Genomic DNA, 56401 nt, shown 5'->3' with positions numbered 1-56401 from the left:
AAAGTGCCCAAGGCGCTGGCCGGATCGTCGGATTATGCCGCGCTGAAGAAGGCCGGCGTCCCCGTATTCGGCTATGGAGCGTTCATCACCTCGGCAGTCAATTTCCTGATCCTCGCCTTGATCATCTTCGTGCTGATCCGCGCGGTGAGCAAGCTGATGCCCAAACCCGACGAAATGCCCGCAGCCGAAGCGGCCGAAATCGCACTGTTGCGTGAAATCAGGGACGAGCTGAAGAAAAAGTCCGTCTGATATTCTCGTCTCCGTGAAGGGAGGAAGAACACACCGCTTGAACTGGATTCGGCCTTAAGCCGCCGCGAGATCCTCGGCCACGGCATCCGCCAGGCTGGTTCCGTCGAGAATGCGCGCCGTTTCGTCACGCACGCGCGCCATCGCGATGCGGATCGCGCAGGTCGCCTCGTCCTTGCAATCCTTGCACGGGCGATACGCGGTGCGGCTGACACAGGGGACCAGTGCAAGCGGCCCCTCGATCACCCGGATCACCTCGCCAAGCGAGATCAAATGGGTCGGGCGCGACAGGCAATAACCGCCCATCTTGCCGCGATGGCTGTGCAGAAAACCCGCCTCGCGCAAGTCGGCAAGGATCAGTTCGAGGAATTTTCGCGGCACGTTCGCCGCGACCGCGATCCGGTTCATCGGGATCGGCGGGCCTCCGGCGGGGGCTTCGGCGAGAAACAACATGGCGCGGAGCGCGTAACGGGAACGCTGTGTCAGCATGATACTATACCCCATGCACCCGATTTGTGGCGACCGAAAGGCGGAGATGGGCTTTTCATTGGATTCGAACGCCCTATATTGAACGTGTCGAAGGTTCGCCGGAGACTATGGTGATAAAATGCGGCGTATAATAGACGCAACGGACCCGGGGGCAGTACCCGGCGGCTCCACCACAACCGGCCTTTCGGGACCGGTCATGACGGGGCCGAAGCAGGATCGACGTGTGTTCAAAGGCGCTGTTTTTGCCCGGGCTGAGTAACCCGTTCAAGGCTCAAAACCACAAGTGCTAACGATAACGAAGCACTCGCAATTGCCGCGTAACACTAAGGCCTAACGGTCTAAGTTACGAGGACGAAAGCGCGGTTGGGACCGCACCGGGCAACAGAAGCGGAAACCAGCGGTACGGGGGGCACCGGGCAACAGAAGCCCCCCACTATCGACCCGTAATGCTTACGACCATTGCCGCTCGCCGAAAGCGCGCGCGCCCGCGATCAGCACGGTGATCATTACCGCCTCTACGATCATCGGCGTGAAAGTCGTCGCGACGATCCCGTCCGCGATGATCGTGACGCAGCGCCCAAACAGTCCGATGGCGAACATGATGATCGGCAGGACCAGCGGCGCCGCGCGTTGCTTCCACGCGCCATACAACACGAACGACGCTGCGCCGACGAATAGGGCGGTGAAGTCCGCACGGATCGTCGCGAGCCCCTGTACCCCTTGCGCCGCGATGAAGAATTTCGCCGCCATCTCGGCCGGCCTGACGAGGAAAGCGAGGCCGAGCACCAGGTTGAATAGCCCGACCAGCATGACGGCCGCGCGAATTACCTGCTTCATCCGATTCCCTCCACGATCGCCTGCATTATATGGCATTGCCTGTGCCGATGAACGCGATCAATATCGCTTGTGATCCTTTCCATGGAGAATGGAACTGCACGATTTCGCCGAACTGACCCCATCCAAGGACGATCGTGGCAAACAGACGCGGCAATGATAGACGACCCTGAAAAAACCGACCGCCTCGCCGTGGAGATAGACGCCTCGCTTCCTTTGGAAACCAGGCTGTCGTCGAACGTCAAAAATGCGCTTGCGGAACAGTCGCCAGACTCCGCGATTCCGGATCGCTGTATGGTGACAAAAATCTTCTACATGGGAGATGAAGGTGGGATTGTTTGCGGTCTCGATGTCGGCGGACCGGATACCAAAACGCCCTTTTTCGTCTCCATAACCCAACTCATCTTCGACAGGCGATGCCCGGTGTTCCGTCAGATCGAGGCCTATCAGCGGCATCGCGTCAAAAAACTCAAGCAACAACCCGGCGCGCACTGACGCCCGCACGATCGCCGATCGAACCTATCCGAAGCGATCATATCGCATCAGAGCCTTAGCTGCGTCACGATCTTGGCGCAGCGCTCTATAGCGGCGGAACAAGCAGCGCCGGCATCTTGGGGTACGTGACTGGCGGACTCCTCACGCCGAATAACGCCATCAATGCCTATTTTTTCGGCGGCGCGCTGGCATTCTCTCCGGCTTGGCAGGATGCTTTACAGCTTACTCAAGCCGAAAACCGCCTGACCGTTTCTTGCCAGAGGTCGCCATTCCCGGCGCGCAAGCCCTTTCCCTATCAACGGTCCGTTTTGGGAATGCTGGCGCTTGCGGTCGCGGAGGAGGGGCGCAGCGTGGCGGATACTCCGAATACGATAACGGAGGCGCGCACGCGGATCAAGGAAGCGCTATCCTTGCTCGATGGCCTTGCCGCCGATGCGCTCGATGCGGGCAGTCGCCTCTCGATCGCATTGGAGATCCCGGGGGGCATGGTGTCCGAAATGACGGGCGCGTGACCCGGCCATTCTCGTTCAATGGTCCCATTCGGGAAACCACCGGACGGGCGCCCGCCTTTTTCAACACCCCCAACGGTTTAGCGCCCGCCGATCCAGGTCGCGAGCAGCTCGCCATCCTCTCTCAGCGCGACGAGATCGGCGCGCCAGCCGGCGGCGATCCGGCCATGACTCTCCGCGATGCCGAGGAAACGGGCGGGATTACGGCTCGCCATGGTCAACGCTTCGGCCATCGATACGCCGACCATCGCGCGCATATTGCGCACCGCCTGCGCCATATCGAGGTCCGATCCGGCCAGAGTGCCATCCTCATTGACGCAGACCCCGTCGATCACCTCGACCCTATGTCCTTGCAGCATGAAGCTCTTGTCGGTCTGGCCGACGCTCGGCATCGCGTCGGTCACCAGCATGAAGCGATCGGCGCGCTTCGCCTTGAGCGCGATGCGCAGCGTCACCGGGTGGACATGGCGGCCATCGACGATCAGCGCGCACCAGCAATCCTCATCGTCGAGCGCGGCACCGACCGCGCCGGGCTCGCGAGAGGTCAGCGGCGACATGGCATTGAACAAATGGGTAAAACCGGTCAGCCCATGATCGAGCGCGGCGCGAATCTTGGCATAGCTACCATCGGTATGGCCCGCGGCAACGATCATCCCCGTGCCGGCAAGCCGCGCGATCATCGCCGGCGAAGTCTGTTCGGGCGCCAGCGTGAGCAATGTGCGCCCGCGCTTCAGCCCCGTTACGGAGGAAAATCCCTCATCATCCAGCACGATGATCTTGTCGGGGTTGTGGATGCCCTTGCGATCGACGTTGAGGAATGGCCCCTCGATATGGATGCCGAGCACGCCGGGCACGCCCGCCTCGATCGCCGCATCGACCGCGCGGATGCCCTCGCGTACCGTGGTGAGATCGTCGCTGATCAGCGTCGGCAGGAAACCGGTCGTACCGTAACGCCGGTGTGCCGCACCGATCGTCGCAATCGTTTCGACCGTCGGCGCGTCGTTGAACAACATCCCACCACCGCCATTGACCTGCGAATCGATGAAGCCGGGCGCAAGGACTGCGCCATCCAGGTCGCGGCGTTCGGCTCCGGCCGGGATATCGACCTCCGGCACGACCGCGGCGATGCGCTCCCCCTCGACAATCACGGTCATGCCGTCGACCAGCGCGTCATCGATCAGCGTGCGGCAGTTGAAGAATGCGATGGTCATCAGATTGTTTCAGTCACTTTGCGCAGATTTGGCGGACGATCGGGGTCAAAGCCGCGCCGCACGGAGAGCGCATTGACCGCACGGTAGAAGGACTGGATCTGCAGCATCGGCTGAATCGCGGGTGCCGCATCCTGGGTCGGCAGGGTTACCGCACCGGCAATCTCCATCCCTGCGCAAAACACCACGCCGCCGCGCGAGACCGCTTCTTCGACCAGCGCATCGACGCCCTCGCCGGTCTCGTCATCCTGACGGAACACGAGCAGCGGGAAATCGGGACCGACCAGCGCCATCGGCCCATGACGCACTTCGGCAGCGCTGAACGCCTCGGCATGCAGGCCGCAGGTTTCCTTGAATTTCAGCGCCGCTTCCTGCGCGATACCCAGCCCAAGACCGCGACCGATGACATAAAGCCCGCGCGATTCGGCGAGCCCATCGATCAAGGGCGACCAGTCCGCCGCCCAAGCCGTGGCGAGCATGTCGGGCGCGCCCGCCAGCGCCGCCGCCAGTGCCTCATCTCCCGCCCAGACCGACACGAGATCGACGATCGCGGCAAGCGACGCGATATAGCTTTTGGTCGCCGCCACGCTCCGCTCCAGCCCGGCATGCAGCGGCAGCGGCGCATCCGCCAGGTCGGCGAGCGGCGAAGTGGCGTCGTTGACCATCGCCGCAAGATACGCCCCGCCCGTCCGTCCTGCTTCGACACTACTCAGCAAGTCCGGGCTGCGCCCCGATTGCGAGATGGCGAGCAGCAGCGTGTCATCCATTTGCTGCGGCACATGATAGACCGAGCTGATCGACGGCGCGGCCGACGTCACCGGCACGCCGGTCACCGTCTCGATCAGATATTTGGCGAAGGTCGCGGCATGGTCCGAACTGCCGCGTGCGCAGGTCGATACCGCGCGCGGCGGCGTTTCCCGCAGCCGCGACGCGAGCGCCCTGATCGCCGGCGTGTTTGCGGTTCGCTGGCGCGCGACCACCACGCTCGCTTCGCCGGCTTCGGCAAACATCAATGTCGATTCGGCCACGATACTCATGCCAGCGCATTCAACTCCGCGACGAAATCATAGGCGTCGCCGCGGTACCAGCTGTGCGTCGCTTCGATCGCGCGACCATCCTCGAGGAAACCGCGCCGCTCGATGAACAGGCCGGGGGCACCCGCCTGGATATCGAGAAGTTTTGCCTGGTCGGCGTTGAACAGCACCGCGCGCAAGCGCTGCAGCGCCCGTACCGGGCGATGTCCCGCCGCATCCAGCGCGGCGTAAAGCGAGACGCCGACCGCCTCCAGGCCCGGCAAACCGAAGCCCGGTATGGTCGAATATTCCAGCGCCATCGGTTGTTCATCGGCGTAGCGGATGCGGTGAAAGCGGAACACGCGGGATCCCGGGCTGAGCCCCAGGGTCAGCGACTCGTCCGAATTCACCGCGCCCTCGGTTTGCGTGATCCATTCGCTGCGCGCGGTGCGTCCGCGCGCCGCCATATCCTCCGAGAAAGAGGTGAGCTTGGAGAATTGCTTCTCAACGCGCCCGCCGACGAACGTGCCCGCACCCTGGCGGCGCGTCAGCATGCCATCCGCAACCAACCCGTCGATCGCCTTGCGCACGGTGATCCGCGAAATGCCGAACTCGGTCGCGATGTCGCGTTCAGGCGGCAAAGCCTCTTGCGGCCTGAGTGCACCCGCTTCGATCCCGCGGCGCAACGCATCCTGCATCTGCTGGTAGAGCGGAGCGCGGACGCTGTCGTCCAGCACGCCGATCTTTTCGGCCAGATTCATAAGCTAAGCATCCCCACTCTCTGGCCAACTTCCCCGTACCGGGCATCGCCGCCACGCATCCTTATAAGACCAATTAAATACCAGTTTCCACAACAAAATGACCGCGGCCCGGCTTGATATGTAAAAAAGATGCTTGACGCTGTCATTGGTATGAAACATGTTCTGTTAATTGGTCTGGCATTGGTAGTTAATTGGCGCCGTCAGATCGAATCAGGGTAAGAGCATGGGGAGATCGGCAATGACCGTTATACGACTTCTGGCAGCATCGGTGAGTTCGTTCGCATTGGCCGCATCCGCGCACGCGCAGAGCGTCGATGCTCCCCGCAACAGCGCGCCGTCGGGCGCGGTTCAGGCGACACCCGGGGAGGCCGATAACGGTGAGGATATCGTCGTCACCGGCATCCGCCTGTCGCAGCGCGCCTCGATCGACGCTAAGCGCGATTCGGACGTCGTCGCCGACATCCTGTCCGCCGAGGATATCGGCAAATTTCCCGACAAGAACGTCGCCGAGGCGCTGCAGCGCGTGCCCGGCGTGGTCATCAACCGCGAATTCGGCGAAGGCGAGCGCGTCTCGCTGCGCGGCACGGCGCCCAATCTGACCAAGACACTCGTCAACGGCCACGCGATCGCCACCGCCGACTGGTTCCTGCTCGAGCAGCTCGCCTCGACGCGCAGCTTCAATTATCTGACCCTGCCGGCCGAGATCGTCGGCCAACTCGATGTCTATAAATCGGGTCAGGCGGACGTCGAGGAAGGCGGCATCGGCGGCACGATCAACGTCCATACGCGCAATCCGCTCGACCTGAAGGCGTTCACCGTCTCGGCCTCGCTGCAGGGCGTCTATTCCGAAAAGCGCGGCGGGGTCGACCCGCAGGCATCCGGGCTGATCAGCTGGAAAAACGACGCCGAGACCTTCGGCATCCTGGTCGGCGCCGTCTATCAGCGGCGCGATATCCGCCGCGACGGAGTGGAGGTGCTGGGCTATCAACCGGTCACCGTGGGCGGCCAGACCGCACAGGTGCCGTCGCTGATCGGATCGGCGCTGTTCCAGCAGGAGCGCGAGCGCTACGGCGGCAACATCGCACTGCAATTCCGTCCGTCAGATGATCTCGAGATCAACCTGACCGGCCTCTATTCGAAGTTCAACGCCAACAATTTCAATCAGAACTATCTCGCTTGGGGTTCCAGGGCGCTGGGTGGCGTGTCGCGTACCATCGACGGGGTGGACACGACCGTTCCCGGCACGCTGACCAACGCCGTGGTCAGGAACGGAACCGTCGTATCAGGCACGATCTCGTCTCCGACCGCGGCGGGCGGCGGCGGATTCGACCCGAACGGCCGGGCAGTGGTCTATGACGCGATCGACCGCCAGGCATTCGCCAAGACCTATTCGGCCGACGCAGATCTGGTCTGGCACCCAAGCGACAGCTCGACCTTCCACCTGAAGTTCGGCTACACCCGGGCCGACGGCAACACCGAGTCACAGCCCTTTTATGAGGGCGCCGCACCGGGCGCTTTCTCCTTCGACATCAGCGGCGATGTGCCGCAGGTCAGTTTTAGCGGAGTCGACCCGACCCGGCCGAACGACCTGATCCTCGACTTCGCTTCGCTCCACAAGGTGACCAACCGCGATGAGGAGAAATATCTCTATGCCGACTATGAGCATGAGGTCGATTGGGGTCCGATCAACGCGATCAAGGTCGGCGGCAAGTTCACCGACCATGACCGCGTGACTAGGTTCCTCGCCACCACTTATCGCGATTTCTATCTCAATTTGATCGGCGCGACGGGTTGCGGCAACCATGCCTGTACGTCAGCCGATTTCGCCGGCGGGCAAACGCCGGGCGATTTTCTCGACGGCGTGGCGTTGCCCGGCACCTTGACCAACTTCTTCCAGGTCGACCGCACCAGATTGCAGGACATCCTCAACGCCCTGCCCGCTTCGGCGCGCCAGCGCATCATCAATCCGCCGGAGAATTACTCGATCAACGAGAAGACCTATGGCGGCTATGTGATGGCCAAACTGGGCAGCAAGGAGGATGGCTGGAAAGCCAATTTCGGCTTGCGCGTGGTCCACACCAAGCAGGACTCGCGCGGCAATCTGCTCGGTGTTCCGGCCACCACGCCGGGCGCGGTCCCCAATGCCTTCGGCACCTACCTCCCGGTCGAGGTTGAGCGCGGCTATACCGACTTCCTGCCGAGCGCCAACCTGAGCGTCGATGTCACGCCGAATGTGGTGGTCCGCTTCGCCGCGAGCCGCAGCGTCGCCCGGGCCGACTATACCGACATCGTGCCGCGCGTCAGTCTCAACCCTGGCTCGCTGACCGGCGACGGCGGCGACCCATCCGTTCAGCCGTACCGCGCCAACAATTACGATGCATCGATCGAATGGTATCCCGATCGCGACACGATCGTGGCGGCGGCGCTCTACTACAAGGATATCGGCTCCTACATCGTCAACCGCACCGTCCAGGAGCGTTTCCCGGTGCAGAACCTGAACAACCCAAATGCCTCGCGCTGCACGGTATCGCCCAGTTCGACGCCGGCCAACCAGCTGTTCGACTGCACGTTCGATATCAACCGGCGTTCGAACGGTTCGGGCGGCACCAACAAGGGTGTCGAGATACAGGTTTCGCGACCGATCGCTTACGGCTTCGGCGCGATCGTCAATTATACCTATTCCGATGCAAAATCGGACTCGGGCGATCCAATCCCGGGCAATTCGAAGCATGCGCTCAACCTGACCGGCTATTTCGAAAACGATTTCGCCTCGGTCCGGCTCTCGTACAATTACCGCTCGGCCTTCTTCATCAACATCGACCGCGCGGCACCGCTCAACCAGAAGGCGACCCAGTCGCTCGACGCGTCGGCGAGCTTCAAGGTCACCGAAAATGTCTCGCTGACCGCCGATGCGGTCAACCTGACCAACAGCAAGATCGAGCAATTCTCCGGTACCGAGGACCGCTTCCGGGCAATCTACGACAATGGCCGGCAGTTCTATTTCGGCGCACGCCTGCGCTTCTGATAGGATAAAAGCGGACCGGGCATCCGTCCGGTCCGCTCGCCATTGTTTTCGAAAAAGAGGGCCTGTCCGTGCCGCGCATGATCCAGCTCCTCCGCAACACTCTCCCGGCGATTGTCGGGAGTTTTTTATGGACCGCCCCGGCGAACGCCCAGCAGGTCGCTCTGCTCCCCGCACCGCAATCCATGACCGTGGCGGAAGGCGGGTTCACGCTTGCCGCCACCAGCGACATCGCCATTCCAGCGGGCGATAGCGGCGCGCGCAACGCGGCCTACCGGCTGGCCGAAATGATGGCGCACACCGGCGGGCCCAAACTCACCATCAAGGCCAGCGGCACGATCCGCTTCGAGCGCGTGCCCGGCATCGCGGCGGAGGGGTATCGCCTGACCACCTCATCCAACGGCGCGACGATCAGCGCGAGCGACGATGCCGGTTTGCTCTATGGCGCGGTGACCCTGTGGCAGCTTGCCCGCCCCGCCAAATCGGGCACTTTCATTCCCGCCGTCACCATCGCCGACGGCCCACGCTTCCGCTGGCGCGGATTGATGCTCGACAGCGCACGGCATTTTCAGTCGCCCGAGTTTGTCAAACGCCTGATCGATACGATGGCGGCGAACAAGCTCAACACATTGCACTGGCATTTGGTCGACGATCAGGGCTGGCGGATCGAGATCAGGAAATATCCCAGGCTGACCGGTGTCAGCGCCTGGCGGCTGCCCGCAACCGCGCCCGGCGCGCCATCGCCGCCGCGCACCGGCGGCTTCTACACCCAAGTTCAGATCCGCGAGATCGTCGCTTATGCCGCCAAGCGCGGCATCACCATCGTGCCCGAGATCGAGATGCCCGGCCATGCGCTGAGCGCGATCCGCGCCTATCCAGGTCTCGGCATGGGCGTGCCCTTGCCCAAAGGTGTGGAGAGCGACTGGGGTGTCTTCCCCTGGCTTTACAATACCGAAGAGCCGACCTTCATTTTCCTGCAGGACGTGCTCGACGAAGTCATGACGCTGTTCCCGTCGCGCTATATCCACGTCGGTGGCGACGAGGCGGTGAAGGATCAGTGGAAGGCCTCACCGAAAATTCAGGCGCAGATGAAATCGCTCGGCATCCCCAGCGAGGACAAATTGCAGAGCTGGTTCGTCCAGCGCATCGGCCGCTATCTCGCGGCGCATGGCCGGCGGCTGATCGGCTGGGACGAAATCCTCGACGGCGGGATCACGCCGGATGCGACCGTCATGTCATGGCGCGGTATCGACGGTGCGGTCGCCGCGGCAAAGGCCGGCCATGACGCGATACTCTCGCCCTCGCCGATCCTCTATCTCAACCACCGGCAGGGCGTGACCGCGACCGAGGGAACCGGGCGCGGCGAGCTCATCACGCTCGCTCAGGTCTATGCTTTCAACCCCGCCCCCGCCTCGATCCCGGCCGAGCAGCAACGCCACATCCTTGGGGTGCAGGGCAATTTGTGGACCGAGCATGTCCGTACCGATGCCGAGGCCGCCGCGGCGATTTTCCCGCGCGGCGCGGCGATCGCCGAGCTCGGCTGGTCGAAAAAGCCATATGATTTCGGCGACTTCGTCCGCCGTCTCGTACCGCAGATGGCGCGACTGTCTGCACTGGGCATCGAGCCGAGCGCAGCGGTGTTCCGTCCCGTCGCGATGCTGTCGCCCGAAGGCGCGAAGGCCAAAGTGACCCTATCCGGCCAGTCCGGCCTGCCGATGCGCTATACGACCGACGGCACCATGCCCGACGGCACCTCGCCGCTCTATGGCGGGCCGCTCACCCTGACGATGCCGACCCGTCTGCGCGCCGCGAGCATTCTCGACGGCGCCGCGCTGCCCGGTGCGATCGATCTCGGCGTCGATGCCGCGACGATCCGCCGCCGCGACGATACCCAGCTCAAGTTGTGCACGCAGGGGATCGCGCTGCGCCTGATCGACGACGCGCCTGCGAAAGGCCCACGCGCTGCCTTTCTCACCGATATCGGCAATCCGTGCTGGATCTATCAGGCCGCGCCGATGGACGGGGTGCGCAAGATCGCGATCGATGTCGGGCAGATGCCATTCAACTTTCAGATCGGCCATGACGTGGACAAAATCCGTTTCCGTGTCCCGGCCACGCTTGCTGGCGAAGTCGAAGTCCGCGATGGCTGTGATGGCCCGCGCGTTGCGACGCTGCCGCTCGGGCCGGCCGCGCGCAATCCAGCGGTGACGCGCCTGACGGCAGCGCTCGCGCCGATGACCGGCGCGCATGACCTGTGCATCACCTACACCGCAAAAGGCGTGAACCCGCTTTGGGCGATCGGCGCGGTGCAGCTTGTGACGGCGCCATGATCGTCCGCCTGCATGCACCCATGACCGGCTGGTCTTTGCCGCTCGACCAAGTGCCCGACCCGGTCTTTGCCGATCGCATGATGGGGGACGGCTTTGCGATTGATCCGCTCGATGGCGTGGTCCGCGCGCCGTGCGATGCGACCGTCATCGCGGTCGCGCCGACCCGGCATTCGGTGACGCTGCGCCTCGCCAACAATGCCGAACTGCTGATCCATATCGGCCTGGACACCGTCGCGCTGGCCGGAGGCGGGTTCACCGCCCATGTACGCGATGGCGAGACGGTGACACTTGGTCAGCCGCTCTTGCTCGTCGATCTCGATCCCGTCGCCTTGCACGCAAAGAGCCTGATTACCCCGGTGACGGTGACCAGCGACGGCTATGCGGTGACGCTGCTCGCGATCGATGCGCGGGTGACGGCCGGCGACCCGATCGCCGAAGTGTCACCGGTCGCGGATAGCGCGGCCGCAGCCGACCTTGGCGAGGACACGGCGCATCGCACGATCCGCGTACCGCTCGCCAACGGCATCCACGCTCGCCCCGCCGCGCGGATCGTCGCCGCTTTGAAGCCCTTCGCGGCGGAAGTGACGATCGTCACGCATAACCGCCCGGCCAATGCGCGCAGCATCGTGGCGCTGCTGTCGGCGGGTATCCGGCATGACGACGAGATCGCCATCGGTGCGCGCGGCCCCGACGCCCGCGCCGCGATCGCGACGGTCGCCAAACTGATCGAAGAAGGCATGGGCGAGGAGGCGCACGCTGCCGCCCCGGTCGCTGCTCCGATAGCCACACCATCAACCGATGGCCTGATTCACGGCGTACGCGCCGCGCCCGGCCTTGCGATCGGCCAGGTCTTCCAGTTCCGCCCCAGCGATGTCGCGGTGCCCGAGCGAGGCACAGGCATCCCCGTAGAGACCGCCGCGCTCGATACTGCCCGCGCCACATTGCTCGCCGCCGTCGGTGGAGCCGCCGGCAAGGGTGCCGATATCGCCGCCGCGCACCGCGCGCTGATCGATGACCCGGAACTGCTCGGCGCAGCACAGGCGCAGATCGCGCAGGGCAAGAGCGCCGCCTTTGCCTGGCGTGCCGCGATCCGCGGCCATGCCGAGGCGATCCGCGCCACTGGCGACCGGCTACTGATCGAGCGCATCGCCGATTTGAAGGATATCGAACGCCAAGTAATCGCCCTGCTCACCGGCAACGCCGCGACCTTACCCGTGCCGCCAAAGGGCGCGATCGTGATCGCCGACGAATTGCTGCCGTCGCACTTCGCACCGCTGGCCAAGGCCGGGATCGCCGGCATCTGCACCGCGTTCGGCGGCCCGACCGCGCACGGCTCGATCCTTGCCGCCTCCGCCGGCCTGCCGATGCTCGTCGCCGCCGGACCGGCGATCCTTGAGCTGGAAGACGGCCAACAGGTCGTGCTCGACGCCGATCGCGGCACGATCGACCCCGCGCCGGATCACGCCGCGATCGAAGCGAGCCAAGCGAACCTGTCGCAACACGCCCGCCGGGTTGCCGCCGAAGCCGCCGCCGCGCTCGACCCCTGCGTGATGGCCGACGGCACGCGGATCGAGGTCTTCGCCAACCTCGCCAACGCCGCCGAAGCGGCGCACGCGGTCACGCTCGGCGCGGAGGGGTGCGGTCTGCTGCGCACCGAATTTCTTTTCCTCGACCGCGACTCGGCGCCCGACGAAACGGAACAGCGCGAAGCCTATGCCGCCATCGCGGCGGGGCTCGGCGGCCGCCCGCTGATCGTGCGCACGCTCGACATTGGCGGCGACAAGCCAGTTGCCTATCTGCCCTTCCCGCATGAGGAGAATCCCGCGCTGGGCAACCGCGGCATTCGTTTCTCGCTCGCGCGGCCCGATCTTCTCGCTTTGCAATTCCGCGCCATCCTGGCCGGCGTGCCGGCGGCGCAATGCCGCATCATGCTGCCGATGATCATCGACGCGGGCGAGCTCGCCGCCGCGCGCACGATCCTAGACGAGGCACGTGCCGCACTCGGCATCAACACGCGGGTGCCGCTCGGTGTGATGGTCGAGACGCCCGCCGCCGCGATGCTTGCCGCCAGCCTGGCGCGCGAGGCTGATTTCCTGTCGATCGGCAGCAACGACCTGACACAATATGCGCTCGCCGCCGATCGCGGCAATCCGGCGGTCGCAGCGAAGGTCGATGCCTTCCACCCGGCCGTGCTCCATTTGATCGCGCGCGCGGCGGAGGGCGCACGAACCCATGGCCGCTGGCTCGGCGTGTGCGGCGGCATCGCTTCCGACCCACAAGCCGCGGCGATCCTGATCGGCCTTGGCGTGACCGAATTGTCGGCGACACCCGCCGCGATCCCCGCGCTCAAGGCGGTGGTGCGGAAGCTCACGCTGCCCGACTGCCGGGCACTTGCCGATCGCGCGCTGGCCGCGTCGACCGCCGCCGAAGTCCATTCGCTATTGGCAGGAGCCATCTGATGCGTCTCGGTTTCGACCGTCTCCAGCCGCTCGGCCGCGCGCTGATGCTGCCGATCGCGGTGCTGCCGGTGGCGGGGCTGCTGCTTCGCCTGGGCCAGCCCGACATGCTCGGCATCGCCTTCATCGCTGCGGCGGGCGAAGCGATCTTCTCCAATCTCGGGCTGATCTTCGCGATCGGCGTCGCGGTCGGGCTGGCGCGCGAGAATAACGGCGCGGCGGGCCTGGCCGGCGCGATCGCCTTTCTCGTCACGGTCGAGGGCGCCAAGGCGCTGCTCACCGTCCCGCCCGACGTGACGGCGGCGTTCGCCGACCAGGCCGCGCGCGACCTCGCCACGGCCGCTTGGAAGGCGAAGGAACTGGGTAAGCTCAGCGTCCCCGCCGGGATTCTCTCCGGACTTGTCTCGGGCTGGCTGTACAATCGCTATTCCGGGATCAAGCTGCCCGATTATCTCGCCTTTTTCGGCGGTCGCCGTTTCGTACCGATCGCCGCCGGTTTCGCCGGGCTGATCGGCGCGGCAATCTTCGGTCTCGGCTTTCCCGCAATCGAGGGCGGCATCGATGCGCTGAGCCGCTGGGTGGTGAGCGCGGGGCCGTTCGGCCTGTTCGTCTATGGCGTGCTCAACCGGCTGCTGATCGTCACCGGGCTACATCATATCCTCAATAATATCGCCTGGTTCATCCTGGGCGATTATCATGGCGCGACCGGCGATCTGAAACGCTTCTTCGCCGGCGATCCGAGCGCGGGCGCGTTCATGAGCGGGCATTTCCCGGTGATGATGTTCGGCCTGCCCGCCGCTTGCCTCGCCATGTATCGCTCGGCCTTGCCCGAACGGCGCAAGGCGGTCGGCGGCATGCTGCTCAGCCTGGCGCTGACCTCGCTGCTGACGGGTGTGACCGAGCCGATCGAGTTCACTTTCATGTTCCTCGCGCCGATCCTCTACGTCCTCCATGCCGTGCTGACCGGGGTGGCGATGGTAGCGATGGATGCTCTCGGCGTACGGCTCGGCTTCGGCTTTTCCGCCGGGCTGTTCGACTATGTGCTGAACTATGGCCTCGCCACACGGCCGCTGATGCTGCTGCCGGTCGGCGCGGTCTATTTCGCGATCTATTATTTCGCCTTCCGTTTCTGCATCCAGCGCTTCGACTTGAAAACGCCGGGCCGCGAAACCGATCTGGCGGTCGAAACGGCTGTTCCGGCGGCATCGGGTGATCAGGCGGCGGGCATTGTCCGCGCGCTTGGCGGGTCGGGCAATCTGGCGTCGATCGATGCGTGCACCACGCGCTTGCGGTTGAAGCTGGTCGATCCGGCGCTGGTCGATGAGCCAGCGCTGAAGGCGTTGGGCGCGCGCGGCGTCGTCAGGCCCGGCGGCAATGCGCTGCAGGTCGTGCTCGGTCCGATCGCCGACCGGGTCGCCGGCGAGATGCGCGCGCTGGCACATGTGGCGCAGCCAATCGTCGCGGCGCCCCCCGTCGAGTTGCCGGTTGCCGAACCGGATGATGGCTCGAATGACGCATTGGTCGCAGCGCTTGGCGGCGCGGCCAATGTGCTGGAGCTGTCGATCAGCGCCGGCCGCGTTCGCGCGCGCGTCGCTGATCCAGCGGCGATCCAGAAGGCGGCAATTGACCGCGCCGCGCCACGCGGCTGGAGCGAGATATCGCCCGGCGTGTTCCATGCGCTGACCGATCTGTAGTTTTCAGGCGGAATGCTTTCCTGCTTTCAAGGGCAGTCGAGAGGTCGTCATGTGAAAGAGCGAGGCGGCCGTGGTGCCGCCGGGGATGGCGCTAACGGTTCGACAGGCAGGGTTGAATCGGCGAGATCAGCGCATCTGATGCACTGCCGTCAGCATTCGAAATTTTCCTGTAACTACGGGAAAATGCTTTTTCGCTGATTCTGCGGGAATCTGCGGGAAAAACTGCGGGAATTTGTTGGAATCGCCACGCGAATTTTTCGAGTATGCTGCGGGAAAATCGGGAAGTGTCGCGGCGGGTCATGTCTGCTCGATTCCGGGTCTGCTGATTCAAAGCATCGGTCGAACGGGGCTCGAACTCGTAACGCGCAAACCCATCCGCCGCAAAGCAGGATGACGCCCCCGGCAAGCGATGTGAATCACGATCACGGCAACGATCATTTTCGATCATTGCGTTAGGGGAATCGATAGGCGATGCGGGATCGGGCCGCGCCATGGCCATCCTGCCGACCTGTTGGAAACCCGACCAGTGAGCATGCCGTCATTGCCGACAAGGGCGATGCCGGAGCTGGGGCGATGCGAAGTCGAGCCTGTCGTCTCAGCGGGTCAGCTGTGACCATTCCAGCCCAAAGCGCGCGAGATATTTGCGCAGCCGATCGGCATCATTGGACGATGCGCGGCGCGTCCGCGAGGCCTCGAACAGGGTTCGCCCCGCTTCCGACAGCGACCGGCTGCGCCGGCAGACGCCCGTGACATGGACCAGTTGCACCCGGTCGAACGGATCGAGCGCGCCCAGTGCCGCCGGGGCGAGCAAATCGTCCAGATCGTCACCCTGATCGCCATCGGCGGTCCATAACCGGGTCAGTCGCCCAATCTCGGCATCGACGCATTCGGCATCGATCCTGCCCTTTGCTGAGAAGGTCGCCATCCGCGTGACGCTCGCCGCGAGGTCGCGAAAATTGCCTTGCCACAAGGCGGTCGGACTGGTCGCAAAGGTCAGATAGCGATCGCGCGCTTCCTTGTTGAAGGTCACGCGGCTCCCTTCGCGCTCGGCGAAGCGATCGAGTTCGTAATCGAGGTTGGGCGCGATATCCTCGCGCCGATCGGCGAGGCCGGGCAGCGCGAAAGTCCACAGGTTGAGCCGTGCGAACAGGTCGTCGCGGAATCGCCCCTCACCAACCGCGCGGCCGAGATCGCGGTTGGTCCCCGCGATAAGCTGGAAGTCCGACGCCGATTCCTTGTCGGCACCCACGGGTAGGAAACGCTTGTCCTCGATCGCGCGCAGAATCATCGCCTGCTCGTCGAGCCCGAGCTCGCCGATCTCGTCGAGGAACAGCATGCCGGTATCGGCGGTGCGCAACAGCCCTAGCCGGTCTGCGGCGGCCCCGGTGAACGCGCCTTTCTTGTGCCCGAACAACGCGGACATCGCGCCATCGCCCTTGAGCGTGGCGCAATTGACCTCGACGAATGGCCCCTTCACCTGATGCCGCGAGCGCTTCAATTCATAGATGCGCCGCGCGAGTTGACTCTTGCCGGCCCCGGTCGGCCCCATCAGCAACACCGGCGCGGTCGATCGTACCGCGACCTGCTCGATCTCGTCGATCAGGCGGTTGAACGCGGCGTTCCTGGTGTCGATGCCCGATTTCAGGAAGGACGTGCTCTCCGCACTGACCGCAGCGAAACGCGTGGCGATGCTGTCATAGCGCGACAGATCAAGGTCGATCACGTTCCAGCTGCCCGGCGCGTTGGTCGGCGCGCCGCGATGCGGCTGGGTCTGCAGCAGGCGGCCGGGCAGATAGCGCGCCTCGCTCAGCAGGAAGAGGCAGATCTGCGCGACATGCGTGCCGGTGGTGATGTGAACGAGATAATCCTCGGCATCGGGATCGAACGGATAACCGCGCGTGAAATCGAGCAGCTTGCCGTACACTTCCTCGAAATCCCACGGATCGCGGAAGTCGATGACATGCCGATCGACGCTCGTCTCGGGCGAGACGCTGGCGATGTCCGACGCGATATGCTCCGCGAGCCGCTTATGCGGCGTCCCATGTAGCATGACGAAACGATCGACGCGCAGATCCTCATGCATTGTCAGTCCGACCGACGGGCGCCACTTGTTCCAGCGCTCCGGCCCGAACTTGCCCGCGTCCAAAGTCGAGCCGAGAAATCCGATGACAACGAGCGGTCTCATTTTTTATCTTTTAGGATAAGAGACGCGCTGTGTCTATCGACTTAAACTGTCAACTGTCGGCGGGCCCGCGGCACGTCACCTTATAATTCACAATATCTTTGTTTTATAATCAGTGGGTTATAGATTCCCTCCCACAGGTGCCGCGAACTGGCACGCCTGCTGCAATAGCTTATTCCGTTATGCTGGTGGATCGAACATCGCTGGCATGACGGCGCGGCAGGGGCGGTCGGAATAGGCCGGCCGCCCCGGATCGCCGCAAGGGATTGGCATTTCAGGGCGTAGCTCAGGTGCGCAGAGTACCGGTTTTGGAAACCGGGGGTCGTTGGTTCAAATCCAGCCGCCCTGACCAGCAATCGTGATGCCGCCCCGGCGGCAGGACACAGAAGGAGGTCGCGATGACCGAAGCGAATTTCGATTACCAGCACGTCGAGGGCGGCGTACCGATCAAGATGTGGACGCGGGGCGTGCCAGTCGATGACAAGGCGCGTGCGCAGCTCGCCCGTGCGGCGCAAATGCCGTTCATCTTCAAGCATGTCGCGGCGATGCCCGACGTGCATGTCGGCATCGGCGCGACCGTCGGTTCGGTGATCCCGACCAAGGGCGCGATCATCCCGGCGGCGGTCGGGGTCGATATCGGCTGTGGTATGATGGCGGCACGCACTTCGCTCGTCGCGAGCGACCTGCCCGACAATCTCGAGGGCGTGCGCGCCGCGATCGAACGCGCCGTGCCGCATGGCCGGTCGGTCGGCCGCACGAAACGCGACACCGGTTCGTGGGGCGATCCACCGCCGGCGATCGTCGAGGCCTGGGCGACTCTGTTCGCGCGGTTCGAGACGATCACGGCGAAATATCCGCGGCTGAAAAACACCAATAACCTGGTGCATCTCGGCACGCTTGGCACGGGCAACCACTTCATCGAAGTGTGTCTCGATACCGAGCAGCGGGTCTGGGTCATGCTCCATTCCGGATCGCGCGGGGTGGGCAATGCGATCGGCAGCTTCTTCATCGAACTGGCCAAGCAGGACATGCGCAAATGGCACATCAACCTGCCCGACCAGGACCTGGCCTATTTCCCGGAAGGGACCGATCATTTCGACGATTATGTCGAAGCGGTCGGCTGGGCGCAGGATTATGCGGCACTCAACCGCCGCATGATGATGACGAATGTGATCCGCGCCATTCGAGGTGAGATCACCAAGCCGTTCGACGCCGAGCTGGAAGCCGTCAACTGCCATCACAATTATGTGTCGCGGGAGAATCATTTCGGCGAGAATGTGCTGGTCACCCGCAAGGGGGCAGTGCGTGCGGCAAAGGGCGTGCTCGGGATCATCCCGGGGTCGATGGGCGCGAAATCGTTCATCGTCCGGGGTCTCGGCAACGCGGAGTCATTCGACAGCTGCAGCCATGGTGCCGGGCGCGTGATGTCGCGCACCGAGGCCAAGAAGCAGGTATCGCTGGCCGAGCATATCGCCGCGACCGAGGGTGTGGCGTGCCGCAAGGATGTTGGCGTGATCGACGAAAGTCCCCGCGCTTACAAGCCGATCGAAGCCGTGATGGCCGCCCAGGCCGATCTGGTGGAGATCGTCCACACGCTGAAGCAGGTGGTGTGCGTCAAGGGGTAAGACCCTTTGCGCCGCCATTGGAGATACCTCATGAATAAGACGCTCCATTGCACCGCATGCGGCGCACAGCTCACGACTTCGCTCACGATTTTGTCTCGCAAAGATCCGGCGGTGACGCAGCCTATTTTTGAAGACGGCAAGCCGTTGAGTGAGCCGGGCAGTTGCTTCAAATCCTACGAACCGATCGAGCGATCACTAAGCGGTGATCCGGTACCGTTGGATTTCATTCCTCAGTATTGGCTTAATCCCGATGACCTTACCAAGGCCGTAAAAATGACGGCCGATGGCCGCAGGCTTAATGGGTGTTGCGGCCCCGCAGGATCGAACGGTCCAAATCAGAAGTGCCAATGCGGGGCGGAAGTCGGAACGCTGCAAGCAGATTGCTGGACGTCGCGAGTCTTTATCCCACAACCCGACACGACCTTATGGACGGAAGAACAGTGATCATCATCGACGGATCGGAAGGCGAAGGCGGGGGGCAGATCGTGCGCAATGCGTGCGCGCTGTCGCTCGTCACCGGCACGCCGTTCCGGATCAGCAATGTGCGCGGCAAGCGGGCGAAGCCGGGGCTGATGCGTCAGCATGTCACCGCAGTCGAAGCCGCGTGCACGGTCGGCGGCGGGGAATGCGACGGGCTCGCGGTCGGATCGGGCGAGCTCGCCTTCCGGCCCGGCGCGGTCGTGCCCGGCGAGTATCGCTTTGCGGTCGGGACCGCCGGCAGCACGGGCCTCGTGCTGCAGACCATCCTGATGCCGCTGGTCCTGGCCGATGCGCCATCGCGGCTGATCCTCGAAGGCGGCACGCACAATATGATGGCGCCGCCGTTTGATTTCATCGCGCGCGCCTTCCTGCCGATCATCAACCGCATGGGACCGACGGTCGAGGCGCGCCTGATCAGGCATGGTTTCTACCCGCGCGGCGGCGGTCGGATCGAGATCGACATCACGCCGGCACCGCTGCGGCGGATCGACTGTGTCGAGCGCGGAGCCCTGCTCTCTCGCTCCGCGCTGGCGATGTTCGCCGGACTGCCGTTCGAGGTCGCCGATCGCGAGATCGGTACCGCGAAGAAGCTGCTCGGCTGGCCTGACGAAGCGTTCGCGGTGCGCCAGCTGCCCGAGGAGCAGGGGCCGGGCAACATCCTGCTGCTCGAGGCGGCGTACGAACATGTCACCGAGATCGTCAGCGGTTTCGGCCAGCTTGGTGTGCCCGCCGAACAACTTGCCAGGCGGGCGGCGGGGCGCATGCTCGGCTATGAAGAGTCGGATGCGTTCGCGGGGCCGTATCTTGCCGACCAGCTGTTGCTGCCGTTCGCGCTCGCGGGCGGAGGCGCATTCACTACGGTCAAACCGAGCGAGCACAGCCGGACTGCGGCGGAGATTATCGCGCGGTTTCTCGGCCGCACCTGCGTGTTCGAGCAGCTTGCCTCAGGTGCGCACCGGATCGAGATTCGGTGAGATCGTTGCGCTGCGCGCCTTTTTCCGCTATGCGCGCCGCACGAATGGCCAATTCCGGCCGGACGTTGGAGACAGGCATTGCTGGACCTGACCGCCTCGATGGGCGTTCTGTTCGGCGGCAACCGCTCCCTGCCATAAGCGCTTTTCCGTAAAGCGCTGCGGCCGGGGCGAAGCGCCGCCGCAGTATTCCCAGACGACAGACTGAACGGCCCGATCGGGTGCGGCGCCTTTGCGCGTCCGCGCGTCCTCGGGCCGGGGATACGGAAAAGATCATGGACGAACATCAAATCGTCCGGGGCATGCTGCTCCGGATCGGGCGTGGCGTTGCCGCGTCCACACCGCTGGCACAGGCGGTGCTGCAATGGGCCGAACCGCACCGGACCTGGCTGACGGCGACGTCCGCCAGGGCGGACAGGCCGTTGAAATGGAAAGCGCTGATCAATGCGGTCGCGGATGCGCGGCCGGTGGGCGACGTGCGCCCGCATGCGCTGGAGCTGGCGGATCGGCTCGCCGAACTGCTCGCGTTCGGGCCGGTCGACCACGGCTTGCTCAGCGTGATGGTGGCGTGCGACCGGCTGCCGCGCGTCGATCGGCTGGTGCGGATCGCGGCGACGCATGGCCATGACTTGCCGACCCTGCTTGGCGAACTCGCCGGCGCCGAACCGCATGAGGCCGTGCGCCTGGTCCGGCAGAGCCCGGTGCTGCGCCTTGGACTCGCTGGTTTCTGCGCCAATCGCCAGGGCCTGGTCGAGGTCGACATCTACTGGACGCTTCAGCGTCTGCTCGATCGTGCGCCCGCACAAGGCGAGGAGATGATCGACACGCTGGTCGGCATTCGCCAGTCGGCGCGCCTGACGCTCGACGATTTCGCGCATGTCGCGGATGCGGCTTTCCTCGTGCGGCTGCTGCGCGGAGCGGTCGACGCTCAGGCGGCCGGGATCAACATCCTGATCCATGGCCCGCCCGGTACCGGCAAGACCGAACTGGCGCGGACGCTCGCCGCAGAGGCGCAAACCGTGTTGCACGGCGTCGGCGAAGTCGATGAAGACGGTCAGGAGCCGACTCGCTGGGACCGGGTCAATGCGCTGCAGCTCGCACAACGGCTGCTCGCGCGGCGCACTGGCGCGGTGTTGCTGTTCGACGAGATGGAGGATCTGATCGGCGATGCTCGGCCGAGCGGCGGCGACTGGGTCGCCAAACGAGCGGGTAGCAAGATCTTCGTCAACCGGCTGCTCGAGGCGAACCCGGTACCGGTGATCTGGACGACCAATGCGATCGGCAATGTCGACGACGCGATCCTGCGGCGGATGAGCTTCGTACTCAAGCTCGACCTGCCGACCCGTATGGCGGGACGACGCATGCTCGACCGGATCGCGCGCGAAGAGGGCGTCGAACCAGGCGCGGCGCTGGAGCATCTGCTCGACGCCGCTCCGGAGACGACGACGGTGCTGCGTGTCGCCGCGCGGGCGGGCAAGCTCGCGGGCGAAGCCGATGGCGGTGCGCGTCCGGCCGAGGCGCTGGTTCGCGCGCTGCGTGGCGGTGAATTGCCATTCGGCAGCATGGGGCCGCTCGACCTCGAATTGTACGAAGCTGATGCGCCGCTTGGTCCCTTGTTCGCGCGGATCGGCGCGGGCAGCGACACCGATGTGTCGTTGCTGCTCACCGGTCCGCCGGGGACCGGCAAGACCGCGCTCGCGGATCATCTTGCGCGCATGCTCGACCGTCCGCTGGTGACCAAACGCGCGTCCGACCTGCTCTCCGCTTATGTCGGCGAGACCGAAGCGCGCATTGCCCGGGCCTTTGCCGAGGCACGGCAACGCGGTGCGGTGCTGTTCTTCGACGAGGCGGATTCGCTGCTGTTCGACCGCAGCACCGCGCGGACCAGTTGGGAGGTCAGCCAGGTCAACGAACTGCTCACCTGGCTCGATCGCCACCCTCTGCCCGTGGTCGCGGCGACCAACCATGGCTGGAAGCTCGACCCGGCAACCCTCCGGCGCTTCGTGTTCAAGCTCGATCTGCGTCCACTCGGCGCGGTGCGTGCGGGGCGGGCGTTCGAACGCTTCTTCGGCATGCCGGCACCCGCCGGACTGTGCGAGGTCCCGGGCCTCACGCCGGGTGACTTCGCGGTGGTGGCACGCCAGTTGCGCCATGCGCCGGCCGATGACGCGCATGGTGTACTCGACCGGCTGGTGCGCGAAGCGGCGTGCAAGCCGGATGCGATGGAGAGGATCGGCTTTTGATACTTTGGTTGATCGGCGCCGGGGAGCGTTTTTGCGATCGAACCGCGCCTGCCGCGCACAGAGAAAAAGGGTCCGCCAACATGAACGTCGGCAGACCCCTTCTACGCCAGAGCACCGCTACAAAGGGAAACGGACGCCCGTACACGTCTTTCGTTTGGGTAAAAGACAGATGGCAATACGGGCGAGGCCAGTCATAGGATGCACAGCGGCCCGACTTTTTCGCCGCTGGATCCATGGTCAAGCGGCTTCAGGGCATCAATACCGTGTCGATCACGTGGATCACGCCGTTTGACTGGTTGACGTTGGCGATAGTGATTTTCGCCATGCCGCCCTTGGCATCCTTGATCGCCCAGCCCTTGCCCGACTTCATGAAGCGGAGCGTGCCGCCCTGCACCGTAGTATAGGTCGCGACGCCCTTATGCGACTTGGCCTTAGCGGCGATCGCCGCGGCGCTGACCTTACCCGGCAACACATGATAGGTCAGGATGGTGGTCAGCATGCCCTTGTTCTCGGGCTTGACCAACGTGTCGACGGTGCCGGCCGGCAATTTGGCGAACGCGGCATTGGTCGGCGCGAAAACGGTAAACGGGCCCGGGCCCGACAAGGTCTCAACCAGGCCAGCCGCCTTGACCGCGGCGACCAAGGTCGTGTGGTCCTTCGAATTGACAGCATTTTCGATGATGTTCTTGGTCGGATACATCGCTGCGCCGCCGACCATCGGGTTCTTAGACGGGCTTGCGAGCGCAGCGCCGCCGGCGACCAGGGCGATGGCGACGATCGATGCGCGGAATGTGGGGGTCATGGGTACTCTCCTACTGGCGACCCGGGAAACCGGACGCGGGGAGAGGTACGATGGACCATACACCAGAGATGCAGTGCGAGGCGGTTAAACCTGGGAAAGCGCTCCGGTAGCGACGACGGGTCCGGTCGGCAGGCCGGTCGGTGATCCGCCCACGGGTTCGAGCGATACCGCCAGCGTGGCACCCGCCGCAAGCCGTGTGCGGTTGTCGCCGGCAATGGTGAAATTAGTACCGCCGCTGGTGCGTAACAGGCCGAGCGAGTGTGGCACGCCGTCACCCGCGATCACCCATAGCTCGGCACTGCGATTGGCGTCGGCGAGCGTGGATTCGGTCAACCGCAATCCGCCCGTTACAGGATCATAAACCGCCGTGACCGGTTTTCCCGCCGCCGAAGGATCGATCGAGGCGACCAGTATCCTGGCCGGGGCGGCAGCGACCGGTTGCTGCTTGGGCGGAACCGCCACGGGCACCGGCGGCGCGGGACGAATCAGCACGATCATCAACAGGCTTGCCGCGATCAGGCTCGATGCGGCGGCAATGCCGGGCCAGAGCCGACCGGTCCGTAGCAAGGTCAACGTCGGCGGGGTTGCCGGCCCGTCCAGCGCCAGGTCGACGCGTTCCATCACGCCGGACGGCGCATCAACCTCCGGCCAGACATCGAACAATTGCGCGAGATGCAGGCGCCAGCGATCGACTTCCTGCGCGAAGCCAGGTTCGGCGAGCACGCGGCGCAACGCAACCGCGCGCTCTTCGTCCTCGAGCAGCCCCAGCGCCAGTTCGGCGGCGACGACGTCGGGATCGTCGCCGGTCAGGATCGGATCCTCGCTCACTTTTCAAGACATTCTTTGAGCTTCATCAATCCGCGCCGCACCCAGCTCTTCATCGTGCCGAGCGGCACTTCCTCTCGCTCGGCAAGGTCGGCATAGGTGACCCCGTCGAAGAAAGCGGTGCGGATCGCCAAGCGCTGGCGATCCTCCAACGCGTCGAGACAGCGATGCAGCCGATGCGCCTCCTGATCGGAGACCATCGTGTCACTCGCCAGCGGCGCCGCATCGGCAATTGGCGGTGCGGCGTCGAGCGGGGTCGAGCGGCGGATCGTCTGCGCACGACGCCAATCGATCGCACGGTTGCGCGCGATCGTGGCGAGCCAGGTGATCGGGCTCGCGCGACTTGGTTCATAGGCCCCCGCCCGCTTCCAGATCGTCAGATATACATCGTGCAACACATCTTCCGCCGCTTGCCGTTCGCCGCAGATACGGAGACATACGCCAAATAGTTTCGCCGACGTCAGGGAGTAAAGGTCGCGGAACGCCGCGCGATCCTCGTCCCCGGTGCGCACCAATATCTCGACCAACCGCGCCCGCGCGTCGTCGGCGACGGACGCCGGTTCCGGTTTTGGCTCGATCGTGGCTGAAGGCGAATCTGTCACAGATGGCATGGGTAGCGCGGCTCGGGGGTGCGGGGCAATCGCCATCACACACCCGATGTGATCCGAAACGGTGTTATTTCTGAGTCATACCGCCTGCCGCCGGCCAATCGCTGTCGCCGGCGCGGGTCAGCACCATCTCGAAAAAGCGTTGCGGTTGCTGTCCCGCGACGATCCGATCGCCGACTTCCGTCCACACGCCTTTGGCCAGGGTCGCGGTGTAGCGGATCGTCGCGCCGCCAGCCGGGATCTCCCAGACATAACCATCCGCTGTCGGGCTGATGACGAATGTGCCCGCCCGCCCCTGTGCATAGGAGCGGAAGGTATAAGCCTTGGCCGCGGGATCATAGGAGATTACCGCAAAGGCGTTGAAGCCGACGCGACCATCGGGGTTGAAACCCTTGCCTTCGATCACCTTGATCGTGCCGCCGAGCATATTGCCGATCCGCTCGGTCTGGGTAACTTTGTGCTCGCCGCCCGGCCCCTGGGTCGTGGCGGGCCCGCGCCAAATGCCATCCATCCAGGAGAGCCGGGCGATCGCAGCCTGCTCCTGTGCGAGCATTTCGCTATCGGTACTCTGTGCAACGGCACCGGTGATCGGCACGAGCGCAAGCAGCGCGGCGGCGGCGGTACAAAGCAATTTCGTCACTTATCATACTCCCGGAATCTGGCCGATATATTTGCCTGATTAAAAATGCGGTGGCAGCTAGGTGCCATGCCCGCCCGCTTCCTCCGTCAGCCGTCGCTGCGCCACAATGACGGCTTCGCGAAACGCGTTCGCGACTTCGTGAATCGCGCGATGTTGCTGCCCGGCTTTCCTGGATTGCCCGTTGCCGGCGTCGTCGCCTGGGTGATGATGGTCGTGGTCGGCGGATTCGGCACCGGCGACCTGCCGCTCGCGATGCGGATCGGCTTCTGGGGGATATTGCTCGGATGGAATATCCTGAAATGGCAGACCTGGTTCGTCTGGCTGGTGCGCAAGCCGGCCAATTGGCCGTTGGCCTCGGGCCTCGGCGCGATCGTGATCAACCTGCCTTTGCCGCTGGAGATCGCCCTCAGTCTCGAGTTGTTCGGAATCGGAGGCTCGGTCGATCTCGCGCGCAGCTGGGGCCAGGCGCTGGTCATCAGCCTGGTCATCTTCGCCGCGATCTTCACGATCCGCTGGCACCGTGGCACTGCTGAGCCGCTGGCGGTCGCCGAGCCGGCGGTCCTGCGCGACGGGCTGCTCGCCCGCGCCGGGGTCAAGATGCCCGGCGCAGTGCTCGCGATCCGCGCGGAGGATCATTATTGTCGCCTGCATCTGGCCGATGGCCGCAATGTCCTGATCCATCACCGCTTCGGCGATGCGCTGGCCGAAGTTGCCGAATTCGACGGGGAGCAGGTCCATCGCGGAGCCTGGGTCGCGGCGCACGGCGTAGCGGGTGCGCGGCGCGAGGGGCGGAAATGGCTGATCGTCCTGCCCGACGGCACCACAGTGCCGGTCAGCGCGGGTCACGCCAAGGCGGCGCGCCTGCGCGGATGGCTGCGGCAACCGCGCTGAGATTTTCCTGTGTGGTGTTCCGCGAGCGCATTGCGTAAGAGCCGCCGCATCCGCTTCACCCGTCACAGGAGCGCGCTTCGATCATGCGCATCGCCATCGCTTCCGACCATGCCGCCTTTGACCTGAAGGGCGTGCTTGCCGCGTGGTTGCGCGACGAAGGACATGAGGTGATCGACCTTGGCCCGGACAGCGACGCGCGGGTCGATTATCCCGATTTCGGTTACAAGCTCGGCGCGGCGATCGCCGCCGGTACAACCGATCGCGGTGTCGCCCTGTGTGGATCGGGCATCGGCATTTCGATCGCGGTCAACCGCAATCCGGCGGCGCGCTGCGCCCTGGTCAATGAACCCTATTCGGCGATGCTGGCGCGCGAGCATAACGACGCCAATGTCATTGCGCTCGGCGCGCGGCTGACCGGTGAGGACATGGCCAAGGCCTGTATCGCCGCTTTCCTTGCCGCCGATTTCGCCGGTGGCCGCCATGGCGGCCGCGTCGACAAGCTTGGTCATCCCCCTTTTGTACAGGAGCCCGTATGAGCACCAACCCGCAAAGCCTTCACGACGTACAGCCCGACGGCTTCTTCACTCGCTCGCTGGCCGAGGCCGACCCGGCGGTGTTCGCTGGCGTCCAGCATGAACTGACCCGCGAACAGACGCAGATCGAGCTGATCGCCTCGGAAAATATCGTTTCCAAGGCGGTGCTGCAGGCACAGGGTTCAGTGTTCACCAACAAATATGCCGAAGGCTATCCCGGCAAGCGTTATTATCAGGGTTGCCATCCCTCGGACGAGGTCGAGACGCTGGCGATCGAGCGCGCCAAGCAGTTGTTCGATTGCGGTTTTGCCAATGTGCAGCCGCATTCGGGCGCGCAGGCGAACGGCGCGGTGATGCTCGCGCTGGTCAAGCCGGGCGAAACGATCATGGGGCTGAGCCTCGATGCCGGCGGGCATCTGACTCACGGCGCCAAGGCGGCTATGTCGGGCAAATGGTTCAACGCGGTGCCTTACGGCGTCGACCCGGTCACCCATCTGATCGATTTCGACCAGGTCCGCGCGCTGGCACATGAGCATAAGCCCAAACTGATCATCGCCGGTGGCTCTGCCTATCCGCGCCAGATCGATTTCGTGACATTCCGCGCAATCGCCGACGAGGTCGGTGCGCTGTTTATGGTCGACATGGCGCATTTCGCCGGGCTGGTCGCTGCGGGACATCACCCCTCGCCGCTCCCCCACGCTCATGTCGTGACGACCACGACACACAAGACCTTGCGCGGTCCGCGCGGCGGCATGGTGCTGACCAACGACGAAGCCATCGCCAAGAAGATCAACTCGGCGGTGTTCCCCGGCCTTCAGGGCGGCCCGCTGATGCACGTCATCGCGGCCAAGGCGGTCGCGTTCGGCGAAGCGCTGCAGCCCGATTACAAAAGCTATATCGCCGCCGTGGTCGAGAACGCCAAGATACTGGCGGCGACGCTCAAGGAACGCGGTGCGGAAGTCGTATCGGGCGGGACCGACACGCATCTCGCGCTGATCGACCTGTCGCCGCTTGGTGTGACCGGCAAGGACGCCGACGAGGCGCTCGAACGCGCCGGCATCACTTGCAACAAGAATGGCATCCCCAACGATCCGCTGCCGCCGACCAAGACCAGCGGCATCCGCGTCGGCAGCCCCGCCGGCACCACGCGCGGTTTCGGTCCGGCCGAGTTCCGCGAGATCGGTCATATGGTCGCCGATGTGCTCGATGGCTTGCGCAAGAATGGCGAGGCAGGCGACGGACAGGTCGAGGCCAATGTGCGCGAACGCGTGCTGGCACTGTGCGCGCGCTTTCCGATCTATCCCGAGGGCGTGTGACGATGCAGTGCGCCACCTGCGATATCGCACTGACCGACGATGCGCATTACTGTTCCAATTGCAGCACGGCCGCATCGTCCGGTCCGGGCACCTGGCGCAGCGCGGTGGATGACGACATCCGCGCGGCGCGCGCCTTTGCCGCCGATGCGCGGCAGCGTCATGCCTTGCCCGATACGCTGGGTGCCAGCATGGCCAAGGGGGCGGCGATCGGCGCGGTCGTCGCACTGCCGGTGCAGCTGATCGGCCCATTGGCCGGTGCGGTCGTCGGCGCGAGCGTCGCCGCGTTCCAGAAACTGACGAAGGACTGATCGTTTGCGTTGCCCCTTTTGCGGACATGAAGACAGCCAGGTGAAGGATAGCCGACCGACCGAGGACGGCGCGGCGATCCGGCGGCGGCGGCAGTGCGAGGGGTGCGCGGCGCGGTTCACCACGTTCGAGCGGATCCAGCTGCGCGAGCTTTACGTGCTGAAAAGCGAAGACAAGAAGGAACCGTTCGACCGCGAAAAGCTGCTCCGCTCGGTCTCGATTGCCGCGCGCAAGCGGCCGATCGATGCGGTCCGGATCGAGAAGCTCGTCTCCGGCATCCAGCGGCAGTTGGAGACGCAAGGCGAGAACGAAGTGCCGTCACAGCGCATCGGCGAGATGGTCATGGACGGGCTCAAGGGCCTGGATTCGGTCGCCTATATCCGCTTCGCCAGCGTCTATAAGGATTTCCGCGAGGCGCGCGATTTCGAGGAATTCGCCGGCAATGTGAGTGAAGTGGGAAAAGGGTGAACGCCAACTCGGCCCTGCCCCCGGTCATTATTCTCGTCCGCCCACAGCTCGGCGAAAATATCGGCAAAGCGGCGCGCGCGATGCTCAATTTCGGACTGACTGAAATGCGCCTGGTCAGCCCGCGCGACGGCTGGCCCAATCCGTCCGCCGGCCCGGCGGCAAGCGGCGCCGATATCGTACTGGAACAGGCCAGGCTGTACAACAGCGTTGCCGATGCCGTTGCCGACTGCGCGCATGTCTATGCCACCACCGTGCGCAAGCGTGGGGTGACCAAGCCGGTCCTCACGCCCGAACGCGCCGCGGCCGATATCCATGCCGCGCCGGGGCGCTCGGCGATCCTGTTCGGGCCGGAGCGATCGGGGCTCGAAACCGACGATGTCGCGCTTGCCCGCACGATCATCACCGTGCCGATCAACGCCGAATTCGGTTCGCTCAATCTCGCCCAGGCGGTGATCCTGGTCGCTTATGAATGGTCGAAGGGCACCAACCTCGCCTCGCCGCCCGAAACCGACCTGCCCGAACCGGCACCGCATGAAGAACTGGAGGGGATGATCCTGCAGCTCGACGCGATGCTGGAGGCCGCGCATTTCTTCTATCCACCCGACCGCACGCCGGTGACCAAGCGCACCTTACGTACGCTGCTGACCAAGCCCGGCTGGTCGAGTCAGGAGGTACGGACCTTTCGCGGGGTGCTCAGCGCGTTGCGGGGTTCGAAGCGGGCCAAGGGTTAATGGATAGCAACAGCCGGTTTCATCAAGGCCGGTCGAACGCTTCCAATTCGTAAGCGATCGAAATCTCCACAAGTCGGTCCCACAACTCGCCGATTGCGATATCGGGTAGTTTCGCCGCCGCCGCGATTGCCCGGACGTTGGCGATCACTTGCGCCTTGCGCTTCTCGTCACGCACCGCGCCGCGTTCCGGCTTGATGCGCGCGGCGGCATCCATGTAAGCGAAGCGCCGGACGAGCAGCGCGACCAATTCCCGGTCGACCTGATCCACGCCGATTCGGACTTCGGCCATGGTTTGACAATGGACGGCGTCGGGAATGCTGTTCATGTCGCCTGATAACCCCACCATCGCCGCTGTCCAGCGCGCTGCCATACGGCCATACGAGAATCCGGCTTTACCTACGGACAACAATCGCTAATTTGCCTCAAATCAATCAATCATCCTTTGCGGAGAATTCATATGCGCGCTTTGACCGTGGCCGCCGCCGCGATTCTGTTGTCCAGCACGGTATCGGCATGGGCTCAGACCGCAGTCCCGAGCGGCACAGTCGAGGCCCCGCCGGCGGAAAAGAAGTTCTGTCGCTCGATTCAAAAGACCGGCAGCATAATGCCTGGCAAGCGCACGTGCCGCACCAAACAGGAATGGGCCACGATCGACGCGCAGAACGCGGCGAAGACCGACGATTTCTCGCGCCGCCCGCAATCTACCGGAATCACGCGCTAGATATGGCCCGCCGAGCTTGACTCGGCGCGGCGTTTCTGCGAGGCGCCGCCCCTTCGCAAAAGGCTCCGCACCCCGGTGAAGCGGTAGCCCCATCTCGAACGAGACGGAGCGATGACCGGGTATCGATCAGTTGCGCTTCTTTGAGGCGAGGCCGGTCTTGTTGTTGGCAATTGCAAGGAATGACACATGTCGAAGCGTTCAAGCGCAAAGTACAAGCTCGATCGCCGTATGGGCGAGAATATCTGGGGCCGTCCCAAATCGCCTGTAAACAAGCGCGAATATGGGCCCGGTCAGCACGGCCAGCGTCGCAAGGGCAAGGTTTCCGATTTCGGCATCCAGCTGCGCGCCAAGCAGAAGCTCAAGGGCTATTATGGCGACGTGACCGAGAAGCAATTCCGTGCCTGCTATCATGAAGCGGCCCGGATGAAGGGCGATACCGGCCAGAACCTGATCGGCCTGCTCGAGCAGCGTCTCGACATGATCGTCTATCGCGCCAAGTTCGCGCCGACCGTGTTCGCTGCACGCCAGCTCGTTTCGCATGGTCACATTCGCGTCAACGGCGTGAAGTGCAACATCGCGTCGCGCCGCTGCTTCCCCGGTATGGAAATCACGCTTGGCAACAAGGCGCAGGAAATGGCGCTGGTGATGGAAGCGCAGAGCCTGGCCGAGCGCGACATCCCCGATTACGTCGCGACCGACGGCAACGCGAAGGTGACCTTCACCCGCGTGCCGACGCTCGACGAAGTACCTTATCCGGTTAAGATGGAGCCGAACCTGGTCGTCGAATTCTATTCGCGCTGATCGGTCGGCCCACAGCGTGCAAAGAAAAGGGCGGTCCCGCGAGGGGCCGCCCTTTTCCGTTACATCTTCATCGATGCTCGAAGGAATTTGTCGGCACGATCGAGCAAGTCGGCACGCGCGACATTGTCCTCAAGTTGGTGATCGAGCCCTTTATATTCGATCAGCTCCACCTGTTTCTTCTCGCTTTTCAGTCGGTCTTGCATCAATCGCGATTGGCTGATCGCAACATTTTGGTCGATGTCGCCATGGAACAGCAGCACCGGCGCTACGATGGCACCGGCATGGCGCGCGGGTGATCCTTGCTGCGCGATCGTCGTATCGCCGAAGATTGAATCGAGCGATTCGGGAGTGTTGCCGCCGGCCAGCTCCATATCCTTACGCACAAGACCAAAATCGGTCACCGGCGCGACCGCGACGATCGCCTTGAACAATTTGGGATCGAGCACGTTCGATTGTAGCGCAGCATAACCGCCATAGGACCAGCCCATGATCGCCAATTTTGACGGGTCAGCAATACCTTGTTTGACCAGCCAGCGGCCGGCATCGCTGATATCGCCGACCGACAGGCGCCATGAACGGATGCCGTTGTCCTTGAACCATTCCCGGCCATAGCCGCTCGATCCACGGTAATTGGGCTGGATCACCGCATAACCGCGATTGGCGAAATATTGCGGCAACCAGTCGAAATTCCATTCGTCGCGAGCAGTCGGTCCACCATGCGGCAGGACGATCGCAGGAATGTTTTTGCCGTCGCTGCCCGGCGGCAGCGTCAAATAGGCCGGCACCATCGTACCGTCGGCGGCCGGGTAGGAGATCGGCTTGACCGTCGCCAACTTCTCCTGAGCCAGTAACGGTCGTACCGGCAAAATCTCGCCGAGTCGTTTCGTCGCCTTGTCATAGAGATAGAAGCGGCCCGGATCAGTGTCACTACCGGCATAGATCACCAGCTTCTGCTCGTCGGCACTCGCATCGACGATATTAACGATCGGCGCACCGGGCAGGGCCTTGGACAGCGACGCGGAAAACTTCGCCAGTTCGGGATCGAACATCGCCGCTTTGCGCTTGTCCGTGATCCATCTCGCACCGACCACCCGGCGCTGCCGGCCGATCCGCACGAGGTCGTCGATATCCGCATCAGGCCGTTCAAACACCAGTTCCTTCTTCAGACTGCCGTCAAGTGCGACCTTATAGAGCCCGGTGCGGCCCGATACGTTGTCCAGCCCGTAGGCGATATCCAGATCGGGGTCGACAGCATAGGGTTCGAAGCCATCGGAATGGTAATTGGAATAAGTAACCGTCCCGAGCTTCAGCCATTCCTTCGAGTCCTTCTTGCGATAACGGAACTCGGCGGTGTCTTTCGACTGGCCGAGCGAATTACGCGGTGAAATCTGCATGATCCGCACATTGCCGCGACCATCGGTGATGTAATCGGACGCCGCGGCGTTGGCAAACTCCACGGTCTTGCGCGATAGCGTGCGCATGTTGACCCGCTCCACGCCATATCCTTCGCGCGCCTGCGTAATGAGGTGGCCGACCGATGCTTCGGGGATGAACCAGCGAGTCATCAGCACCGACCCGTCCTTCCCATCCTTATCGTCGCCGAGCCAGTCGATGACGTTGCCGCCGCCCAGCGAAACGCCGAGCGAACGATCATTGCCGCGCGCGCTCAGTTCCTTCATGTCGCTGCCATCGGCGTTGAGCGTCACCATCCGCGTGCCCCCCATCTTTTTCCCATAGACCGTATCGATGATATAAAGGCCGCAGGTCAGCCTCGTGTTGGTCGCCCAGTTGCAATAGGTCAGGCGCTCTGGATTGCCACTCGACGATATGATGCCCTTCATCACCGGCGGGCCGTCGAGATTAAATACAGAGGCGATTGCGCCGCGCGCGCCGTTCGGCTGCAGAATGACCAGCGATTTACCATCGGGTGAGATACTCACATCAAGCACGTTGTCGCGCGCACCGAAACGCACCGCCGCGTCGTCGGCCGCGTACGCCGTGCCGGTCAGCGCGATGGTGCTGACCGACATGGTCACGCCCATAGCCAGATAGTTCAATAATTTTCGCATGATAGCCCCTTACCCCTTATGCGGCAGGTTTAGGCGGCGTGCTCGGCCGCTGCAATCACAAGCTTGCCGCAGATGGCTCGGACTGCCAAAAGATGCATCCGATCTGACACGGAATTTGCCGATGCGCCTTTCGATCATGCTTCCCGCTTTATTGTCCGTCGCTTCGCCCGCGCTTGCGCAGGACAAGCCTGCCATCTCCGTACAGACCCTGAAGGATGTGACGCAAACTCTGTCGTCCGATGCGTTCGAGGGGCGGGCGCCCGCAACGCCGGCGGAGGAGAAGACGCTCGCCTATATCGTCGAGCGTTTCGAGAAAGCGGGCCTGAAACCCGCCAACAAGGGCCGTTGGTATCAGGACGTACCGCTGGTCGAGATCACCGCGAGCGACGTGACCCCGCTAAACTTTACCGGCGGCAGGGCACCGGTAACGGCGGCTTATCGCAGCGATCTGGTCATCGCGACCTATCGCGTCGTGCCGAAGATCGCGATCAAGGACAGCGACGTGGTGTTCGTCGGATACGGCATCAACGCGCCCGAGCGCGGCTGGAACGACTATGCCGGGATCGACGTGAAGGGGAAGACGGTCGTCATCCTGGTCAATGATCCGGACTGGAAGACGATGACTCTCGACGGCCCGTTTGGCGGTCGCGCGATGACCTATTATGGCCGCTGGACCTACAAGTTCGAGGAAGCCGCACGGCAGGGTGCCGCAGCGGCGATCATCGTCCATGATACCGAACCCGCCGCTTATGGCTGGGGCGTGGTGCAGTCGAGCTGGACCGGGCCGCAGCTGGAACAGGATACGCCGGGCGATCATCTCGACCAGAGCGAGGCGATCGGCTGGATTCAGAAACCCGTCGCCGAGGCGCTGTTCGCCAGCGCTGGTCAGGATTTCGCCGCGCTGTCCAACGCGGCGGCGACCAAGGGTTTCAAGGCCGTTCCGCTCGGCGTGAAGGCGTCGGTCGGCTTCACCAACACGATCCGGCGCCAGGCGTCGAAGAATGTCGTCGGTATCCTGCCTGGCACGGTCATGCCCGACGAGATCGTGCTCTACTCTGCCCATTGGGATCATCTTGGCCGCTGCGACGCGGTCAAGGGTGACGATATCTGCAACGGCGCGCTCGACAATGCGAGCGGTGTCGCCGGGCTGGTCGCGCTGGCCGAGGCTTCGGTGAAGGCCGGCCCGGCGAAGCGCAGCCAGGTCTTCCTGTCGGTCACCGCCGAGGAATCCGGCCTGCTAGGCTCGAAATTCTACGCCGAGAACCCGGTCTTCCCACTCGCCAGGACCGTCGGCGGGGTGAATATGGATGGCCTCAACGTAAACGGTAAGGCGAAGGACTTCGTGCTGGTCGGCGCCGGCAAGTCCGAGCTCGAGGATCTGGTCAAGCCGCTGGTCGCCGCCGAAAATCGGGTGATCACGCTCGAATCCAACCCCGAGCGCGGCTCCTATTATCGCTCCGACCATTTCAGCTTCGCCAAACTCGGCGTACCGATGCTCTATGGCGAAAGCGGCGAAGATCTGGTCGTCGGCGGCGTCGCGGCGGGCAAAGCCGCGCGGGAGGATTATGTCGTCAACCGCTACCACAAACCGCAGGACGAATATGGCACGAACTGGAACTGGGACGGCGCGGTGTCCGACCTGAACATCTATTACGCGCTGGGTCACGGTCTCGCGGAAAGCGATATCTGGCCGAACTGGTATGCCGCCGCTGAATTCCGCAGCGTTCGCGACAAGAGCCGCGCGGGCGCGAAGTAAAGGTCTGTCGATGCCGAACCGCGTTACCCAGCCCGCCGAATGGGCGCGTCACAAGGCCGTTTGGATCGGCTTTCCGAGCCATCCGGAACTGTGGCTTGACGATCTGGAGCCGGCGCGCGCGGAAGTGACCGCCTTTGCCCGCGCGATCCACGCCGGGGGCAAGGGTGAGCGCGTCATTCTCGTCGCCGCCGACGCGGAGGCCGCCGCTGCCGCCAGGGAACTGGCCGACGATGTAGCCGAGATCGTCGTCGAGCCGTTCGGTGATATCTGGCTGCGCGATACCGCTGCGATCGTACTGAGCGACCACAGCGCGCGCGATTTCCGCTTCAACGGCTGGGGTGGCAAATACGATCTGCCCGGCGACGACGATATCGGCGCTCGCCTTGCCGCGCGCCGCAGCATCCGTACCGAACGCTGCGACTGGATCCTGGAGGGCGGCGCGATCGACAGCGACGGCACCGGCCTGGTCGTCACGACCGAGCAGTGCTTGCTCAACCACAATCGCAATCCCGGCCTGTCGAGATCGGAGATCGAATTGCGGCTGCTCGAGGATCTCGGTTTTTCGGAAGTCATCTGGCTCGGCGAGGGGCTGATGCACGACCATACCGATGGCCATGTCGATAACCTCGCGCGCTTCGTGGCGCCGGGGAAGCTGGCGATCCCGATCGCGGCGGACAATGATCCCAATTGGCTGGTCTATCAGCACGCCGCGCGCGACGCCGCGCGCCACGAGGTCGAGATCGTGCCGATCCCTTCGCCCGGCCGCGTGCTGCGCGACGAGGAAATCGTGCCGGCCAGCTATATGAATTTCTATATCGGCAATGCGACCGTGGTCGTGCCGCAATATGGCGCGCCCAATGACGCGGCGGCGGTCGCGGCGATCGGCGCACTGTTCCCGGACCGCGAAACGGTCGGCCTGCATGCCGACCATATCCTGACCGGTGGCGGCAGCTTCCACTGCATCAGCCAGCAGATTCCCGGCTGATCAGCCTTCCGGACCGCCGGTGATCCGGCGCGGCAACGCTCTCGCGTCGATGTCGTCGATCAGCCGCGCATTGACCCCGACTTTCGCCCCGACGCCGCCAGGGTAGCATTCCTCCTCCAGCCCGGGATGGATACGCCAGCCGATCATTGCGCTGCACCGGGAACAGAAGCGGAAATCGAGCAGCCGGTCGCCCCATTGATAGATCGACAGCGCCGCTTCGCCCTGGGTGATCGCGAACTGGTCGGGCGGATAATAGCAGCACAGCGAGCCGAGTTTGGAGCAGATCGAACAGTGACACTCGGTCACCTCGACCGGCGGCGCGGGCACGGTGAAGCGCACCGTCCCGCAATGACAGCCGCCGCCAGTCATAGCCGTTCAAGCATCCGCTCGATCGATTCGTGGTGCGTTTCATTGTCGCCGCATTCGCGCTCCAGCATCTCCCGGATCCGCTCAAGCTCGTTCTGGGTCAGATGTTCGATGCCGATGAAATCGGTGCGCGCTTCGGTATTGGCGCGAATCAACTCGTCGAGCTTAGCCTGGATCGCGCTGGCGTCGCGATTCTGCGCATTCTGGATCAGGAACACCATCAGGAAAGTGACGATGGTCGTGCCGGTGTTGATCACCAGCTGCCAGGTGTTCGAATAAGCGAACATCGGACCGGTGACGCCCCACACCAGCACGATGAGGAATGCGGCCATGAAGGCGGGTGGCTTGCCCGCCCAGCTCGCCACACCCTGCGCGATCCGCTCGAATAACCGTTCCACATCCAACTCCCTGCCGATTTGAAACCGAACGCTGAATCGCTAAGTATGATCCATGACCGAAATCACCGTCGCCGCGCTCCAGACTGGCTTTACCGATGATATGGACGCGAACATCGCCCATGTCTCCGCTCTCGTGCGCGAAGCGGCGGCGAAGGGCGCGCAGGTGATCCTGCCGCCCGAATTGTTTGAGGGCGAATATTTCTGCCGCGTCGAGGACGAGGGGCTGTTCGCCAATGCCAAGCCTGCTGGCAAACACCAGGCGGTGCTGGCAATGCAACGGCTCGCGTCGGAACTCGGCGTCTATATCCCGACCAGCTTCTTCGAGGCCGACGGTCCGCATCATTATAACAGCCTGGCGATGATCGGCCCCGATGGCGCGGTGATGGGCGTCTATCGCAAGAGCCACATCCCCGACGGCCCGGGTTATGAGGAGAAATTTTATTTCCGGCCCGGCAATACCGGCTTCAAGGTCTGGCCGGGGCCATCCGCCACCTTGGGCGTCGGCGTGTGCTGGGATCAATGGTACCCCGAAACCGCGCGCGCGATGATGCTGATGGGCGCGGAGATCCTGTTCTACCCGACCGCGATCGGCAGCGAGCCGCACGACACTTCGCTCGATACCGCGCGACTATGGCGTCGCGCGATGGTCGGCCATGCGGTGTCCAATGTCGTCCCGATCGTCGCCGCCAACCGCATCGGCGTGGAACATGGCCAGACCTTTTACGGCACCAGCTTCATCGCCGACGAACGTGGCGACATTCTCGCCGAACTGGGCCGCGAAGAGACCGGCGTGATCACCGCGACGATCGACCTCGACCGCGTCAAGCGCCACCGCGCGGCATTCGGTTTCTTCCGCGACCGGCGGCCCGACCTTTACGGGCGGCTGGTGCAGGATATCTAGCGCCGCCTTGGCCTTTACAGATCTATCTCACCCGATCGCCCGATCGGAAAGGTGAGATTCCGTGCGTCCGATATTGTCCTATTCCCCGGCGACAGGCGATGACGGGAAATATCGAGCTATCTTCAATTCCAGTAGCCGAACGAGTTCAGGCTGCATGAATTCATAATCGTCGGGAATATCCAGACAGATGACGCGCGCTTGCTTCAGGGCTGCGCGAAAGCGCTTTTGCAGCTTGTTACGATGCACCTTTTCCATGACGAAGATCACATCCGCCCATTCGACCAGCTCGGCGGTCAGCGGATTGTCGGCGTCGTGATTGGTACCGGCCGAATCGACTTCAATATCCGGTCGCGACGCGAAGACTTGTTCGGCGGTCGGACTGCGCAGCCGGTTCTGACTGCACACGAACAGGATTTTCTTCACGCCGGACGCAGTTCAAGCGCACGTGCGAACACCGCATCGAACATCTCGGCGGTGAGCCGCCCGGTGTTCTGATTGTAGCGCGAGCAGTGATAGCTATCGATCAGGATACGGCCATCAGGCACGCGGTGTTCCGCGAGATGTGCGAAGCGGCATTTGGGCAATTTGCCGCCCAGGATCTTGACTGCCGACTGATGCGCGATCTGGCCCAGCGCGACATAGATGCGCGCCTTGGGCAACGCCGCGGCCTGACTGGCGAGAAACGGCCGGCAGGTGCGGATTTCCTCGGGCGTCGGTTTGTTCTGCGGCGGGAGGCATTTGACCGCGTTGATAATGATCGCGCCTTCAAGCTTGAGCGAATCATCCGGTGCGCCTTCGTAAACACCGTTCGCCAGCCCGAACCTGACCAGCGTCTCGAACAATAATGGCCCCGACTGGTCGCCTGTAAAGGCCCGCCCGGTGCGGTTGGCGCCATGTTTGCCCGGCGCCAGTCCGACGATCGCCAGCCAGGCATCCGGGTCGCCAAACGCATTGACCGGCGCATTCCACCAATCGGGATGCTCGGCCTGCAATTCTTCGCGGAACGCGACGAGGCGTGGACAGCGCGGGCAATCGTGCGGCGGCTCGGTGGTCGGCAAAGGACTGGGTGCGAAATTCATCGATAAGCGATACGCAGCTTGCCGTGCCGAACTCAACCTATGCCCCCCTTTCGACCTACGTCATCGCCATCGGATCGAACCGACGCGGTTGTCATGGTGCTCCGCATGCGCAGGTTGCGGCGGCGATTCGCGCGCTTGGCGGCGTCGTGGCGACCGGCCCCGTCATCACCAGTGCGCCGGTCGGCCCTTCGACCCGGCGCTTTGCGAACAGCACGATCCTGATCGAAACATCCGAGGATCCATCCGAATTGCTTGCCCGGCTAAAGTCGATCGAGCGCGATTTCGGGCGACGGCGCGGGCAGCGCTGGGGCGCGCGGGTCATCGACCTCGATATCATCCTGTGGTCGGGCGGTGCGTGGGACGATGCGGGGCTAATCATCCCGCATATCGATTTCCGTGAGCGCCGTTTCGTGCTCGATCCACTCGCCCGCATTGCGCCCGACTGGCGCGATCCGATCACCGGTCTGACCGTGCGGCAACTCGCCCACCGTCTACGCGCGGTTGACCAGCGCGCGTCGCGCCCGTAACGCGCGTCACTTGCCCGGCATGTGTGGGGGCCCGTAGCTCAGTTGGTAGAGCAACGGACTTTTAATCTGTAGGTCTCGGGTTCGAATCCCGACGGGCCCACCATCGCCGTGAGACCATCGCCATGATCAGCCGATATGATCGCTAACAACCCGCTCCATGCCGAGGGCATCGATTCCGCAGGCGCAATCCCGGGCGGTGTGCGCAATCCCCCCTGGCTGCTCGCTGCGAGCGGCGCGGCAGCGCTGGCGGCGCTGATCCTTACCCTGATCGGCCTGTTCATCGACCGCGGCCACCGCTTCGCATTCGATTCGGCGATCCTGCTCGCCGCACGCGGCGGCTCGGCGCACGGCGTGCCGGTCGGACCGTCATGGATGAAGCCGGCGGCAGTTGACATCACTGCGCTGGGCGGCGTGACCGTGCTGACCCTGATCGTCACGGTCACCGTCGGTTTCCTCGCGGTCAGGCGGTTGTGGCTGACCATGGCGCTGGTGCTTGGCGGAACGATCAGTGGCTCGATCGCGGTCGGCCTCGTCAAACTGCTGGTCGGGCGGCCGAGGCCGGAGCTGACCGATCATCTCGTGCAGGTCAGTTCCGCGAGTTTTCCGAGCGGCCATGCCGCGAACAGCGCGATCGTCTATCTGACCATCGCCACGTTAGTCATGCAGATCGTGCAGGGCCGTGGCGCGCGCAGCTACATCCTGATCGTCGCGGCCTTGCTGGTCACCGCGATCGGCATGAGTCGGGTCTATCTCGGCGTGCACTGGCCGAGCGACGTGCTCGGCGGCTGGGCGTTCGGCACGCTCTGGGCGACCGGCTGGTGGTCGATCGGCGCCTGGGCGCGGCTAAGGCGCGCTGGCGTCTCAGTCCTCCACCCCGGCGAGTAGCCGCTTCGCCGATTTGAGGTGCGGCGCATCGACCATCTTGCCGTCGAGTGCCAGCGCGCCCGCGCCGGGATTGGCTTCGAACAGCGCGATGACGCGGCGCGCATGCGCGATTTCGCCCTCGCCCGGAGAGAATGCGGCGTTGATCACCGCAACCTGGTCCGGATGGATCGCCATCATCCCGGTAAAGCCGTCGCGCCGCGCACGCGCGGCATAGGCCGCCAGACCGTCGAGATCGCGGAAATCGGGATAGACCGTCTCGATCGCCGGCACCCCCGCCGCATGCGCGCCGAACAGGGTCAGCGAGCGGGCCAGCTGATACGGCGCGGTGAAACTACCGTCTGCCTCGCGTGAGGTCGCTGCGCCGATCGCGGCGGGCAGATCCTCGGCACCCCAAGTCAGGCCGGCAAGACGCGGCGTGACACCGCCATAGCTACCGAGCAAGAAAATCGCCGCCGCAGTCTCGGTTGCGATCGGCAGGATCGCGATGTCGCCCGACAATCGCGCGTCGAGCGCGGCGAGCGAGGCGGCGCCTTCGGCCTTGGGCAGCAGCAGACCATCAGGTCCGGCGGGCAGTATTGCGGCAAGATCGTCATCGATCAGGCCCGAGTCGAGCGGATTGACCCGGACATAGAGCGTCGCGGTACGCGGTCGGCGCAGAAATGCCGCCACCGCCGCACGCGCCTCGGGCTTGGCCGACAGGCTGACCGAATCCTCCAGATCGAGGATCAGCACATCGGCACCGAACCCAAGCGCCTTTTCCATCCGGTCGGGACGGTCGCCGGGAACGAACAGCAGCGAGCGTAGGCGGGGCATCGGATTCTCCTTTCAGGGCAAGAAGTCCCCCTAGCATAGACGGACCGTGGCAAGGCAACGACGAAGCGTCTTGTGACTTTATACCATTACATCTATTGCGCTGCACAAGAAACGAAAGGGCCTTCATGATTCGCCATATCCTGCTCGCCAGCACCGCCTTCGCCTTTGCCCAACCAGCGCTTGCCCAGGACGCGTCTGGCGGTCCTTCGGCGGCTGTCCCGCCTCCCGTCAAAGCGGAACACGATGACGACAAGCGCGACATCATCATCACCGCTCCGTTCGCGCAGAGCGAAGCCGACGTACTGTCGGGCACTTCGGTCCTGTCCGGTGCCGAATTGACGCGGAGCTTGAAGCCAACGATCGGCGAAACGCTTGCCCGGCTGCCTGGCGTGTCGGCGACTTCATTCGGCCCCAGCGCCTCACGCCCGATTCTGCGCGGTTTCCAGGGCGAGCGCATCCGCGTGCTGACCGACGGGATCGGATCGATCGACGTGTCCAACACCTCGGTCGATCACGCCGTGATCATCGACCCGCTGCTCGCCGAGCGCATCGAAGTGCTGCGCGGCCCGTCAGCCCTGTTGTTCGGATCCTCCGCGGTCGGCGGCGTGGTCAATGTCATTGACACGCGCATTCCGCGCAGCGTGCCGGTAAACGGCTATCGGCTGAGCGGTACCACTACCTACGGCTCGGCCGCCAACGAGCGGTCGTTCGGCGGGGCCGGCGACGTCGCGGTCGGCCAGCACCTCGTGCTTCATGCCGATGGTTCCTATTCGAACACCGACGATCTGCGCATCGGCGGGTACGCGTTGACTCCGGAGCGCCGCCGCGAGGCGCTCGCCACCAGCCTGTTGCCGGTCGATCCCGCCGACCCCGAACCGATCGATTATGCCGCCAATGCGGCGATCAAGGGCAAGCTGCCCAATTCGGCGAGCAAGACCTGGACCGCCGGCGCCGGTGCGTCGATCATCACCGACAGCGGCAATCTCGGCGTTTCGTACAGCCATTATGACAGCTTGTATGGCGTGCCGATCCGCTATGCGACGCTGCCCGGCGAAGGCCAGGAGGCACCGCGCCTGTCGATCGTCCAGAACCGCGTCGATCTGCGCGGCGAAGTCGATACCGGCGGTGGTTTCCTCGACAAGATCAAGATCCGCGCCGGCCAGGCGACCTATCGCCATTTTGAACTCGCGCCGGACGGTGCGATCGGCACCGCCTTCTACAACAAAGGTCTCGAAGGTCGTCTCGAATTGATCCAGGCCGATCATGGCGGCTGGAAGGGCGCGTCAGGTGTGCAGTTCTTCAACCGCATCTTCGACGTGAAGGGCGATGAGGCTTTCCTGCCCAAGAACGAAACCAACCAGACCGGCCTTTTCACCCTGCAGCAACTCGATCTCGGCGCGTTCAAAGCCGAAGGCGGTGTGCGTTACGAACTGACCGATGTCGCGGCGCGCACCTTGGCCGACGATTTGCGCTTCTTCCAGGGCGCGCGTCACTTCCACGCGCTGTCCGGGTCGATCGGCGCATCCTATGCGATCAGCGATCCTATCCGCGTCGGTATCAACCTTTCGCATACCGAACGCGCACCGTCGGCGGAGGAATTGTTCGCCAATGGCGGCCATGCCGGAACGCAAGCCTATGAACTGGGCAGCGCCGATTTCCGGCTGGAGAAGAGCTGGGGTCTCGAAGCCACGCTCCACGCGCATGGTGAGGGCTTCAGCTTCGACGCCTCGGCCTATTACAACAAATTCTCCAACTATATCTCGGAGAACCAGGTCGATCAGGCGGTGTGCGAGGCCGCAGCCGCACCGAGCGGCCGCAACGTGGAATTCCCTTGCTTCCAGTTCAGCCAGGCCGATGCGCGCTATTATGGCTTCGAAGCGCAAGGGTCGATTGTGCTGACACGGATCGGCGATTTCAAGATCAACGCCGATGCGCTGGGCGACTATGTCCATGCCAACATCGTCGATCAGGGGCCGATCCCACGCATCCCCGCACCGCGCGTGCTCGGCGGGCTGGAAGCGCAATCGGACCGGATCACCGGCCGAATCGAGGCCGAGCGCGTCTTCGACCAGAATCGCGTGACCGATTTTGAGACCCCGACCAAGGGTTATACCATGGTCAACGCCTCGATCTCGCTCAGCCCGTTCGGCGCGGACAACAAGACCACGCTCAACATCAGCGCCAACAACATTTTCGATGTCGATGCGCGCCGCCATGCCAGCTTCCTGAAGGATTTCGCGCCGCTTGCCGGACGCGACATCCGCGCAACTCTGCGCTTCAGCCTCTGACTCTCCTGTGCCCGCTCGCCCGTGATTTATCGGGGCGGGCGGGTTTTTGCGCGTGAGCGCGCCGCGCTACAGCGCGTCGATCGCCTCGGCGAGTGGGCGGATCGCATCGGCCTGCTGATCCCAGCTGATCACCAGCCGCGCCTCGCCCGGACCCCAGTCGTAAAAATCGAAACCCTTGGCGCGCAGCTTTTCGGCCTCTCCGGCGGTGACGCGCAGGAACACCTCGTTCGCTTCGACCGGATGGACCAGCCGGTCGCCCGCGGCTTCGGCCAGGATGGTCGCACCAGCATTCGCCGAGCGCGCATTGTCGAGCCAAAGATCATGATCGAGCAGCGCATGTATCTGCGCCGCGAGATAACGGCCCTTGGACAGCAACAGCCCGGCGCGCTTGCGGCGATACAGCGTCGCGGCGGCCAGGTCGGTCTTGAAGAAGATCAGCGCCTCGGCGCTCATCCCGCCATTCTTGACGAAACCGAAGCTCAGCGCATCGACCCCGGCGCGCCAGGTCAGGTCGGCCGGCGTGCAGCCGAGATGCGCAACCGCATTGGCGAAGCGCGCGCCGTCCATATGCAGGCCGAGTCGGCGTTCGCGCGCGAGATGGCCAATCGCCGCGACCTCATTGGGGGTATAGACGCGACCATATTCAGTCGCGTTAGTGATCGAGATCGCATGCGGCTGAACCTGATGCACGTCGTTGCGCGTCGCATCGAGCAGGGCGAGGATGGTCTCGGGCGTCAGCTTGGCTCCCTCGCCCTCACCAAGCAGCAGCTTTGCACCATGAGTGTAGAATTCCGGCGCGCCGCATTCGTCGTTCTGGATATGGGCGTCGCGGTGACACACCACCGCACCGTGCGGCGGACACAGCGCGGCAAGCGCCAAACAATTGGCCGCGGTGCCCGAGGGCACCCATAGCGCGCGCACTTCCGCTTCGAACAGGTCGGAGAAACGCGCATCGAGCTGGCGGCTCCAGCCATCGCCGTCATAGGCGGTGTCGAGTGTATTGGCCTGTTCGAGCGCCGCGAAAACAGCGGGATGAACCGGGGCGGCGTTATCGGAGAAGAAGCGCATGCCGCATGCCTTGCGGCGACGGTCGGGCCTCGTCAACCGTGGAGGTTCAAGACGGCACCAACCCGGCGAATCCCAAACAGATTACCGCTCGTCGGGCGCCTGCTCGTCATATTGCGGTTCGTCATAGCGCGGCGCGCGGTCCTCGCGGCGCGGTCGGTCGCTACGATCGCCGCGGTTCGAGCGATTGATCTCGATGCTGCCATCCTGGCCGACGCGCAGATTGAGGCCAAGGCCCTCAAGGTCACCCTCGAGCGGGACGTTGACGCCGTCGACACCGATCAGATTGGCGGCATCCGGATCGACCTCTTCTTCGGTCACCTCCGGTTCGGGCGCGACGGCGGGGCCGACGCCCAGCGCACTCATCATGAAGGCGCGCCAGATTCGTGCCGGGATGCCGCCGCCCGACAGACCCGCATTCGGCGTATTGTCGTCATTGCCGACCCACACCCCGACCACCAGATCGCCGGCAAAACCGATGAACAGCGCGTCGCGATTGTCCTGCGTCGTGCCGGTCTTGCCATAGGTCTTGATCGACAATGCCGCCTGACGCCCGGTGCCGGTTTCGGCCGAGGCGGAGAGCAGGTCGAGCATATTGTCGTGCAGATCGCCGGTCAGCGGGTGTGCGCCCTGGGTCAGGCTTTGCAGCCAACTGCGCTCGCCGCTCGGCTCGATCCCGCGCGGTCGCACCGGATAGCCTTGCGCAGCGATCGAGGCATAGGCCGAGGTCAATTCGAGCAGCGACACGGTCGAAGTGCCGAGCGCGATCGTCGCCTCATTGGCGATCGGGGTCGAGATGCCGAGATCGCGCGCGGCGCGCGTCACGTTCTTCACCCCGACTTGCTGGATCAGCCGTGCGGCCGCGACGTTGCTTGATTTGGCGAAGGCGCGACGCAGCGTGATCTCGCCCTCATAACGGCCATCGCTGTTCTTCGGCGACCAGTCGGCGATCGTCACCGGTTCGTCCTCGATCTTCGAATCAGGCGTCAGACCGCTGCGCAGCGCGGCGAGATAGACGAACAGCTTGAACGCGGAACCCGGCTGGCGCCGCGCCTGGACAGCGCGATTGAACGTGCTGTCGGTATAGGATTTGCCACCGACCATGGCGACGACCCGGCCATCGGGGCGCATCGCGACCAGCGCGACCTGCGCCTGACGCAACCCCGCGCTCCTGATCGCGCGCTCCGCGGCCTTTTGCAGACGGCGGTCGAGCGTGGTCTTGACCGTGGTTTCGGTCGCGATCTCGCCTGCGCGATCGCGCGCCGCCGGCAGCACCCAGTCGGCGAAATAGGTGCCATCGGGCAACGACTTGATCTTGCTCGTCGACAGCCGCGCCGGCGACACGTCGGCGGCCACCGCCTTGTCAAGGAAACCGGCATCGACCATCGCCGCGACGACCAGCTTCTGCCGGTCGCGCGCGCCCTTCAGATTGACCGTCGGCGCAAGCCGCGAAGGCGCCTTGACCAGCCCGGCGAGCATCGCCGCCTGGCCGATCGAAAGGGACTCGGGCTCGCGGTTGAAATAATGTTTCGACGCCGCGCGCAGGCCATAGACGTTATCGCCGAAATAGACGTTCGACAGATAGCGCGAGAGGATCTCGTTCTTCGACAGCCATGCCTCGAGCCAGAAGGCGATCAGGACTTCACGGAATTTGCGCGCCGCGGTCCGGTCCGAATCGAGAAAGGCGTTCTTGGCGAGCTGCTGGGTGATCGTGCTGCCGCCCTGGCTGCGCCCGTCGCTGGTGACATTGTGCCAAAAGGCGCGGGCGATGCCGCGCGGGTCGACGCCCCAATGCGATTTGAAGCGCCGGTCCTCGATCGCGAGAAAGGCGTTGGTGACGTTGGCGGGCAGCTTCGACGCATCGACCGGCCTGCCGATGATCGCACCGCGCCGCGCGATCGGCGTGCCGTCTTCGGCGAGCAGCGTGATGCTCGGCGGCGTCGGCGGTTCGAGCGATTTCGACAGGGGTGCGGTGAAGATCAGCCAGATTACCGCAACCACGAACAGCAATATGCCGACGCCAAGGATGCGCATCGGCCAGCGCCAGCGCGACCCGCGATAGGCGACCGGCAAATTGGTCGTGTAGCCATCGGCATCGGCATCATAATCGTCGCCACCGCCCGAATAACCACCCGGCGGCGGCAACCCGCCGGACAGGTCGAGCGGCGACCGGTCGGTGCCATAGGCGGCACCGCCGGACGGCGATTTGCTCGACGGCGCGGTCGCCGGATCGAAGGGGTAAGGACGCATCGTTCTCGATCGTTCCCGGATCAGCCTGCCAACATGGCGAATGACTGTATTATCGTCATATAACAGTGACCGCAAGCAATTGGCTGCGGGGATGGACGCGCCCGGACCGCTCGGGCACAGGCGATGGTGAAACGAAACGCCGGAGCGACAAAGTGCGTGCGACCATCAAGGACGTATCCCGCGAAGCGGGGGTCTCGATCAAGACGGTATCGCGCGTGCTCAATAACGAGCGCTATGTCGGCACGGCGACGCGCGAGCGGGTGCAGGCGGCGGTCGCGCTGCTCAATTTCCGCCCGAGCACCGCCGCGCGCTCGCTCGCCGGGCGACGCAGCTTCCAGATCGCGCTGATCTGCGACAATCCCAGCCCCTATTATGTCTATGAGATGCAATCGGGAATCCGCGACCGTTGCGCGTCGGACGGGGTGAGGATGATCGCCCAGCCTTATGATCGCAATTCGGATAGGTTGCTCGACGATGTCGAGAGCCTGGTAGATGCAACCAATGTGGATGGATTGATCCTGACCCCGCCGGTAACCGACTATCCGGCGGTGCTCGACCTGCTCGCGCGGCGTGGGGTGCGCTTCGTGCGCATATCGCCGGGCGGCGATGTCGACCTGACCTCCTCCACCTTCATCGACAATGAACAAGCGGCGCAGGTAATGACCGAGCATCTGATCGGGCTCGGCCATCGCCGTATCGGCTTTGTCGCCGGCCATCCAAGCTATGCGACGAGCGGACAGCGGCGGAGCGGCTATCTCAAGGCGTTGCAAGCGGCGGGCATCGCATCCGACCCGGCGCTGATCGCCGAGGGCAGCTACGACTTCGCCTCGGGCGCCGCCGCCGCCGAGACATTGTTGTCGCTGGACGCGCCGCCAAGCGCGATCTTCGCGTCGAGCGACGACATGGCGGCCGGTACGCTGACCGTCGCGCACCGGCGCGGGATCAGCGTGCCAGGGCAGCTGTCGGTCGCCGGATTCGACGACACCGCGCTCGCCGGCTTCGTCTGGCCGCCACTGACCACGATCCGCCAGCCGACCCGGCAGATGGCGTTTCAGGCGGCGGATCTGCTGCTAGCGGGCGAGGATGCGCCGGTCGAACGGCGCGAGATCGGCTTCGAGCTTGTGGTGCGGGACTCTACCGGGCCAGCACCCAGGTAGGCGCCTGCATAGCGGCTCAGGTCAGGTGCGAGGCCATTGCGCGTTGAGCACCGCGGCAATCCTGTTTTAGACACTAAGAAAGAGCGCGCAGGTATAAGTCCGGCATGGGATGACCTGCCCGATCTTGGATGATGGTTGAATCGCCACCGGCACAGGGCTGCGGGAACGGCTGAGACGGCAGGCGGCGGGAGATATGTCACACCGGTATGTGACATATCCTTTCGGCCATGACCTCAACGAGAGCATCATAAAGTCCATTATATATCAGATGGTTAAACTGAAATAGGCGCGGCCGGACGCGGGACACATCTTTCTGACGATTTGTCGATATCACTTCGCCCAGGCTCCATTCCGCATGAACGGGGCGGCATAAATCCATGGCGCGCCAGGCGTGTTATCCGACGAGCACCAGCGCCGCCCCCAGTGCGAGCAGGAACGCCACGACCGTCGCCGCAAGGATCACGAACATCGGCTTCGGCCCAGCCTCGAGCAGTTGCGACAAGGGCGAGCGGATCGCCGTCGCGGTGACCGCCGCGGCGAGCAGGCCGGCGGCGATCTGTTCCGCGCCTTTCGCCACCACCACCGGGACCACCCCGAAGGAATTGATCCCGGCGAGAACGAAGAACCCGACCACGAACCAAGGGATGCCCGGCCCCTTCGAATGCGATGCATCGCCCCGCAGGAACAGCGCGACGATCGCCAGCACCGGCGCCAGCATCGCGACGCGAGTCAGCTTGACGATCGCCGCGATATCACCGGCATCCTTGGAATAGGAATAACCCGCACCCAGCGCCTGGGCGACGTCATGAATCGCCGCGCCGAGCATGAAGCCGGCCTTGAGATCGCTCATCGCCAGAGCGTGCGCCGCGATCGGGTAGAGCACCATTGCCAGCGCGCTCAGCGCCGAGATGCCGACCAGCACCATGGTCAATTGCGCCTGGCTGGTCCGTTTCTCACCCAGCGTGGTCGCCAGCGCCATCGCCGCCGAGGCTCCGCAGATCGCCACTGCGCCACCGGCCAATGTCCCGAACGCGGTGTCGAAACCGAAGCGCCGCGCCGCAAGGATGCCCGTGCCGATGGTCAGCGCTACGATGATCAGTACGCAGAGCAGCGCGACCGGTCCGAGCGCGACGATCTGCCCGAAGGTGATGCGCACGCCGACCAGCACGATACCCCAACGCAACAGCGAACGCGACGCGAAGGCGAGCCCCGGCGTCAGCCGCGTGTCGGCGCTGAGGAAATTGAGTGCGAGCCCGATGAGCAGTGCCATCAGCGTCAGTGGCGCGCCATAATGATCGGACACGAAAGCCGCGGCGAGCGTCCCCGCCGCGACGATCGCCAACCCGGGAAAATATCCTCGCCAACTCGCCTTGGGCGAGGGTTCGATATCGCCATAGAGGTCCGCTGCCATCGGCAGGGTCTTGTTTTGCCTGGTCGCCATGCAACGCTTTCATCTATCTGAGCCGGTACGACCAGCCGCTCGTCCACGCTATGGCAGTGTCGCCGCGAAATACAGTCACGAACCGTGAGAGCCTCTGCGCTTTAGACGGTAACAGCCCGAGTCGATGTGGTCGGAAAGACTTTAATGCGCCGCGACCGGCAGCGCCGTTCCCATCCCGTCCAGCGGCAGTTTCGGCAGGAGCAGCTGGATCGCGATCAGAGCGAGCAGATAGGACCCGGCGGCGAACAGGAATAGCGGCAGATAGCCAAGCCCGGCGGCGAGCGTCAGCCCCGCCACCTTGGCGATGACCATGCCGCCGATATTGCCGCTGAACGCGCCGAAGCTGGTGACGCGACCGATCCTTTCGGGGCGCGAGACATCGGCGATCAGTGCGAAAAGATTGACCGAGAAAGCCTGGTGCGCGGCCATCACCAAGCCGATCAGCGCGACCGCCAGCACATAGCTGTTCACCGTGTCGGCGAACGGCAGCGGCAAGGCGAGCAAGGCGGCGACGAGCAGCGACCCCTTGCGCACCCTCTCGACACTATAGCCCTGACGGATCAGCCTCGACGCGACGGTGCCGGCAATCAGCGATCCGATCGCGCTGCAGGTGTACGCAATCGCCAGCGGCGTGCCGAGTGCGATGCCGGTCAGTCCGAAGCTGCGGTGAAAGAAATCGGGCATCCAGAACAGCATAAGCCACCAGGTCGCGTCTGACAGGAATTTGGCGATGGCAATCGCCCAGGTTCGGCGCTCGACGAAGATGCTCCGTCCGATGGTGGTCGTCGCGGTCGCATCGCTGTGCGTCGGTGCGCCGTCGCCGGGGAACTGCACGCCTTTCACCGCGAGCAGCCAGACACCGGCCCAGACCAAGCCGAGCGCGCCGCCGATCAGGAACGCCGCGCGCCAGCCCCACAGCAGGGCAACGGTCGGGATGAGCAACGGCGTGACGATCGCGCCAAGACTGCCGACGGTATTGACCAGGCCATAGCCGAATGAGCGCATCGTCGGCGGGAAGATCACCGCGATCGTCTTGATCGCTGCCGGGGTGCCCATCGCCTCGGTCGCGCCGAGCGCGATGCGGCACAAGACGAAACTACTGAACCCGCGCGCAAAGGCGTGCGCCATCGCCGCAAGGCTCCACAGCGCCACGCCGATTGGATTGGCCCATTTGACTCCGAGTTTGTCGACCGCGAAGCCGGTGAACAGAAACGCCACCGCCGCCGACCCCTGGAACCAGGCGGCGAGCGTGCCATAGTCATTGTCGGTCCAGCCCATGTCGGCGGCGATATCGGGCTTGAGCACCGCGATGATCTGCCGATCGACCAGGTTGAGCAGCGTCGCGGTGATCGCCAACGCGAAGATGACGTTGCGGCGGGCCGGGGACAGAGTCACGAGCGGAGGGCTCGCCGGTTAAGCAAAGGTCACCTGCTCGCCACCCTGAACCAGTGCGATGGCATTGCGCCGCAACTGCTTGGTACCAGGATTGAGCATCGCTTCCGGCGTATATTGTGTCAGGAACACACGCCGCGCGCGATCGGTGCGATTGGCCCCGGTCGCGTGCAGCAACAGGCTGGAAAACGCGACGATGTCGCCCGCCTTGGCCTCGACGATGACCCCTTCCGCTTCAGCCGGCGCGCCGACCAGATCGTTGCTGCCCGACTGGCGTTCGTGCGGCACAATGCCGTACCGGTGGCTGCCCGGCATTAGCCGCACGGTGCCATTCTCGATCGTCGCGTCGTCGAGCGGACACCAGCAGGTGACATAGGGTGCGTGATCGGCCGGACCACCATTGCCGACGACATAACCCGAATCCTGATGCCAGGAAAATGGCAGTCCGCCCTCCGGCCCCTTCACGACGAACTGGTCGAAGAAGAAATAGGCGGTGTCGCCGATCGTCGCACGACACACATCAGCCATCGTCTCGCTGAACAGCATGCGACGGATGTCGGGTGCAACGCGCTGGCATTCATTGGCGAAGTAACGCTTGCCGCGATGGCTGATCCCGATCGTATCGACGCCCTGAGCATCCATCCGCGCATCCTCCCGCGCGACGAACGCATCGCATTCGCCGCGCAGCAGGTCGAGCGCATCACCGGTCAGCGCGCCCTTGAACACGGCATAGCCGTCCTCGACGAACTGCTGTGCCTGTTCCTGATAGTTCATCGGCGTGACCCCCGATCAATAGTTGAATCGCACCGCGACACCGAAATAGCGATCGACATCGCGCGGCAGCAGATAGCGATAGCTGCCGCCGGGGCCGCCGGTGGTGATCAGCGACGCATAGCTCTGGTCGGTCAGGTTGCGGCCGATGAAATTGACTCGCCAAACCCCGTTCGGATCGACCAGAGCGATATTGGCATCGACCAGCGCATAGCCGTCGATGGTGATCGCGCGGCGCACCGCGAGATCGCCCGGCGTCACCCCGGCCTGAAGCGACGAGACTTGGTCGCTGGTCAGCGAGATATTGCTGCCGATCTCCACATTGGCGAATCCACCGGTGTCGATCTTCCACGTGGCGCCAATATTGCCCTTCCAGGTCGGCGCGAGTGGCAATTGTTCACCACGCCGATCGGTCGCGGTCGCGGGCGAGCCGGCCGGGATATTGAACTTGTCGATCTGCGCATCGGTATAGGCGATGCCGGCATTGATGGTGAAGTTGCGCATTGGCCGGATCACCGATTCGATTTCCACGCCCTTGGTCGACACCGATCCCGCATCGGTCAGCTGGGTGACGACCGATCCGTTCAGATTGACAAAGCTGTTGGCCTGGAAGTGATCATATTTGGCGTAGAAAGCCGCAGTGTTGACCGTGAAGCTGCCATCGGCGGTCTTGAACTTGGTGCCGAGTTCATACGCGTTCGAGGTTTCAGCCGCGATCGGCGCAAGCTGCCCGCTATTCTGGTTGAAAAAGACGTTGAACGCCGGCCCCTTATAACCCTGGCTGAAGGTCGCATAAGCCATCAGCCCATTGGTCACATCCGCCTGGATTCCCAATTTGCCGGAGAAGTCGCTCTGGCTGGTCTTGAGCCGATAATTCGCTGCCGCCCCGGCCAGGCCCGGACCTGCCCCGGTCGCAGCCGACCGGACGTTGAAGGCGCTGATATTGTCATGGGTAAAGCGCCCACCGGCGATCAGCCTGAGCCAGTCGGTCGCCCGGAAGGTGACATTGCCATAGGCAGCGACGTTCTCGATCGTCGAACCAAAATTGCCCACCGCGCTTGGAGTGGTCAGCGTCGAGGAGCCGACCGCACATGGCGCAAGCCCCGGCGAAACTGGCGGCAGGGTGGTCGCCGAGCAAACGATATCGTCACGCTCGAAGGTCCGCTCCTGCTTCGCCTTGTAGTAGAAACCGCCCAGCACATATTCGAATGTCTGGTTGCCGGGCGATGCGAGGCGGACTTCCTGGGTGAAAGTGGTCGAGGGCTGCGGCCCGAAATCGTCGAGCTGATTGCCGCCGGCGATCGCATAGACCCGGTCGATAAAATCGCCGTCGCGGATACCGAAATTCTTGTAATCGCGGTAGGCGGTGATCGAGGTCAGCGTGCCCGCCGACCCGACATCGAGATCGGCCTGGAGCGATCCGCCCCAGCTCGTCTCGCGCGTCTCGGTCAGCGTGTTCTGGCGGATTTCGCGCGTCTCGTCGCCGGCCAGCGTGATGCCGCTGAGCGATCCGGCGAGCGCGCCGGACGGTGCGGTGCCGATCACCTCGGCGCAGCAATCGGCGTTGGTGTGGCGCCAGTCGCCGATCAGCGTGAAGGTCAGCGCATCGGTCGCATCGGCGACGATCATGCCGCGCACGCCGTAGCGCTCATAACCATTGACGGTGCGGTTGAGCGTGACGTTGCGGACCGTGCCGTCGAAATTGGCATAGGTGCCGGTGAAGCGGCTGGTGATCCCCGCGCCGAGCGGAATGTCGATCGCAGCCTTGAGCTTATACTCATCGTCCGTCGTCGCCTGCGCCTCGACATATCCGCCGAACTTATCGCCCGGCCTTTTAGTGACGATGTTGACCACGCCAGCCGAGGAATTCTTGCCGAACAAGGTGCCTTGCGGCCCACGCAGCACTTCGATCCGTTCGACATCGTACAAGTCGCCGAAAGCCTCGCCGGAGCGCGCATAACTCACTCCATCGACGACAAAACCGACACTCGGTTCGGCGGCGATCGAAAAGTTGATCGTGCCGACGCCGCGCAGGAACAACGATGAATCGATCGTCGTCGCGCTTTCCTTGAAGTTCAGGCTGGGTACCAACTGTTGCAGCGACTGGACGTTGACCCCGCCGCGCGCTTCGAACTGCTCGGCGCTGACCACGCTGATCGCGGCCGGCACTTTTTGCAGATTCTCCGACCGTTTCTGCGAAGTGACGATGATATCACCGGAATCGGTCGCTACGGCCTGCTCGTCGACTGCCGGCGCCACATCTTGCGCAACCGCAGGGGTCGCGACAAGCAGCGCGCAGATCGCAGCGCCCGACAGGTAAAATGCGTGTTTCATAAATCCTCCCTCAATTCCCACTTAATCGATAGATATTATTGTTATTGGCCTTCTGACAACGTGATCAGACTTGGCAGTCGTAAAGTTAGGCTTGATCAGACTCCCAGTTCGGCCATCTCCACCACGCGGTGTTCGCGCGCGCTGATTTCCGCTGCCGCGCCGATCGCGACCGCCATCATCCCGTCATGCGCGGTGACCTCGACCGGGCCGGCGCCGCGCACCGCGGCGTTGAATTTCTGGTGTTCGTAAAAGGTCGATCCGTGATGGCTGCCGGCTTTGAGCGCGGCTTGGTCGACTTCGACGACGCGGCGTTCGACCGCCTTGGGATTCATGAAACCGACGCGCGGCGACCAGACGATCGCCCCTTCGGGGATCAGCACCTCGAGCCGAGCCTGGTCGCCGACCGCTGCGATCTCCTCCTGATTCTCCGCGCCATCGGCGAACATCGACAGGTCGAGCATCGCGCGCACGCCATTGTCGAAATCGACCGTCGTATAGCTGTTGTCGATGATGTCGGGCCGCTCGCCGGCATAATCCTCGTCGAGATGGTTCACGTCCATCGCGCCCGAACAATAAACGCGCACCGCCTCCGCGCCGGTGATCAGGCGCATCAGATCGAAGAAATGGCAGCATTTTTCGACCATCGTGCCGCCGGTGTTGCGGCTGAAGCGATTCCAGTCGGCGACCTTGGGCAGGAAGGGAAAGCGATGCTCGCGGATCGACAGCATCTGCAGCTTGCCGATACGCCCGCCCTTGACCTCGGCGATGAACTCGGCGGCGGGCGGCATGAAGCGATATTCCATCGCGGTCCAGAACACCTTGTCGCTCTGCTCGGCGCGATCGACGATCCAGCGCGCGTCCTCGATCGTGGTCGCAACCGGTTTCTCGCACAGGATATGCAGGCCCGCATCGAACAGCGGGACCAGCACCTCACGGTGCGTATGATTGGGGCTGGCGACGATCACCGCGTCGCACAACCCGCTCGCCGCGAGCGCCGCCGCGTTGTCGAATATCGCCACGCCATCGGCGCGATCCTCCAGCGCATTCTTCGCCCAGTCGAGCGAGCCCCGAGTCGGATCGGCCAGCGCCGTCACCACCGCGCCGGGCGTGATCGCCAGGTTGTTGATGTGCTCGATGCCCATCATACCCGCGCCCACCAGACCATAACGCACTTGCTCTACCACGAGGATCGATCCTATATGACAACGATGTCTGAAATCATACTTACACCCGATTCCCGCCCGCTCGGCAAGAGCGGATTGATGGTCAGCCCGATTGCATGGGGGATGTGGCGTTTCGGCCACTCCGGCCTCAACGAGGGGCGTGCGCTGATCGAAGCGGCGTTTTCGGCCGGCGTCACCCTGTTCGACACCGCCGATATCTATGGCTTTGACGGGTCGGGCGGCTTCGGCGATGCAGAGGCGTTGCTCGGCCGGGTCTTTGCCGAATCACCTGGCTTGCGCCCGCGCATGGTGCTCGCGACCAAGGGCGGCATCGCGCCGCCGGTGCCCTATGATTCGAGTGCGTCGTATCTTGCCGCCGCGCTCGACGCCTCGCTGAAGCGACTGCAGGTCGAACAAGTCGATCTCTACCAGATCCACCGCCCCGACATCCTCGCCCATCCACAGGAGGCCGCGCGCGCGCTGGAGGATATGGTCACGACGGGCAAGGTCCGCGCGGTCGGCGTGTCCAACTATACCATCGCACAGACCACGGCGCTGGCCAGTTTCCTGACCATCCCGCTCGCCAGCCATCAGCCGGAATTCTCGCCGCTCGAACTCGAACCGATCACTGGCGGGCTGCTCGACCTGGCGATGGAGCGCGATATGGCGGTCCTCGCCTGGTCGCCGCTTGGTGGTGGGCGAATCGGCGATCCGCAAGACGAGCGCAGCCGGGGTGTCGCCGCCGCGCTGGATATCGTCGCCGACCAGGCCGGCGTGAGCCGCGCGGCCGCCGCCTATAGCTGGATCATGGCGCATCCGGCACGCGCGATCCCGATCGTCGGCACGCAGAATGTCGACCGCATCGCGGAGATCGCCGACGCCTTCAAACCACGCTGGACTCGCCAGAGCTGGTACGACGTACTGATCGCATCGCGCGGGGAGCGACTGCCATGACCGACGCAATGACCCGCCCACCGTGCGAGATCAGCTGGTTCTCGGCGCTGTGCGACGATGACTATGAATTTCTCGGCGTGCCCGATGCGAAGCTCAGGTCGAGCTGGGAGCATTGCCGCGACATCGTGGTGCAGGCGGAGACCGGCGGGTTCGACAATATCCTGCTGCCCTCCGGCTATGCGCTGGGCATCGACACCACCGCCTTCGCCGCCGCGATCGCGACTGCGACCAGCCGGATCAATTTGCTGATGGCGGTACGCATCGGCGAGACCTGGCCGCCGCAGCTTGCGCGCCAGATTGCCACGATCGACCGGATGTCGGCCCAAGGGACTGGTAAAGGCCGGTTGAAGGTGAACATCATCTCTTCCGACATGCCCGGAGAGACGATGCCCTCGGCACCGCGCTACGCCCGCACGGTCGAGGCGATGCAGATTCTGAAGACCCTGCTGAACGGCGAGACGCTCGACCATGATGGCGAGTTCTGGAAGCTGAAGCTCGCCCCGCCGAGTATCGGCACCGTGTCGGGCAAGGCGCCTTTGCTCTATTTCGGCGGCCTGTCCGAAGATGCGCGCGAAGCGGCGGCCAAGGGCTGCGACGTGTTCCTGAT

At 64.1% G+C, this 56401-nt stretch carries 53 protein-coding genes, 2 tRNA genes and 1 other RNA gene (2 of these 56 only partly in view); 31 read left to right on the top strand and 25 right to left on the bottom strand.

Annotated features, from left to right (window positions below; translation table 11 throughout):
* Positions 1-249, top strand: partial view of a large conductance mechanosensitive channel protein MscL gene (gene mscL / locus ACVWZA_RS03975; protein ID WP_457309840.1) — the 3' portion only. 180 nt of this gene lie to the left of the window's left edge; 249 of the gene's 429 nt are visible here — the last part of the coding sequence; its start codon lies off the left edge, out of view; it ends in the stop codon at positions 247-249.
* A gap of 54 nt (positions 250-303) precedes the next feature.
* Here the strand turns inward: mscL and ACVWZA_RS03970 are convergent, their stop codons facing one another.
* Positions 304-735: an RrF2 family transcriptional regulator gene (locus ACVWZA_RS03970; RefSeq protein ID WP_183110421.1), complete on the bottom strand. Its 432-nt coding sequence runs from the start codon at positions 733-735 to the stop codon at positions 304-306.
* A 48-nt stretch (positions 736-783) separates the two neighbouring features.
* On the opposite strand from ACVWZA_RS03970, the gene ssrA reads away from it, so the two are divergent.
* Positions 784-1131, top strand: a transfer-messenger RNA (tmRNA) gene (gene ssrA / locus ACVWZA_RS03965).
* A 54-nt stretch (positions 1132-1185) separates the two neighbouring features.
* Here the strand turns inward: ssrA and ACVWZA_RS03960 are convergent.
* On the bottom strand, positions 1186-1572 hold the full coding sequence (locus tag ACVWZA_RS03960; RefSeq protein WP_457309839.1) for a DUF4345 family protein: 387 nt from the start codon (positions 1570-1572) through the stop codon (positions 1186-1188).
* Positions 1573-1725: 153 nt separating this feature from the next.
* Between ACVWZA_RS03960 and ACVWZA_RS03955 the strand changes: the two genes are divergently transcribed.
* Entirely contained in the window at positions 1726-2064 is a 339-nt protein-coding gene (locus ACVWZA_RS03955) for a hypothetical protein (RefSeq protein ID WP_457309838.1), read from the top strand.
* Between the two features lie 350 nt (positions 2065-2414).
* Positions 2415-2576: a hypothetical protein gene (locus ACVWZA_RS03950; RefSeq protein ID WP_457309837.1), complete on the top strand. Its 162-nt coding sequence runs from the start codon at positions 2415-2417 to the stop codon at positions 2574-2576.
* Positions 2577-2653: 77 nt separating this feature from the next.
* Here ACVWZA_RS03950 and nagA read toward each other — a convergent pair whose 3' ends face one another.
* From nagA to ACVWZA_RS03935, 3 genes are read right to left on the bottom strand one after another with little or no spacing between them, the layout of a single operon-like run.
* Positions 2654-3784: an N-acetylglucosamine-6-phosphate deacetylase gene (gene nagA / locus ACVWZA_RS03945; RefSeq protein ID WP_457309836.1), complete on the bottom strand. Its 1131-nt coding sequence runs from the start codon at positions 3782-3784 to the stop codon at positions 2654-2656.
* Entirely contained in the window at positions 3784-4818 is a 1035-nt protein-coding gene (locus tag ACVWZA_RS03940; protein ID WP_457309835.1) for an SIS domain-containing protein, read from the bottom strand. Before ACVWZA_RS03940 ends, nagA begins: the two co-directional genes overlap by 1 nt.
* Entirely contained in the window at positions 4815-5555 is a 741-nt protein-coding gene (locus tag ACVWZA_RS03935) for a GntR family transcriptional regulator (RefSeq protein WP_457309834.1), read from the bottom strand. Before ACVWZA_RS03935 ends, ACVWZA_RS03940 begins: the two co-directional genes overlap by 4 nt.
* Before the next feature lie 238 nt (positions 5556-5793).
* Between ACVWZA_RS03935 and ACVWZA_RS03930 the strand changes: the two genes are divergently transcribed.
* From ACVWZA_RS03930 to nagE, 4 genes are all read left to right on the top strand, one after another.
* Complete coding sequence (locus ACVWZA_RS03930; RefSeq protein ID WP_457309833.1) at positions 5794-8580, top strand: TonB-dependent receptor; 2787 nt, start codon at positions 5794-5796, stop codon at positions 8578-8580.
* A 77-nt stretch (positions 8581-8657) separates the two neighbouring features.
* Entirely contained in the window at positions 8658-10907 is a 2250-nt protein-coding gene (locus tag ACVWZA_RS03925) for a family 20 glycosylhydrolase (protein WP_457310061.1), read from the top strand.
* A complete protein-coding gene (gene ptsP, locus ACVWZA_RS03920; protein ID WP_457309832.1) occupies positions 10904-13366 on the top strand; it encodes a phosphoenolpyruvate--protein phosphotransferase in 2463 nt (820 codons plus the stop codon). Before ACVWZA_RS03925 ends, ptsP begins: the two co-directional genes overlap by 4 nt.
* The gene (gene nagE, locus ACVWZA_RS03915; protein ID WP_457309831.1) at positions 13366-15057 is read left to right on the top strand and encodes an N-acetylglucosamine-specific PTS transporter subunit IIBC; all 1692 of its coding nucleotides are present in this window, start codon (positions 13366-13368) and stop codon (positions 15055-15057) included. Before ptsP ends, nagE begins: the two co-directional genes overlap by 1 nt.
* A 91-nt stretch (positions 15058-15148) precedes the next feature.
* Here the strand turns inward: nagE and ACVWZA_RS03910 are convergent, their stop codons facing one another.
* Both ACVWZA_RS03910 and rtcR read right to left on the bottom strand, forming a co-directional pair.
* Complete coding sequence (locus ACVWZA_RS03910) at positions 15149-15550, bottom strand: hypothetical protein (RefSeq protein WP_457309830.1); 402 nt, start codon at positions 15548-15550, stop codon at positions 15149-15151.
* Between the two features lie 102 nt (positions 15551-15652).
* A complete protein-coding gene (gene rtcR, locus ACVWZA_RS03905; RefSeq protein ID WP_457309829.1) occupies positions 15653-17242 on the bottom strand; it encodes an RNA repair transcriptional activator RtcR in 1590 nt (529 codons plus the stop codon).
* 272 nt (positions 17243-17514) lie between these two features.
* Here rtcR and ACVWZA_RS03900 point away from each other — a divergent pair.
* The 5 genes from ACVWZA_RS03900 (at position 17515) to ACVWZA_RS03880 (ending at position 22558) form a co-directional block, all read left to right on the top strand.
* Positions 17515-17591: transfer RNA gene (locus tag ACVWZA_RS03900), tRNA-Pro, on the top strand.
* A 46-nt stretch (positions 17592-17637) separates the two neighbouring features.
* Complete coding sequence (locus ACVWZA_RS03895) at positions 17638-18864, top strand: RtcB family protein (protein WP_457309828.1); 1227 nt, start codon at positions 17638-17640, stop codon at positions 18862-18864.
* A 30-nt stretch (positions 18865-18894) separates the two neighbouring features.
* The gene (locus ACVWZA_RS03890; protein WP_457309827.1) at positions 18895-19308 is read left to right on the top strand and encodes a hypothetical protein; all 414 of its coding nucleotides are present in this window, start codon (positions 18895-18897) and stop codon (positions 19306-19308) included.
* Positions 19305-20318, top strand: coding sequence for an RNA 3'-terminal phosphate cyclase (gene rtcA / locus ACVWZA_RS03885; protein WP_457309826.1), 1014 nt, complete (start codon positions 19305-19307; stop codon positions 20316-20318). The genes ACVWZA_RS03890 and rtcA overlap by 4 nt, the downstream gene beginning before the upstream one ends.
* Positions 20319-20590: 272 nt before the next feature.
* A complete protein-coding gene (locus tag ACVWZA_RS03880; protein ID WP_457309825.1) occupies positions 20591-22558 on the top strand; it encodes an AAA family ATPase in 1968 nt (655 codons plus the stop codon).
* A 247-nt stretch (positions 22559-22805) separates the two neighbouring features.
* Here ACVWZA_RS03880 and ACVWZA_RS03875 read toward each other — a convergent pair whose 3' ends face one another.
* The 4 genes from ACVWZA_RS03875 to ACVWZA_RS03860 form a co-directional block, all read right to left on the bottom strand.
* On the bottom strand, positions 22806-23360 hold the full coding sequence (locus ACVWZA_RS03875; RefSeq protein ID WP_457309824.1) for a fasciclin domain-containing protein: 555 nt from the start codon (positions 23358-23360) through the stop codon (positions 22806-22808).
* An 84-nt stretch (positions 23361-23444) separates the two neighbouring features.
* Positions 23445-24188, bottom strand: a complete 744-nt coding sequence (locus ACVWZA_RS03870; RefSeq protein ID WP_457309823.1) for an anti-sigma factor — start codon at positions 24186-24188, stop codon at positions 23445-23447.
* Positions 24185-24796, bottom strand: coding sequence for a sigma-70 family RNA polymerase sigma factor (locus tag ACVWZA_RS03865; RefSeq protein ID WP_457309822.1), 612 nt, complete (start codon positions 24794-24796; stop codon positions 24185-24187). The genes ACVWZA_RS03870 and ACVWZA_RS03865 overlap by 4 nt, the downstream gene beginning before the upstream one ends.
* Before the next feature lie 64 nt (positions 24797-24860).
* Entirely contained in the window at positions 24861-25433 is a 573-nt protein-coding gene (locus ACVWZA_RS03860) for a DUF1579 domain-containing protein (RefSeq protein WP_457309821.1), read from the bottom strand.
* Positions 25434-25499: 66 nt separating this feature from the next.
* Between ACVWZA_RS03860 and ACVWZA_RS03855 the strand changes: the two genes are divergently transcribed.
* The 6 genes from ACVWZA_RS03855 to ACVWZA_RS03830 all read left to right on the top strand — a co-directional run bounded on the left by ACVWZA_RS03855 (position 25500) and on the right by ACVWZA_RS03830 (position 29678).
* Positions 25500-26324, top strand: a complete 825-nt coding sequence (locus ACVWZA_RS03855; protein ID WP_457309820.1) for a LytTR family DNA-binding domain-containing protein — start codon at positions 25500-25502, stop codon at positions 26322-26324.
* Positions 26325-26407: 83 nt separating this feature from the next.
* Positions 26408-26860 carry a ribose 5-phosphate isomerase B gene (rpiB, locus tag ACVWZA_RS03850; RefSeq protein ID WP_457309819.1) on the top strand — a complete coding sequence of 151 codons (453 nt, stop codon included), beginning with the start codon at positions 26408-26410 and terminating at the stop codon, positions 26858-26860.
* Complete coding sequence (gene glyA / locus ACVWZA_RS03845; RefSeq protein WP_457309818.1) at positions 26857-28173, top strand: serine hydroxymethyltransferase; 1317 nt, start codon at positions 26857-26859, stop codon at positions 28171-28173. Before rpiB ends, glyA begins: the two co-directional genes overlap by 4 nt.
* Before the next feature lie 2 nt (positions 28174-28175).
* Positions 28176-28481, top strand: a complete 306-nt coding sequence (locus tag ACVWZA_RS03840) for a hypothetical protein (RefSeq protein ID WP_457309817.1) — start codon at positions 28176-28178, stop codon at positions 28479-28481.
* A 4-nt stretch (positions 28482-28485) separates the two neighbouring features.
* Entirely contained in the window at positions 28486-28947 is a 462-nt protein-coding gene (nrdR, locus tag ACVWZA_RS03835; RefSeq protein WP_457309816.1) for a transcriptional regulator NrdR, read from the top strand.
* On the top strand, positions 28944-29678 hold the full coding sequence (locus ACVWZA_RS03830; protein ID WP_457309815.1) for an RNA methyltransferase: 735 nt from the start codon (positions 28944-28946) through the stop codon (positions 29676-29678). Before nrdR ends, ACVWZA_RS03830 begins: the two co-directional genes overlap by 4 nt.
* 22 nt (positions 29679-29700) lie before the next feature.
* Here ACVWZA_RS03830 and ACVWZA_RS03825 read toward each other — a convergent pair whose 3' ends face one another.
* A complete protein-coding gene (locus ACVWZA_RS03825) occupies positions 29701-30024 on the bottom strand; it encodes a chorismate mutase (protein ID WP_457309814.1) in 324 nt (107 codons plus the stop codon).
* 111 nt (positions 30025-30135) lie between these two features.
* Here ACVWZA_RS03825 and ACVWZA_RS03820 point away from each other — a divergent pair, with 111 nt between their 5' ends.
* Together ACVWZA_RS03820 and rpsD are read left to right on the top strand one after the other, a co-directional pair.
* Positions 30136-30399 carry a hypothetical protein gene (locus ACVWZA_RS03820; protein WP_457309813.1) on the top strand — a complete coding sequence of 88 codons (264 nt, stop codon included), beginning with the start codon at positions 30136-30138 and terminating at the stop codon, positions 30397-30399.
* Positions 30400-30585: 186 nt separating this feature from the next.
* The gene (gene rpsD, locus ACVWZA_RS03815) at positions 30586-31200 is read left to right on the top strand and encodes a 30S ribosomal protein S4 (RefSeq protein WP_457309812.1); all 615 of its coding nucleotides are present in this window, start codon (positions 30586-30588) and stop codon (positions 31198-31200) included.
* A gap of 59 nt (positions 31201-31259) precedes the next feature.
* Here the strand turns inward: rpsD and ACVWZA_RS03810 are convergent, their stop codons facing one another.
* A complete protein-coding gene (locus ACVWZA_RS03810; RefSeq protein WP_457309811.1) occupies positions 31260-33269 on the bottom strand; it encodes an alpha/beta hydrolase family protein in 2010 nt (669 codons plus the stop codon).
* Between the two features lie 121 nt (positions 33270-33390).
* Between ACVWZA_RS03810 and ACVWZA_RS03805 the strand changes: the two genes are divergently transcribed.
* Both ACVWZA_RS03805 and ACVWZA_RS03800 read left to right on the top strand, forming a co-directional pair.
* On the top strand, positions 33391-35025 hold the full coding sequence (locus tag ACVWZA_RS03805) for a M28 family metallopeptidase (protein WP_457309810.1): 1635 nt from the start codon (positions 33391-33393) through the stop codon (positions 35023-35025).
* A gap of 10 nt (positions 35026-35035) precedes the next feature.
* On the top strand, positions 35036-36010 hold the full coding sequence (locus ACVWZA_RS03800; RefSeq protein ID WP_457309809.1) for an agmatine deiminase family protein: 975 nt from the start codon (positions 35036-35038) through the stop codon (positions 36008-36010).
* On the opposite strand, the gene ACVWZA_RS03795 is transcribed toward ACVWZA_RS03800, so the two are convergent.
* Entirely contained in the window at positions 36011-36379 is a 369-nt protein-coding gene (locus ACVWZA_RS03795; protein ID WP_457309808.1) for a GFA family protein, read from the bottom strand.
* Positions 36376-36774 carry a low affinity iron permease family protein gene (locus tag ACVWZA_RS03790; protein ID WP_457309807.1) on the bottom strand — a complete coding sequence of 133 codons (399 nt, stop codon included), beginning with the start codon at positions 36772-36774 and terminating at the stop codon, positions 36376-36378. Before ACVWZA_RS03790 ends, ACVWZA_RS03795 begins: the two co-directional genes overlap by 4 nt.
* 52 nt (positions 36775-36826) lie before the next feature.
* On the opposite strand from ACVWZA_RS03790, the gene aguB reads away from it, so the two are divergent.
* Positions 36827-37675: an N-carbamoylputrescine amidase gene (gene aguB / locus ACVWZA_RS03785; RefSeq protein ID WP_457309806.1), complete on the top strand. Its 849-nt coding sequence runs from the start codon at positions 36827-36829 to the stop codon at positions 37673-37675.
* Positions 37676-37753: 78 nt separating this feature from the next.
* On the opposite strand, the gene ACVWZA_RS03780 is transcribed toward aguB, so the two are convergent.
* Both ACVWZA_RS03780 and ACVWZA_RS03775 read right to left on the bottom strand, forming a co-directional pair.
* Positions 37754-38098 carry a low molecular weight protein tyrosine phosphatase family protein gene (locus ACVWZA_RS03780; protein ID WP_457309805.1) on the bottom strand — a complete coding sequence of 115 codons (345 nt, stop codon included), beginning with the start codon at positions 38096-38098 and terminating at the stop codon, positions 37754-37756.
* A complete protein-coding gene (locus tag ACVWZA_RS03775) occupies positions 38095-38754 on the bottom strand; it encodes a uracil-DNA glycosylase (RefSeq protein WP_457309804.1) in 660 nt (219 codons plus the stop codon). The genes ACVWZA_RS03780 and ACVWZA_RS03775 overlap by 4 nt, the downstream gene beginning before the upstream one ends.
* A gap of 23 nt (positions 38755-38777) precedes the next feature.
* Here ACVWZA_RS03775 and folK point away from each other — a divergent pair, with 23 nt between their 5' ends.
* The 3 genes from folK (at position 38778) to ACVWZA_RS03760 (ending at position 40166) form a co-directional block, all read left to right on the top strand.
* Positions 38778-39281, top strand: coding sequence for a 2-amino-4-hydroxy-6-hydroxymethyldihydropteridine diphosphokinase (gene folK / locus ACVWZA_RS03770; protein WP_457309803.1), 504 nt, complete (start codon positions 38778-38780; stop codon positions 39279-39281).
* Between the two features lie 27 nt (positions 39282-39308).
* Positions 39309-39384 (top strand) — tRNA-Lys (locus ACVWZA_RS03765).
* Between the two features lie 32 nt (positions 39385-39416).
* Positions 39417-40166 (top strand): phosphatase PAP2 family protein, encoded by a 750-nt coding sequence (locus ACVWZA_RS03760; RefSeq protein ID WP_457309802.1) that lies wholly within the window; start codon positions 39417-39419, stop codon positions 40164-40166.
* On the opposite strand, the gene ACVWZA_RS03755 is transcribed toward ACVWZA_RS03760, so the two are convergent.
* Complete coding sequence (locus ACVWZA_RS03755) at positions 40143-40979, bottom strand: HpcH/HpaI aldolase/citrate lyase family protein (RefSeq protein ID WP_457309801.1); 837 nt, start codon at positions 40977-40979, stop codon at positions 40143-40145. The genes ACVWZA_RS03760 and ACVWZA_RS03755 overlap by 24 nt on opposite strands.
* A gap of 125 nt (positions 40980-41104) precedes the next feature.
* Here ACVWZA_RS03755 and ACVWZA_RS03750 point away from each other — a divergent pair, with 125 nt between their 5' ends.
* Positions 41105-43267, top strand: a complete 2163-nt coding sequence (locus ACVWZA_RS03750) for a TonB-dependent receptor (protein ID WP_457309800.1) — start codon at positions 41105-41107, stop codon at positions 43265-43267.
* A 66-nt stretch (positions 43268-43333) separates the two neighbouring features.
* Here the strand turns inward: ACVWZA_RS03750 and ACVWZA_RS03745 are convergent, their stop codons facing one another.
* Both ACVWZA_RS03745 and ACVWZA_RS03740 read right to left on the bottom strand, forming a co-directional pair.
* Complete coding sequence (locus tag ACVWZA_RS03745) at positions 43334-44335, bottom strand: threonine aldolase family protein (protein WP_457309799.1); 1002 nt, start codon at positions 44333-44335, stop codon at positions 43334-43336.
* An 81-nt stretch (positions 44336-44416) separates the two neighbouring features.
* On the bottom strand, positions 44417-46582 hold the full coding sequence (locus tag ACVWZA_RS03740; RefSeq protein ID WP_457309798.1) for a transglycosylase domain-containing protein: 2166 nt from the start codon (positions 46580-46582) through the stop codon (positions 44417-44419).
* A 152-nt stretch (positions 46583-46734) separates the two neighbouring features.
* Between ACVWZA_RS03740 and ACVWZA_RS03735 the strand changes: the two genes are divergently transcribed.
* Positions 46735-47739 carry a LacI family DNA-binding transcriptional regulator gene (locus ACVWZA_RS03735; protein ID WP_457309797.1) on the top strand — a complete coding sequence of 335 codons (1005 nt, stop codon included), beginning with the start codon at positions 46735-46737 and terminating at the stop codon, positions 47737-47739.
* Positions 47740-48133: 394 nt separating this feature from the next.
* Here ACVWZA_RS03735 and ACVWZA_RS03730 read toward each other — a convergent pair whose 3' ends face one another.
* From ACVWZA_RS03730 to ACVWZA_RS03710, 5 genes are all read right to left on the bottom strand, one after another.
* Complete coding sequence (locus ACVWZA_RS03730; protein WP_457309796.1) at positions 48134-49180, bottom strand: YeiH family protein; 1047 nt, start codon at positions 49178-49180, stop codon at positions 48134-48136.
* Between the two features lie 141 nt (positions 49181-49321).
* Positions 49322-50575 carry an MFS transporter gene (locus tag ACVWZA_RS03725; RefSeq protein ID WP_457309795.1) on the bottom strand — a complete coding sequence of 418 codons (1254 nt, stop codon included), beginning with the start codon at positions 50573-50575 and terminating at the stop codon, positions 49322-49324.
* 18 nt (positions 50576-50593) lie between these two features.
* Positions 50594-51346, bottom strand: a complete 753-nt coding sequence (locus ACVWZA_RS03720) for a phytanoyl-CoA dioxygenase family protein (RefSeq protein WP_457309794.1) — start codon at positions 51344-51346, stop codon at positions 50594-50596.
* 15 nt (positions 51347-51361) lie between these two features.
* Positions 51362-53677 carry a TonB-dependent receptor gene (locus ACVWZA_RS03715; RefSeq protein WP_457309793.1) on the bottom strand — a complete coding sequence of 772 codons (2316 nt, stop codon included), beginning with the start codon at positions 53675-53677 and terminating at the stop codon, positions 51362-51364.
* A 95-nt stretch (positions 53678-53772) separates the two neighbouring features.
* A complete protein-coding gene (locus ACVWZA_RS03710; RefSeq protein ID WP_457310060.1) occupies positions 53773-54849 on the bottom strand; it encodes a Gfo/Idh/MocA family protein in 1077 nt (358 codons plus the stop codon).
* A 36-nt stretch (positions 54850-54885) separates the two neighbouring features.
* Here ACVWZA_RS03710 and ACVWZA_RS03705 point away from each other — a divergent pair, with 36 nt between their 5' ends.
* On the top strand, positions 54886-55794 hold the full coding sequence (locus ACVWZA_RS03705) for an aldo/keto reductase (protein ID WP_457310059.1): 909 nt from the start codon (positions 54886-54888) through the stop codon (positions 55792-55794).
* A protein-coding gene (locus ACVWZA_RS03700) for an LLM class flavin-dependent oxidoreductase (RefSeq protein WP_457309792.1) crosses the window boundary here: on the top strand, positions 55791-56401 show its 5' portion. The gene runs 478 nt beyond the window's last position; the window shows 611 of its 1089 coding nt (coding positions 1-611); its start codon is at positions 55791-55793; its stop codon lies off the right edge, out of view. Before ACVWZA_RS03705 ends, ACVWZA_RS03700 begins: the two co-directional genes overlap by 4 nt.

The organism is Sphingomonas sp. UYAg733 (genome assembly GCF_054057355.1).
Note: the sequence above shows the minus strand (reverse complement) of the source record. Positions and strands in the feature narration are given on the sequence as shown.

Excerpts from the sequence above, each read along its gene's own strand:
- ACVWZA_RS03970 (WP_183110421.1), bottom strand. The coding sequence starts at position 735 with ATGCTGACACAGCGTTCCCGTTACGCGCTCCGCGCCATGTTGTTTCTC.
- ACVWZA_RS03960 (WP_457309839.1), bottom strand. The coding sequence starts at position 1,572 with ATGAAGCAGGTAATTCGCGCGGCCGTCATGCTGGTCGGGCTATTCAAC.
- ACVWZA_RS03955 (WP_457309838.1), top strand. The coding sequence starts at position 1,726 with ATGATAGACGACCCTGAAAAAACCGACCGCCTCGCCGTGGAGATAGAC.
- nagA (WP_457309836.1), bottom strand. The coding sequence starts at position 3,784 with ATGACCATCGCATTCTTCAACTGCCGCACGCTGATCGATGACGCGCTG.
- ACVWZA_RS03940 (WP_457309835.1), bottom strand. The coding sequence starts at position 4,818 with ATGAGTATCGTGGCCGAATCGACATTGATGTTTGCCGAAGCCGGCGAA.
- ACVWZA_RS03935 (WP_457309834.1), bottom strand. The coding sequence starts at position 5,555 with ATGAATCTGGCCGAAAAGATCGGCGTGCTGGACGACAGCGTCCGCGCT.
- ACVWZA_RS03930 (WP_457309833.1), top strand. The coding sequence starts at position 5,794 with ATGACCGTTATACGACTTCTGGCAGCATCGGTGAGTTCGTTCGCATTG.
- ACVWZA_RS03925 (WP_457310061.1), top strand. The coding sequence starts at position 8,658 with ATGATCCAGCTCCTCCGCAACACTCTCCCGGCGATTGTCGGGAGTTTT.
- ptsP (WP_457309832.1), top strand. The coding sequence starts at position 10,904 with ATGATCGTCCGCCTGCATGCACCCATGACCGGCTGGTCTTTGCCGCTC.
- nagE (WP_457309831.1), top strand. The coding sequence starts at position 13,366 with ATGCGTCTCGGTTTCGACCGTCTCCAGCCGCTCGGCCGCGCGCTGATG.
- ACVWZA_RS03910 (WP_457309830.1), bottom strand. The coding sequence starts at position 15,550 with ATGGCGCGGCCCGATCCCGCATCGCCTATCGATTCCCCTAACGCAATG.
- rtcR (WP_457309829.1), bottom strand. The coding sequence starts at position 17,242 with ATGAGACCGCTCGTTGTCATCGGATTTCTCGGCTCGACTTTGGACGCG.
- ACVWZA_RS03895 (WP_457309828.1), top strand. The coding sequence starts at position 17,638 with ATGACCGAAGCGAATTTCGATTACCAGCACGTCGAGGGCGGCGTACCG.
- ACVWZA_RS03890 (WP_457309827.1), top strand. The coding sequence starts at position 18,895 with ATGAATAAGACGCTCCATTGCACCGCATGCGGCGCACAGCTCACGACT.
- ACVWZA_RS03880 (WP_457309825.1), top strand. The coding sequence starts at position 20,591 with ATGGACGAACATCAAATCGTCCGGGGCATGCTGCTCCGGATCGGGCGT.
- ACVWZA_RS03875 (WP_457309824.1), bottom strand. The coding sequence starts at position 23,360 with ATGACCCCCACATTCCGCGCATCGATCGTCGCCATCGCCCTGGTCGCC.
- ACVWZA_RS03865 (WP_457309822.1), bottom strand. The coding sequence starts at position 24,796 with ATGCCATCTGTGACAGATTCGCCTTCAGCCACGATCGAGCCAAAACCG.
- ACVWZA_RS03855 (WP_457309820.1), top strand. The coding sequence starts at position 25,500 with ATGCCCGCCCGCTTCCTCCGTCAGCCGTCGCTGCGCCACAATGACGGC.
- rpiB (WP_457309819.1), top strand. The coding sequence starts at position 26,408 with ATGCGCATCGCCATCGCTTCCGACCATGCCGCCTTTGACCTGAAGGGC.
- glyA (WP_457309818.1), top strand. The coding sequence starts at position 26,857 with ATGAGCACCAACCCGCAAAGCCTTCACGACGTACAGCCCGACGGCTTC.
- ACVWZA_RS03840 (WP_457309817.1), top strand. The coding sequence starts at position 28,176 with ATGCAGTGCGCCACCTGCGATATCGCACTGACCGACGATGCGCATTAC.
- ACVWZA_RS03825 (WP_457309814.1), bottom strand. The coding sequence starts at position 30,024 with ATGGTGGGGTTATCAGGCGACATGAACAGCATTCCCGACGCCGTCCAT.
- ACVWZA_RS03820 (WP_457309813.1), top strand. The coding sequence starts at position 30,136 with ATGCGCGCTTTGACCGTGGCCGCCGCCGCGATTCTGTTGTCCAGCACG.
- rpsD (WP_457309812.1), top strand. The coding sequence starts at position 30,586 with ATGTCGAAGCGTTCAAGCGCAAAGTACAAGCTCGATCGCCGTATGGGC.
- ACVWZA_RS03810 (WP_457309811.1), bottom strand. The coding sequence starts at position 33,269 with ATGCGAAAATTATTGAACTATCTGGCTATGGGCGTGACCATGTCGGTC.
- ACVWZA_RS03805 (WP_457309810.1), top strand. The coding sequence starts at position 33,391 with ATGCGCCTTTCGATCATGCTTCCCGCTTTATTGTCCGTCGCTTCGCCC.
- ACVWZA_RS03800 (WP_457309809.1), top strand. The coding sequence starts at position 35,036 with ATGCCGAACCGCGTTACCCAGCCCGCCGAATGGGCGCGTCACAAGGCC.
- ACVWZA_RS03795 (WP_457309808.1), bottom strand. The coding sequence starts at position 36,379 with ATGACTGGCGGCGGCTGTCATTGCGGGACGGTGCGCTTCACCGTGCCC.
- aguB (WP_457309806.1), top strand. The coding sequence starts at position 36,827 with ATGACCGAAATCACCGTCGCCGCGCTCCAGACTGGCTTTACCGATGAT.
- ACVWZA_RS03775 (WP_457309804.1), bottom strand. The coding sequence starts at position 38,754 with ATGAATTTCGCACCCAGTCCTTTGCCGACCACCGAGCCGCCGCACGAT.
- ACVWZA_RS03760 (WP_457309802.1), top strand. The coding sequence starts at position 39,417 with ATGATCGCTAACAACCCGCTCCATGCCGAGGGCATCGATTCCGCAGGC.
- ACVWZA_RS03755 (WP_457309801.1), bottom strand. The coding sequence starts at position 40,979 with ATGCCCCGCCTACGCTCGCTGCTGTTCGTTCCCGGCGACCGTCCCGAC.
- ACVWZA_RS03750 (WP_457309800.1), top strand. The coding sequence starts at position 41,105 with ATGATTCGCCATATCCTGCTCGCCAGCACCGCCTTCGCCTTTGCCCAA.
- ACVWZA_RS03745 (WP_457309799.1), bottom strand. The coding sequence starts at position 44,335 with ATGCGCTTCTTCTCCGATAACGCCGCCCCGGTTCATCCCGCTGTTTTC.
- ACVWZA_RS03740 (WP_457309798.1), bottom strand. The coding sequence starts at position 46,582 with ATGCGTCCTTACCCCTTCGATCCGGCGACCGCGCCGTCGAGCAAATCG.
- ACVWZA_RS03730 (WP_457309796.1), bottom strand. The coding sequence starts at position 49,180 with ATGGCGACCAGGCAAAACAAGACCCTGCCGATGGCAGCGGACCTCTAT.
- ACVWZA_RS03720 (WP_457309794.1), bottom strand. The coding sequence starts at position 51,346 with ATGAACTATCAGGAACAGGCACAGCAGTTCGTCGAGGACGGCTATGCC.
- ACVWZA_RS03715 (WP_457309793.1), bottom strand. The coding sequence starts at position 53,677 with ATGAAACACGCATTTTACCTGTCGGGCGCTGCGATCTGCGCGCTGCTT.
- ACVWZA_RS03705 (WP_457310059.1), top strand. The coding sequence starts at position 54,886 with ATGTCTGAAATCATACTTACACCCGATTCCCGCCCGCTCGGCAAGAGC.